This window comes from Candidatus Omnitrophota bacterium (genome assembly GCA_030695905.1).
Taxonomy (GTDB): Bacteria; Omnitrophota; Gorgyraeia; order 2-01-FULL-45-10; family 2-01-FULL-45-10; genus CAZHPY01.
The window spans coordinates 1-57,671 of the sequence record JAUYOL010000007.1; the positions used below are offsets into that span (position 1 = coordinate 1).

Below are 57,671 nucleotides of genomic sequence, written 5' to 3' on the forward strand. Positions count from 1 at the left end.
GCCTTGTTTTTAAAGGTATTTGGCGGGAACCATGCCCGCTCGCAATTCGTACGTCCCGCTCAATACCCCATCCCTCGGGGGACCCCTTCAACGTAAGTGGAAAAAATTCACCGACCCCAGGGCAGATAAAACTTCCCTGTCCCATTATGGATATCAAAGCGGCAGGACCCGCTATTATTACATAGCAAGACAGGGAAGTTTTATATCATAAGAGTACGTGAGTGGAAAAATCTGCGATAATATGAAGGTGCAAATATGGTATAATATTGCCTTATGGACAGGATGGATATTAAGAATTTGTCGGAGGATGAGCTGAAAGCCGAGCTTGTTAAGCTTGGCGAGAAGCCGTATAGGGCCGCGCAGATATTCAGATGGCTCTATAAGGACGGCGCTACGTCATTCGATGGGATGACCGATCTTGGCAAGGCCCTGCGTGAAAAGCTTAAAGGCCATTTTCATATGACTAAATTAGCGTTGGCAGACTCAAAGCACTCGCTGGTCGACGGGACGACCAAGTATTTATTTAAGCTGGAAGACGGCAATACCATTGAATCGGTCTTTTTACCCGAGCCTAAGAGGGTAACGCTTTGTCTGTCGTCGCAGGTGGGATGTAAATTCGCCTGCAGCTTTTGCGCGAGCGCGCCTTTCGGGTTTGTGAGAAATCTAAAATCTTCGGAAATACTCGATGAAGTCATATCTATTAAAAACCTCAATAAGGACGCATCCATCACAAACATTGTGTTTATGGGGATAGGAGAGCCTCTTGATAATTATGACAATGTAATGAGAGCTATACGGATACTTAACGATGAAGACGCGTTCAAAATAGGAGCGCGTAAAATTACGATATCAACCTGCGGCGTAATACCCGGCATAGAAAAACTGAGTAATGAAAAATTACAGATAGAGCTTTCTGTGTCGCTGCACAGCGCGGACGATAAGATGCGATCGAAACTTTTGCCGGTAAATAAGGTATATCCGCTGAAAGAGCTTATAGCGGCTTGTAAAAATTATACCAAAAATACCAATAGGTTAATCACTTTTGAATACGTGATGATAAAAGGTGTTAATTGCTCCAAAGACGACGCTCTAAAGCTCGCTAAATTGCTGAAAGGCATGATGGCCAAGGTCAACACAATAGCATATAACCAGATACGCGCAAAAGACTATGAGCCTCCATCTTCAGAGGATGTAAAAAATTTCATGCGCGTTCTTAAAACGCATAATGTAGACGCGATGCATCGTAAGTCCAAGGGTGAGGATATCGACGCAGGCTGCGGACAATTAAGGATCTCAAAGTTTTGACAGTCCATACAGAAAGTCATGCTATAATAACTGCATGGGCCGGCTACTAGTTCAGGCGAAATACTGGACCACGTGTAGATATGAAAGTTGATAGTGCAGTATGAATAAAAGTGATTCCATAATAAGGTATGTTGCTTTCTATTTTTCGTTAGCGCTGTATTTTATCCTGCTTCCGATAGTCCTATCTTACTCGCTAGGCTACCACATAGATTTTTATAAATTCAAGATCTACAAGACCGGAATACTCTCTTTGACGAGCACTCCCGCGGGCGCCACCATATATATTAACGGCAGGCTATATAAAGATATAACACCGGTGCGCATAGAGGAGCTGAAGCCCGGTGATTATCTGGTAGAAGTAAAAAGAGAAGGGTTCTATCCGTGGCAGAAAAACCTCTCGGTTATACCTAATATGGTTACCAGGGCCGACAATATCATTCTTTTCCCAACGCTTCGGGATATCGCAAAGCTATGTGTCGTGGACACGATTGATTTTGCCATTCCCGATTCAAAAAATCAGATCTATCATATGACGAAATCCGGGCTATACAGGTCGAATATTGACGGAACTAATTTAAAGAAGTTGTCGGATTACTCTGATTGGCCGGACTACACGATAAATAAAAGGTTCTCGCCAGACGGTAAGAAGATGCTATATTTTAATAAAAAAGGCATATGGGTCATATATCTGGATGGCCGTTACACGGGTAAAGAGGCGGAATATGCCGAGGTTGAAGAAGTCTTAAGGGACTCCGGTATAATAAAAGAAGCATTCTGGCATTCCGGATCCAATCACATTGTTTTCGTTGAGGACAAGGATATAAATGTGCTTGAATTGGGTAAGGGCAGGGAGAAGAATATGGTGACTCTGCATAAATGCGGCAAGGTGCCGCAGGGGCTTTATTACGATGAATCCAATGATTCGTTGTATTTTAGCGATATGCGCAATGAGAGAGACTGCGTTTTGAGGCTCGATTTGAGAGAGAAGTTCTTCGATAAACTGCTTCAGCGTGTTAAGAAAGAGCTCGATATAATATATGAACAAAAAAAATAGACAGTTGAGAAGATTTTTTGAGATGGTGCCCGGGCTCGCGACTTGGACTACCATATTGGGCCTTATTATAGTCTCTGTAATCAAACCGTTGTGGGTCGCGATATTTATTATAGTATTCGACCTCTACTGGGTCATTCGCGTAGGGTACTTTACAACGCTTCTGGTATTCGCGTATAGAAGGCTTGAGGTGGAGAAGAAGATAAATTGGATAAAAAGATGCGAAGAGTTGAAGGCGATAGACGGCCTCGAGCTCTCAAATATATACCAGGCCGTCGTATTTCCCGTATATAAAGAAGGGCCGGAGGTATTGGCTTCGTCTATACAGGCTCTGATACATTCCAATTATGATAAAAAGAAGATGATAGTGGAATTGACAATAGAGCAGCGTGGCGGAGAAGCTGTGTGGGAGAATGCGAAGGAATTACAGGAGCGGTTCAGAAAGAATTTTTATGAATTTATTATAACGAGGCATCCCGACGGCATTAAAGGAGAGGCAAAGACAAAAGGTGCCAACGCGACATGGGGCGCCAAAGTTTTAAAGGAGTTTCTTGATGCCAGGAAAATAGATTATCAGCATGTTATAATATCCTGTTTTGACGCCGATACCTGCGCGGAAAAAGAATATTTCGGGTGCCTTGCCTACCACTATATAACAAATCCCAAGAGGACCAAATCGAGCTATCAGCCGATCCCTGTCTATAATAACAATATATGGCATGCGCGTTCTATCGCCCGTGTTATAGAGTTGGGATCAAGCTTTATGCAGATGATAGAGACGATGCGGCTCGATAAGTTCGTTACTTTTTCCAGTCACAGCATGAGTTTTAAGACGCTGGTAGACGTGGATTACTGGCCTGTAGATATGATATCCGATGATTCTGTTATCTATTGGAAGTGTTTTTTATATTTTGACGGCGATTATTCCGTTATGCCGATGTATGTAACGGTATCGCTCGATATAGCGACCGATAAGACTATAATCCCCACCATAGTAAAACAATATAAGCAGAAGCGAAGGTGGGCATGGGGCGTGGAAAATTTTCCATACGTTATGATGGGTTTTTTGAAGAATAAGAATATACCGCTAACAAAGAAGATCAGGCGCGGCTTTCATCTATTTGAAAGCCATTATACATGGGCCGTATGGGCAATTATAGTCACATTTATCGCCCCGCTGCCTCTCATCTTCGGCGGAGTGATCTTCAGGCAGACTATGATGGGGTACAATCTTCCCAGCATAGCGGCGGCGTTGTTCAGGGTAACGATAGTTACCATGTTCATATGCATGCTTATGAGTATAAGGCTTTTACCGCCCAGGCCCAAAGACGTGAAGCCCCAAAAAAGGCTTATCATGTTTACACAGTGGATACTGGCGCCGCTTCTCGCGGCCTGCGTTGGATCGACGCCCGCTATTGACGCGCAGACACGGCTCATGTTAGGCAAGTATATGCATTTTCACGTAACTGAAAAGATCAGGCACGGCACAACATCAGGTTAGATTAAATTTTTCTTGCGCTAAAAAAAGATTTATGGTAGATTTTACATATGGGTAAATATTTAGGTGTTATTATAGGTGTTATCATAGTGCTTTTAGGGGTAAGAGGCTTATTGTTTTGGTGGCCTGATTTTCTTACCGTTTTAAAAGGAGCCATACCCGCGATGTTTATCATAGCCGGCGCGATAGCGGTAATAGCCGGCTTGAGCGAAATAAGAGACGAGCTCTCCTCCAAAGAAAAAGAAGAAAAAAAGTAAAATTACACCGACGGAGTGTAATATCACCCATCCCAACTAATAGTGTTCACGTTTCCAAAAAACACAATATATGGTATTTTTTCTTGACTTTCCCTTTTCGTGTGATATACTTTCCTAGTGCGAAAAAAATGTAGCCCAGAAGTAAATTAACTAATGGGAGGGCAGTAGTAATGGATAAGAAGCTGGATGTAAACAGGGAGCTTTCGCCCAATGCGATGAAAGTTCTCGAGAAAAGGTATATTAAAAAAGATGCCTCCGGTAATTGTCTCGAAACGCCGGAAGATCTATTCCGCCGTGTCGCAAAAAATATAGCGCAGGCGGACCTTAAGTACGGCAGAAGGGGCGAAGTCGCGAAAATAGAAGAAGATTTTTTTGAAATGATGGCAAGGCTGGAGTTTTTGCCAAACTCGCCGACGCTTATGAATGCCGGCAGGGATCTTCAGCAGTTATCGGCATGTTTCGTCCTTCCTATAGATGACTCGATGGAATCTATATTCGAAACTATTAAGGACACAGCACTCATACATAAATCAGGCGGCGGCACAGGATTCAGCTTCTCAAGGTTAAGAGCAAAAAATTCCCCGGTCCGTTCTACAGGAGGCATATCGAGCGGGCCCGTTTCATTTATGAAGGTTTTTAACGCCGCAACGCAGGCGGTAAAGCAGGGCGGAACGCGCCGCGGCGCTAATATGGGGATATTAAGAGTAGACCACCCGGATATCTTGGAGTTCATAGCCTGCAAAGAGAACGACAAAGAGATAACGAACTTCAATATATCTGTCGCGATAACGGAAGACTTCATGAAGAAGGCCATAACGGGAGAGGACTACGACCTGGTGGATCCCAAGACCAAAAGCGTAGTGCAGAAGCTCAACGCGAAAAAAGTTTTTGATACAATAATACAGATGGCCTGGAGAAACGGCGAGCCGGGAATAATATTTATAGACAGGATCAACAGGGATAATCCGACTCCTAAGGTAGGCAAGATAGAATCCACTAATCCATGCGGAGAACAGCCGCTTCTGCCGTATGAGAGCTGTAATCTCGGCTCGATAAATCTCGCGAAGATGGTTACCGAAGACAGAAAGATAGACTGGAATAAGATGGCCGATAGGATCGAAAAGGCCGTTCACTTCCTGGATAACGTCATCGATATGAATGCATATCCGATAAAGAAGATAGATGACATGACGAAGTCGAACAGGAAGATAGGCCTTGGCGTAATGGGGTTTGCCGATATGCTTTTTATGCTGGGAATACGCTACGATTCCGATGATGCCATTGCGTTGGCCGAAAAGATTATGAAGTTTATGCTCGACTCCTCGCGCAAGGCCTCTGAAAAATTGGCACGCGAAAGAGGGGCGTTTCATAACTTCAAAGGAAGCTTGTTCGATACGCCCGGAGCTAAACCGTTAAGAAACGCTACCCTTACAACGATAGCGCCTACAGGAACACTTTCTATAATAGCGAATTCATCCAGCGGTATAGAGCCGGTATTTGCTATTACCTATGTCAGGAATATAATGGACAATACCAAATTGGTCGAGGCGCACCCATATTTTCAACAAGTGGCCGAAGAGAAAGGCTTCTATACTCCGGAACTGATGACTCTTATCTCCCAAAAAGGTACGATAAAGGGTATTTCTGAGATTCCCGAGGATGTTCAGAATCTTTTTGTGACGGCTCACGACATAGAGCCGATATGGCACATAAGGATGCAGTCGGCGTTCCAGAAATATACCAATAACGCTGTTTCGAAGACTGTAAATCTTCCGTCAGAAGCGACAACCGAAGACGTGAAGACCATATATATGATGGCCTACAAGAGCGGTTGCAAAGGTGTTACCATATATAGGGACAAGTCGCGCGAAGAGCAGGTATTAAATAAGCCATCCAATCCTGAAGAGTCCCAGCAGAAGAAGGCGCTCGAGCCGGTAACAAAGGTAAAGATAAGCCCAAGACCGCGTCCGCCTGTGATAGTGGGAACGACCTCCAAGATAGCGACAGGCTGCGGTAACCTGTATATAACAATAAACGAAGACGAACAGGGCCAGCCCTTTGAAGCATTCATGCATATGGGTAAGGCCGGCGGGTGCGCAATGAGCCAGCTTGAGGCAATAGGAAGACTCCTTTCATTAGCCCTGCGCAGCGGCATAGAAATAAGCTCTATAGTCGAACAGTTGCGCGGAATACGCTGTCCTTCACCAAGCTGGGAGAAGGGCGGCAGGATATTCTCATGCAGTGATGCCATAGCGCGTGCGATAGAGCAGAGAGTGCAGGACGCGAAACAAAGAAGGGCGTCTCAAGGCTTAAAGAGTGAACCGGCAGCGCAGATAGATACCGATATCCCTACGCAATCAGACAATTCTAACGGTATTTCCAAGATAGGCACAATTAAGAAAGCAGGGAATATTGTAGGCGTATGTCCTGACTGCGGAGGAGCTTTATGGCACATGGAAGGCTGTATGGTATGCAAATCATGCGGCTATTCTAAGTGCGGATAATTTTTCACTTCTAGACCTTGTCAAAATGGATTTATATGGTAAACTCTATACTGTATAAAAGTATCTTGTTATATCCATTATTTGATTAAAGGTAAAGAAAGGGAGGTGTCACGATGGACAGATTGGCTTTAATAGTTGCCGATCCTGTGAAGGCGATGTTGATCAAGGTATGGAGTTATATCCCTACCATGCTGGGCGCTATCGTAATATTGGTAGTTGGTTGGATAATAGCGAAGTTTGTTGAGGCTATAGTGGTAAGGGCATTGAAGGCAGCCCGTCTCGATGTAATAAGTGATAAGGCAGGCGTCGCTAATATGCTCGCGCAGGGCGAAATAAAGTGGACGCTCTCAGAGCTTCTAGGAGTTATAGTATATTGGATAGTGATGTTAGCCGTTTTAGCGGCATCTCTCAACGCTTTGAACCTTACGGTTGCAAGCGATTTACTGGCAAGACTTGTTGCGTATATACCTAATATAATCGTAGCTATATTCGCTCTTGTGCTCGGGTCGTTTCTGGCGAGCTTTGTCGGAGGAATAGTACGCACCGCTGCCAGCAATGCTGGAGTGGGCAATGCGAAGTTATTGGCTAAGATTACTCAGGCCATACTTATAATATTCGCGGTAATTATTGCTATCGAGCAGCTCGGAATAGCGACTGCATTCATAGCTTTTGCGGTCAATATTATTTTAGCGTCGATCGGTTTGGCCCTGGCCCTTTCGTTTGGCCTAGGCTGTAAAGACATAGCCGCTAAGGCGATGGGTGATTTGCTGAATAAGGTGAAGAAGTAAGCATAATAGAATAGTTCGTTTCCAAGAGGCGCTTCGTAAGAAGCGCCTCTTTGTTTTTATCAGTATTTATGCTACAATAGCCTCTCTTAAAATAGGAGCGGATAATGAAGAAACTTGTGTTGTTGCGGCACGGGGAGAGCACCTGGAACAAGGAGAACCGGTTTACGGGATGGACGGATGTCGATCTGTCGGAAAAAGGTTTGGTTGAAGCAAAGAAGGCCGGACAGACGCTTAAGAAAGAAGGATTCGAATTCGATGTAGCTTATACATCTGTATTAAAGAGAGCGATAAGGACGCTGTGGATTGCGCTCGACCAGATGGACCTGATGTGGATACCTGTGTATAACTCATGGCGGCTTAATGAACGCCATTATGGCGCGCTGCAGGGGTTGAATAAGTCGGAGACAGCGGCGAAGTACGGCGAGAAGCAGGTCCTTATATGGAGACGCAGCTATGATGTCCCGCCATCACCCCTTGAAAAGACTGATCCCAGATATCCCGGTAATGATCCAAGATACAAAGACCTTGCCAAAAAAGATATACCCGCCACAGAATGTCTTAAAGATACGGTCGCGAGATTTCTTCCTTACTGGCACGAGACGATAGCGCCTGCGGTCAAATCCGGCAAGCGCGTGATAATAGCCGCGCATGGAAACAGTCTAAGAGCGCTGGTAAAATATCTCGATAACATATCGGATAAAAACATCGTCGGATTAAACATACCGACGGGCTTACCGCTTGTGTATGAGCTCGATGATAATCTTAAACCGTTGAAAAATTATTATTTAGGCGATCCGGAAGAAGTAAAAAAAGCCATGGATGCCGTGGCAAATCAGGGAAAGGCTAAAAAGTAAAATGGTTAAAATAAAAAGGGCACTGATAAGCGTTTCTGACAAAGCTGGATTAGGGGAACTTGTAAAGATTTTGAAAAAGTACAATGTCGAGATTTTGTCTACCGGCGGCACGGCAAAGATGATACGGGATCTTGGAATACCGGCGAAAGATGTTTCCGAACATACCGGTTTTCCTGAAATGCTGGACGGCAGAGTCAAGACGCTGCATCCAAAAGTGCACGGGGCCCTGCTTGCTCTGCGTGAAAACGAAGAGCATATGCAGACAGTAAAGAAGTACGAGATAGGCCTCATAGATATGGTAGTGGTAAATTTGTACCCTTTTGAGAAGACCGTGGCCAAGCCCGGAGTTAAGCTGGAAGAGGCGATAGAGAATATAGATATCGGCGGGCCGTCGATGTTAAGGAGCGCCGCGAAAAATCACAAGTCAGTTTGCGTAGTATGCGACCCGAACGACTATGGGCGCGTTATCGCGGAGATGGAGAAGAATTCAGGCAGTATTTCAGAGCCGCTTCTCATAGAATTAGGAAAGAAGGTATTTGCCAGGACGTCAACATATGACGCAGCTATTTATAAATATCTTAATGAGCCGGGAACTGGTAACCAGGAACAGGGAGAGGGGTTCCCGCAAGACTTAAATTTAAAATTTAAAAAAATACAGGATCTGCGGTATGGGGAAAATCCTCATCAAAAGGCGGCGTTTTATCAAGGTGAGTCTGTGGATGAACCCAGTATATCGAATGCGGTACAGCTGCATGGCAAAGAACTATCGTTTAATAATATCATAGACCTGAATGCGGCATTGGAGATAGTCAAGGAATTCGAAGATCCGGCCGCGACGATAATAAAACACACAAATCCGTGCGGCACCGCGACGGCAAAGACACTCGCGAAAGCGTATATAGACGCTCTTGACAGCGACCGATTAAGCGCTTTCGGAAGTATTGTAGGATTCAATAGGCCGGTTGACACAGAGCTTGCCCAAACGATACTTAAAGAAGCGGATTTCGTCGAATGTATAATAGCGCCATCCTATGAAGCAAAGGCGCTCGAAGCGCTTAAGGTGAAGAAGAATTTAAGGCTGATCGAAGTGAAGAATTTCGGCGCGAAAGTCACAAAGTTCGATAAAGACATGAAGAAAGTTGTCGGCGGCCTTCTCGTTCAGGATAGGGATGTTGCCCATGTGAAAGAGTCTGATTTAAAAGTTGTCACAAAAGTTAAGCCCACCGTTGAACAGTTGAAGAGCCTTATGTTCGGTTGGGTGGTCGCGAAGCATGTTAAATCTAATGCCATCGTATTGTGCCAGGGAACGAAGACTGTCGGAGTGGGTGCGGGGCAGATGTCGAGAGTGGTATCGGTTACTATAGCCGCTGAAAAAGCGGGTGAGCGCTCAAAAGGCTCTGTGCTCGCAAGCGACGCGTTTTTCCCGAAAGAAGACGGCATAGAGCAGGCCCATAAGGCGGGCGTCAAAGCGATAATACAGCCCGGTGGGTCGATACGCGACAATGAAGTCGTCGCGATGGCGGATAAATTGGGCATAGCAATGGTCTTTACCGGAATGCGCCATTTTAAACACTAAGATGATATATCAAGAAGCATTGTTATATCTCGAGAGTTTCGTTAATTACGAGAAGATAGATAGTTATGATTATAGATCTTCGTTGAAACTCGAAAAGATGAAACGTTTCGCGGCCCTTCTCGGTGATCCGCAAAATCATACCAGGTCTATCCACGTGGCAGGGACAAAGGGTAAAGGGTCCACCGCCGCTTTTATATATTCTATTTTAAGTAACGCCGGTTTTAAAGTGGGCCTATATACTTCGCCGCACCTGGTGGATTTTCGCGAGAGAATCAGGATAAACGGCGAACTCATAAGCGAAGAAGATCTCTCGTCTATCTTAGACAAGATCCGTAATATCGTGGAAAACTATATGAAGGATGATCGCCCTTCATTTTTCGAAGTATATACAGCCCTCGCCTATCTTTATTTCAAGGATAAAAAATGCGATTTTGCTGTTTATGAGGTCGGCTTAGGCGGAAGGCTCGACGCGACGAATTTAATAGAGCCTCTCGTATGTGTTATAACACCCCTAAGCTATGAGCATATGGATAAGCTGGGTAATACACTGGAAGAGATAGCGTCGGAAAAATGCGGAATAATAAAATCCGGTTCGATATGCGTATCAGCGCCTCAGGATGCCCGGGCACTTAAAATAATAGAGAAGACGTGCGATGAAAGAGGGTCTCGTCTAATTTTAGTAGGCAGGGATATTATTTTTAAAGAAATAAGCTATAACGATACCGGAGAGGTTTTTGATATATATGGCGCATCATATGAATATCACAACCTTAAGTCGCGCCTTTTAGGTGCGCACCAGATTATCAATGCCGCCACAGCGATAGGCGTTATAGAGTCATTGAAGGCGCGCGGAGTTAATATTTCCGAAGATGCTGTCAAAGGGGGCGTTGAAGCCGCGAAGTGGGATGGGCGGCTGGAAGTATTAGGCAAGAACCCGTATATTGTGCTGGATGGCGCGCAGAACAAGGCAAGTGCCGGTTGTTTGGCGGATGCCGTAAAAAAAGTATTTAAATACAGGAAGCTTATCCTTGTTTTAGGGGTATCGAAGGATAAGGACTTAATGGGTATCCTGGGCGAATTGATGCCTATAAGCGATTCAGCAATATTTACAAAATCCAGCATAGTCGCAAGGGCGATGGAGCCGGAAAAGATAATAGAGGCCGCCAGAAAAATAGATAGTGATATGGAAAATATTACGACGGCCTCGAGCGTTAAAGAAGCGCTTGATAAGGCACTGTCGAGCGCGGATAAGAGAGACCTTATTCTTGTCACGGGATCGCTATTTGTTGTCGGAGAGGCCAAGTCTTATTTAGCGGAAGAAAGAACTGTTGAATGCACAAAAATACAATAGACGATACTATCGTCGCGCCGGCTACACCCATAGGTGAGGGAGGGATAGGCATAGTCCGCATAAGCGGCGGCAAAGCGCTCGAAATAGCGGACAAGATATTTGTTCCGAAAAATGGTAAAAAACCGTCAGAGGGCGAGTTTTACACGATTCATTATGGACATATTATACACCGCCGCGGTGTAGTTGTAGAAAATCATATGACACCGCCGCGGTGTACGGCAAATGACGAAATCGTCGACGAAGTCTTGCTCACCGTTATGAGAGCCCCAAAGAGCTATACTAAGGAAGACGTAATAGAGATAAATTGCCATGGCGGGATTCAGGCGGTGAAGAATGTGCTCGATCTCGCGGTAAAACTCGGCGCGAGGCTGGCCGAGCCGGGAGAATTCACGAAGAGAGCTTTTTTAAACGGGAGGATAGACCTTATTCAGGCGGAAGCGGTTTTGGACGTGATAAGAGCAAAGACGGAAGGTTCGTTAAAGGCCGCATTGGGTCAATTGGACGGGAAATTGTCGAAAGACCTGTCCATCATTCTCGACGGTCTGGTCGATATAGCGTCACATATAGAAGCGGCGATAGATTTTCCGGATGAACAATTGGATATAATAAAAGAAGAGGGCCTTGCCGGCAAGGTAAAGGAGTTGACGGGTAGGGTTAAAGGCCTGGTAGAAAGTTTTGGCGAAGGAGTTGTTCTGCGCGAAGGTGTTCTTGCCGTCATCTGCGGCAAACCCAATGTGGGCAAATCGAGCCTTATGAATCTTTTGCTAAAAAGAGATAGATGTTTAGTCGCGCCCATACCAGGGACGACCAGAGACGCGGTAGAGGAGATGATAAATATAAAAGGCGTTCCTATCCGTCTCGCTGATACCGCGGGTATCGGGGCGGTAAAAGACGCGCTGTATGAGGCCAGCGCCGGTAAAAGCAGATCTTATATAGAGCGTTCCGATATAGTATTACTTATGCTTGATGCTTCATCGCAGATCAGCGAAGAGGATATATCTATCATAAGGCTTACCGAAAGCAGGAAGAAGATAGTTATAATAAATAAGACCGATATAGGTAAAAAAATAAATAAGAAAAGTATAGCCGGCTTATTTAAAAATGATGTTATAATAGAAATGTCGGTGGAGAAGAATAAAAATATAGAACTTTTAGAAGGCGCTATTCTCGATTCCATATATAGCGGTAAATTTACTCAAGGAGAGAGCTCGCTTGTCACGAATGCCAGACATAAAGAGCTTCTGGATAAGGCGCTCGAAAATATGACATCGGCTGACAGGCTCATTAAAGAAGGCTCCCATCCAGAGCTGATAGCCGTCGATCTTAAAGAAGCTATATTTAATATCGGCTTGATAGCAGGTAAATCGGTTTCGGATGATATATTGGACAGGATATTTGAAAATTTCTGTATAGGGAAGTGATTCGCTAATATGGTTAGCTTATTAAAGCGCGAAGCAGAATGAACAAGAAGGGATAGGCGATGGATAAAAAAAAGATAGAGAAGGCTGTAAGGGATATCTTGGTCGCCGTCGGAGAAAATCCGGCACGGCGCGATATAAAGGATACTCCAAGAAGAGTTGCCGAAATGTATGAGGAGATACTGGAAGGCTATGAGCTCGATCCGGAAAAAGAGCTGGAAGTAATATTCGAGAAAGACCATGATGAGATAATACTGCTGAAAAATATACCATTTTATTCAATATGCGAACATCACCTTGCCCCTTTCATAGGAAAAGCGCATGTAGCCTATATACCGAGCAACAATAGAGTGACCGGCTTAAGCAAGCTGGCAAGAGTAGTCGATATATACGCGAAAAGGCTTCAGGTGCAGGAGAGAATAACAACAGATATCGCCGATATCATAATGAAGAAGCTTAAGCCCAAAGGTGTTATGGTCATAATAGAGGCGGAGCATATGTGTATGTCTATGCGCGGCGTAAAAAAGCCCGGAGTTATGACAATAACCAGCGCCGTAAGAGGAACATTCAGAAGGAACGAGAAGACCAGGGCGGAGGCGATGGCCCTGATCAGAGGGTAGCGGCCTATTAGTGTTGAATATAATGCCTCAATATAATATAATGATACCCCATTATGTATAACGACCTGGTAGAATTCAGTAAAAATTATATATTCGGCACTACTGTGGCTGCGTGGCTGATAGCGCAGTCCATTAAGGTGGTGCTTGGCGTATTCAGGGAGAAGCGCTTCAACTTCAGGTGGTTTGTCGGCACGGGCGGTATGCCAAGCTCGCATGCGGCCGGTGTATCGGCGCTTGCGACCTCTATAGGGGTATCATACGGGTTTGATTCGGCCTTATTCGCGGTGACTCTTGTTTTTACGCTGATAGTGCTGTTTGACGCGCAGGGAGTCCGGTATTCAAACGGCAAGCAGGCGGAGATACTTAATAAGATGCTGGATGATATATATTGGAAGAAGAAACTGGATAACCATGAGTTGAAGGAGTTTTTGGGCCATACGCCTGTTGAGGTTTTTGCCGGTATAGCGCTGGGCATAATCGTTTCACTTATGTTGTATAGGTAAGGGGTAGTAAATGCAAAAGAAAGTATTATTAATAATAACTTGTTCAGTGGTGGCTGTTATAGGTATTTTTATTGCGTGTAAAATACTGACCGCTTCTGTTAAGCCTTCAGCGAACTCGGCCGCGGGCGTGCCCGCGAGAATGGAGAAGGCGTCTAAAGAGGAAGCGGAGCTTTTTGAGCTTGCCTCAAGATATGAGCAGTCGGGAGATCTTTTAAATGTGCGTGATACATACCAGAAGATTATCGAAGAATTTCCCGGCTCGGATAATATCCAGAAAGCGCAGGAAGGATTAGAGGGCACAAACGTCCGCATTCTATTTTCTCCAATAGCTACGCCGGATTCTCTATCCTATGAAATTCAAAAAGGCGATACGCTGGCAAAGATAGCGAAGAAATTTTCAAATACACAGGATATGATACTGAAGGCAAATAACCTGAAAAACCCCAAGGTCGTGCCTTTAGGCAGGAAGATAAAGGTACATAATGAAAAATTCAGCATAGTGGTGGATAAATCACAGAATATACTTACATTAAAATCCGGGGACAGGATAGTGAAGACATACCGGGTTTCGACCGGGCTTAATAATTCCACGCCGGTAGGGAATTTCAAGATAATCAACAAGATAGTGGACCCTCCATGGTATACGGCAGGCTCCGTAATACCTGCGGATAGCCCTAAAAATATACTTGGTTCAAGATGGCTGGGGATTTCCGCGCAAAGTTACGGTATTCACGGGACCACAGAACCCCAATCAATAGGTAAGCAGGTAACTTCAGGCTGCGTAAGGATGATAAATTCCGAGGTAGAGGAGTTGTATCAGATAGTTCCTGAAGGTACAGAAGTTGTTATAGTCGATTAAGGAGGTTTCCTTGGCCACTCATATGCCGGGGCTTGACTTCGAAAAACCCATAATAGAATTAGAGAGAAAGATCGAAGAGCTCAAAGGCTTTACGACCCGCGAAGATCTTGATATGTCCGGAGAACTTAAGAAGCTCGAGTCGAAGCTCGTCCAGATAAAGAAGGACGTCTATGAAAACCTTACTCCGTGGCAGAGGGTCCAGCTTGCGCGTCATCCAAAGAGGCCGTATACGCTCGATTATATAGAGATGCTCATGACCGATTTTATGGAGATACATGGCGATAGGCATTTCGCCGATGACAAAGCCCTTATCGGCGGACTGGCCACATTGAATGGCAATAAAATAATGGTCATGGGGCACCAGAAGGGCAGAGATACAAAGGAAAATCTTGTAAGAAATTTTGGCAGCGCCCATCCTGAAGGTTACAGGAAGGCCATGAGGCTCATGAATATGGCCGAGAAATTTTCATTGCCGGTAGTAGCTTTTATAGATACCCCCGGCGCGTATCCGGGCATAGGCGCTGAGGAAAGGGGCCAGGCGGAGGCTATAGCGTATAATTTGCGTGAGATGGCAAGTCTGCAAACCCCCATATTAGTGTTTGTTATAGGGGAAGGCGGTTCGGGCGGAGCGTTAGGCATAGGAGTGGGTGACAGGATCTATGTATTGGAAAATGCCTATTATTCGGTCATATCGCCCGAGGGATGCGCAGCCATATTGTGGAAAGAGCGTACGCGCTCGCCGGATGCCGCAAAGAGCCTGAAGCTTACAGCTAAAGATTTGCTCGAGATGCATATAATAGACGGCATGATAAAAGAACCACTGGGCGGAGCGCACAGGAATCCCCAGGAAGTCGCGCAAAATATAAGATCCGCCATAAAAAAAGACATCGATGATCTGAAGAAGATACCCAAGGCGAAACTCGTGGAAATGCGTTATGAAAAGTTCAGGTCTATGGGTGTCTTCAGTGAAACAAAATAAGTTTTTTTGTAGTAAGTTATGATGGGGCTGTGGTGAAGAGGGATCATATCACAATGGCATTGTGAGGTCACGAGTTCGATTCTCGTCAGCTCCACCACTCATTTAACCTCGAACCAGAGAGGTAGAGAATATAAGAAAGTAGCCGACGTTTAAACGTCGGCTACTTTCTTTTGATTTGTCGTTGAGATAATTCAAAATGTCCCGTTAATTGTAGGGGATATTTAAATGCCCCCTACAATTGAGTTAGCGTGCGGGACAGGTCAATATCCAGCCAAAAACTCCTCTCGTTACCTCTCTTTATCTCTGGTTTACTTTTTGGGTGGTTTAGTGCTTTTCTCGTCAGATACGAGCATATTTCGAGATATTATCAGAGCCAAAATAATGACTAAACCACTTATTCTTAAGATCAGATCTTTTTCTTTTCTTTATCAATCCTTCTTAGTATAACTTCTCGTGATACCACAAAATCTCGGGCCAATAACTCAACGATTCTATCCATAGCGACGGCCTCATTTTTAATACCCAGGGCTTTAATCTGTTTTGAATGATGTTTTATCCTCTTCTCTAGGTGATGGCTTGATACGAGTATTAAACCTGCGAATTGATTTGCTTGCCACTCAAGCCAAGACCATTCATTTTCCGGAAAGGTCTCCATGAAATCTTTCCAATCTCCGGTCGTATTGAACCCGCGATGCCTATAAACACCTTCATGCATAATGGCATGGCCTACCTCATGGGCGAGGGTAAAGCGGTAGCGGCCTTGCCTGTGTTTATAAACATATTCATCCACGGAAATGTTTGATAGATCCGATGATATAAAGCCGTCGATTTCTATGATTTCATGGAGCCCGGGAATAGGGATGATATCAATACCGAGTTTAAATTCCACTATCTCTTCGATAGGCGTAGGGTAGGCATCTTTTGGATGGTATTTATGCAGGAAATCTGCCGCTACTTTCTCTATATGATCGTGATTTTTATAAGGAACAAAAACGTCATCCACTCTTATGATTCCTTAATTAATTTTATCAGCTTATCAAGCTTCTCTTTTGTTATCTTTTTCCCTCTAATGGTGCGGAATAAGAAAGGCATCCTCGCCACGATCTCTTTTTCTCTAAGCTCCTTCGGTAACCGGCCAGATTCCGCCGCTGCGCGATCAAAAAATTCATACCACTCATCCGACGCCTCTTTTAATTTGAGATAATGAGCGTATTTTTTCAGTATCTCATCTTTGGGCGGCGGTAGTACACCTCTCTCGACCTTACTTAAATTTCCAGGATCAATGCCATGGTCTTCGCAGAATTTGCGTAGTGTTAAACCCAGCTTTATTCTTCTTTCCTTAAAATATGAGCCGAATGTTTTCCGTTCATCCATTTTAGTTACCCCCTATTTGTATATATTAAGTATATCATGTAGTAATAAAAATACAACACATAAATACAAAAATTTATTTTTTATCAAACCTCGTTGTTTTCATTTTTTAGATAATCGATAATAAATCCATCTATCCTTTTCCAGATATATGAGCTAAATCGGACGGGTTTTGGTTTACCGAATTTATCTTTATACCTTAAGTTATAAGTTTTGATCTTAGCGTATAAGATAAATATGGCTTGAGAAAGGATGTCTTCCCCGAAACGGGCACGATAGGCCGGGAAGGTTATCTTGTTGATCCGGAAGATCACAAACCAGATATGGCGCATGACAAGCTCTTCTTTCTTAGCCTTAGAGCGTCCTTGTGCTTGTTTAATAAGATGCCTTTCTTGATAAAGAGAGATTTTCGGATATTTGTGCATAATATGGCGATAGGTTTTAAACATGGCGGTATATTATACAATTTGCGTATCTGAATCCGAAACGAAAATGGTAAGATTCGGAAAGCGAGAAGGGGCTACTGCAAGAGTTTATTCCAGACCTCGATCTGTTTTTGCCAGTCGATTTCCTTGGTGATATTGCGGATTTTGCGCTCGGTTATTCGAAGGATTTTATCTGTATTGATTAACAGTATCTCTTCCTGTATTTTAGGGCAGAGAAGAAGCAGATTTATTATCTGTTTTAGTCGCGTATAAGTCATGCCAAGCCAGCCCGCTACTTGGCTTAAGTCTTTTGCCTTTCCCTCAGCAAGCGTCTCCTGTACTTGATAAGCCAGCACCAGGTATTGACGTAGTTTTGGTTCGGTAGAGATTTTAGAAAATTCTTGCCTATAATGACCAATAACTATATAATAGCGCTAGCAAATTTGACCTTTCGACAAAAGCTCAGGGTCAATCCTGAGCCTGTCGAAGGATTGAGATATAAGGTTATGGGGAGAGGTTATTCTCCCCACCATCCTGCTTCGCCCTTCGACTCGCAAACTGAGGTAGGGCTACGCAGAGATGATTACTATAATGATTACGCCGAAGTGGTGGAATGGCATACACGATGGTCTCAAAAACCATTAAGCGTAAGCTTGTGTGGGTTCGACTCCCACCTTCGGCACCATTAACAGCTATAAGCTTAAAAAAATGCGCCGTATTGGTATACATGTTTCAATAGCCGGAAGTATATGGGAGTCGCTGGATAGGACAAGAGCGCTCGGCTGTAACGCGATGCAGATATTCAGCCGCAACCCCAGAGGCTGGCAGGCGGCGGAATTCAAATCATCCGATATAGAAAATTTCAGGCGGCTTAAGGCCAAGTATGATATTTCACCGGTTGCGGTCCATATACCATATATAATCAATCTGGCTTCGCCGGAAGATAACCTGTATAAAAAATCTATAATAGCCTATATCGAGGATATAGCGCGCGCGGATGTCCTGGGAGCCGAATATTTTGTGACGCATCTCGGCAGCCATGTCGGCACAGGAGAAAAAGAAGGCATCGCGCGGTTTTCGAAAGCTCTCAACGATATAATAAATAAGGCCAAGCCCAAAGCTGTGATACTATTGGAAAATACCGCGGGTTCGGGTTCCTGCATAGGATATAGATTCGAGCATTTAAAGCGCATAATAGGTAGCGTCAAACGAAAAGACAGAGTAGGTGTTTGCCTTGACACTGCTCATACTTTTGAGGCAGGATACGATATAAAGACTGCCGGCGGTCTCGAGAAGACGCTTGAAGACTTTGACAGGCTCGTAGGCATAGATAATATAAAAGTAGTCCATTTTAATGACAGTCTTTCGCCCATAGGTTCTCATGTGGACAGGCATCAGCATATAGGTAAGGGCAAAATAGGTTTAGAGGCAATGAAGAGAATAATCAATTACCCAAGATTAAAGAACGCGGCGTTTATTATGGAAACACCGAAAGAGTCCGATAGAGACGACAGAAGAAATATTGCGGTTGCAAAAAGATTAATTAAGGGATAATCAATGACAAATTCAGAATTACAGGCCTCCAATCCCGAAACGGCGTATCCCTTCGATAAGATAGAGCCTAAGTGGCAGAAGTTTTGGCGTGACAAGGGATTGTTTAAGGTAGATACCGCTGATTATAAGAATAAATATTACTGCCTCATGATGTTTCCTTATCCGTCAGCGGCGCTTCATGTTGGCCACGGCAGAAACTATATTATAGGCGATGTTGTGGTCAGGTACAAGATGATGCAGGGATTGAATGTGCTGACCCCTATGGGATTCGACGCGTTTGGCCTGCCGGCTGAAAACGCGGCCATAAAAGGCGGGCTCCACCCGGAGACCTCCACATTAAATAATATAAGCACAATGAGAAGGCAGCTCAACCAATGGGGAGTAGAATACGACTGGGACAGGGTCGTCATATCATGCCTTCCCGATTATTATAAATGGACGCAGTGGCTATTTACAAAACTCTACGAAAAAGGGCTTGCGTATAAGAAGAAAGCTTTTGTTAACTGGTGCCCTTCGTGTAAGACGGTTTTGGCTAATGAGCAGGTAGTGAACGGCGGATGCGAAAGGTGCGACACCCAGGTACTGCAGAAGGATCTTGAGCAGTGGTTTTTCAAAATTACCGCGTATGCCGAAAGGCTGCTTAAGGATCTCGATAAATTAGAGCACTGGCCCGAGCGCGTAAAGATGATGCAAAAGAACTGGATAGGAAGAAGCGAGGGCGTAAAGATAGATTTTAAGATAGACGGCTTGAATGAAATCTTAAAGTGTTTTACTACAAGGGTAGATACGATATACGGAGCCACATTTATAGCGCTTGCGCCTGAACATCCTCTTGTCGAAAAATTGATCAAAGGCGCCGGGGGCGAGCAAGACGCTTATAAGCTTATACAAAAGATGCGGGATGAGAGCAAAATAGACCGCGCCGATGCCGAGGTGGAGAAAGAGGGCGTTTTTACCGGACGGTATGTGATAAATCCGGTAAATAACGAGAAGATCCCGATATGGGTGGCCAATTATATACTCATGGAATACGGTTCAGGCGCGATAATGGCCGTGCCCGCGCACGACCAGAGAGATTTTGAATTCGCGAAGATGTATAAATTGCCCATAAAAGTGGTTATAGATGATCCTAAAAATCCGCTCGATGCCGGAACGATGAAAGAGGCGCGTATAGGCGAAGGCGTAATGATAAATTCCGGTCAGTTTAACGGTATTAAATCGGAGATAGCGATAGAGAATATAGCGGACTATTTTGAAGAGAATAAATTCGGCAAGCGTTCCATCCAGTACAAGCTTAGAGACTGGCTTATTTCGCGTCAGCGTTTCTGGGGCGCTCCCATACCAATCATATATTGCGATAAATGCGGCACAATGTCAGTGGCAGAAAAGGACCTGCCGGTCCTTTTGCCTAAAAATATTGAGTTTAAACCTACAGGCGAATCGCCATTAAAGTCCGGCAAAGATTTTGTGAATACCAAATGTCCAAAATGCGGCGGTCCCGCGACCAGAGAGACCGACACTATGGATACATTTGTCGATTCAAGCTGGTATTTCCTGCGCTACATAACACCGCACCTAAAAGATAAGCCCTTTGACACAGGATTGGTAAATAAATGGCTGCCTGTGGACCAGTATATAGGCGGTGTAGAGCATGCGATACTTCACTTGTTATATTCCAGGTTCATAACGAAATTTTTACATGATATAAAATGGATAGGATTCGATGAGCCGTTTAAGAATCTCTTTACCCAGGGTATGATAATAAAGGACGGGGCGAAGATGTCGAAGTCCAAGGGTAACGTCGTAAGCCCAGATAAACTGATCGCCTCTTACGGAGCTGATACCGTCAGGCTTTATACACTGTTTATAGGCCCGCCTGAAAAGGACGCGGAATGGTCCGATCGCGGCGTAGAGGGCGCGTACAGATTTTTAGGCAGGGTGTGGAGACTCGTTGAGCGGGTCAAAGCCCAGGGGTCAAGGGGCAAGGAAAAAAAGAGCGAAAATTTCATAAAAGAGGAAGAGGCGCTTAGGAGAAAGACGCACCTGACGATAAAGAAGGTGACCCAAGACTTTGACGGCGGGTTCCATTTTAATACAGCGATAAGCTCCATAATGGAGTTGGTCAACGAGACATACGATTATATAGGTAAAACCGGATCAGAAGGGCAGGGAAAAATATTAAATGAGGCGATTGAGGCCATCATTATTCTACTTTCGCCTTTTGTGCCGCACATAGCCGAAGAGTTGTGGCATCTTATCGGTAAGGAGAATAGCATATTTAAGACAAAGTGGCCGGCATATGACAAGGCCGCGATAGTCGAGAATGTCGTGACCATGGTTGTCCAGGTGAACGGCAAGGTCAGGTCAAAGATAGACGTGCCGTTTAATATTAAAGAAGAAGATCTCAAAATAAAGGTATTGACCGACCCTAAGATAAAAGAATTATCGGCCAATAAAACGCTAAAAAATTTTATCGTAGTTCCGAAAAAACTGGTAAATGTAGTCCTGCAATAAATGTTTAATCTCTCAATCAGAGAAAGATTTATAATCCTGTTTTTGACAGCAACCCTCCTACTGGGCTTGTCAGTCATATTTTATCGCAAAGCCAATTCCGTTGTAGATGTGAAGATAAAGGCTTTTGATTATGCCGGAGAGCTCACGGATATCAAAAAGATCAATATCAATGACGCGGGCCAATCTGCATTGATGAGCCTGCCCGGAGTAGGCAAATCGCTGGCGGATAATATAGTAGAATACAGATCCCTGGCCGGGAATTTCATATCCATAGAAGAGATAAAGAAGGTAAAAGGAATAAAAGACAGCCTGTTTGACAAGATAAAAGATTACATAACCGTCGAATGAAGCGGCCCATCCTATATTGCGCAATATCTTTTTGTATCGGCATAGCCTACGCGTATTTTTTCAGTATCCCTATAATCTATTTTGCGGCGGCGAGCATCTTTCTTATAATACTTGCCGCGGTTTTCTTTAAAAACAATATCCTCTCCCACATATTTTTGTATATCGCCTTAATACTTTTTGCGGCGGTATATTATCAAAATTATAATATCCTGCCGAATGACCATATCTATAATTTCACTTCGGGTGAAAGCAAAAAAGCGCTGGTCAAAGGTATCGTAGCCGATGACCCGGTGAGCAAAAAAGCATTTTATGGTAAAGAGAAGACAAGCCTTACCTTAAAAACAGAACTTTTAGTAGAAGACGATAAGGCCTTTGTGGTTACCGGGCTTATCAAGGTTGATATATACGCAGATGAAAAGCTAAATAATGTAAATTTTGGCGACCGGATAACCGTGTATGGAAAGCTGCGCAGGCCCGAAGGCTTAAAGAATCCGGGATTATTCGATTATTCAAACTATCTTAAGATAAGAAATGTGTATGCGCTGCTGACGGCCAACGGGCCTGGATCCATAAGCCTTATTAAAAACGCACAGCTCTCGCGCGTAAGGCTTGAAGCGTATTCTTTGAGGCACGGGATAAATGATTATATAGATAAATATGTAGATGGCCGCTACAGCGCCTTCATTAAGGCGATATTGACGGGCGTGCGCAGCGAACTCGATACCATGGTAATGGATGATTTTATAAAGACCGGGACCGTGCACGTAATAGCGATAAGCGGACTGAATATAGCGCTTATAGCGGGAATGTTCATATTTATTTTTAAGGCGCTCGGTATAAGAAAAAAATTCAATCTTATCCTTACCTCGGCGCTTATGATCTTCTATTGTTTTGTGGCGGGGGTAAGTCCGCCTGTCGTCAGGGCGACTATAATGTTCTTTATAGTCTCTTTAGGATACCTTATCGACAGGGAGTCGGACATCCTTAATTCGTTATCGATAGCCGCATTTATAATTCTGCTTGCAAACCCGAATGAACTCTTTGACCCGAGTTTTCAGCTGTCATTCGTGTCTATATTAGGAATAGTGCTTTTTTCGCCAAAGATGGAAGGCCTTTTTGGCCCCAGGCCAAATTACTTTACCAAGGGCGCGGCAATATCCATAGCCGCGATTATCGCCGTTTCGCCGATAGTAAGCAGATACTTTAATATCGTTTCGCCGGTAGCGATAGTGGCGAACCTTGTTATAGTTCCGGCTCTATTTGTCATAACTATAGTGTCGTTTGTATTTCTCGCTTTGAATTTTCTCGGGTTGAACCTTTTATCCGTATACGCGGGCCACGCGCTCTCTTTACTGACGCAGATAACTTTTTATATAAACCATATATTCGCGCAGATACCCTTGTCTCACATAAGAATACCATTCGCGTCATTTCCTTTTTTATTGCTGTATTATGCTTTTATATTTTCATTCTTTTTTCTGAAGAGGAAGATAGAGGTGTTGATATTGGCATTATTGGTTCTGAATTTTGCGGTTTGGGGAAATGTTTTCGCGGCACAAGGCGAGGAGCTCAAAATAACATATATCGATGTTGGCATGGGCGATAGTATATTGCTGGAGTTCCCCAACAAAACCACTATGCTTATAGACGCGGGCTCCGGCGGCATAGAAGGCTTGTCGGATATGGGGAGGTCTATCGTGGCGCCTATATTGTGGAACAAAGGGATCGACAGGCTTGACGCTGTAATATGCACACATTTTCATTCTGACCACACCGGCGGCGCATTGTACATACTGAAAAATTTTGATATAGGTTGCGTGATGGATAATGGCATACCGCCCGACTCGAGGCAGCGCCTTTATGATAGTTATAGAAAAATTATTTTGCAGAGGAATTTGCGCCGTCTCGTTGTGGCTGGGCCGGAAGAGATTACGGGTTTTGGGGATGTGAAGCTTTTTGTGATAAATCCTCCCGAAGGAAGCACGATGCCCGACGCCAATAATAATTCCGTAGTTATCAAGCTTGAGTATAAAAATTTTTCAGCGCTATTTTGCGGCGACGCTTCCAGCGAGGCTATGCGGAATATGTTTAAATACGGAGGCCTTTTAAAATCGAATATATTGAAAATTCCTCATCACGGCGGATCGACAGGGAAGGCAGTTACAACAAAAGCATTCCTCGATCTGGTATCTCCGGAAATTTCTATAGTAAGTTCAGGCGCGGATTTTCATATGAAAAACCCTCTTATGTATTCCAAATCACAAATATACGATACGAAAGATAATGGCGCGATAGAAATAATTACCGATGGCCTGAACTTCAAAGTTAAGCCATTTCGCCCGGAAAACTAACTTTTTTATATTTTACCTTGACAAACAGAGGATCATGTGGTATATTTGTCGCAACGATAAATAGTAAATGTACGGAACAACGCAATTATTCTTAAGTAAAACCAAGAAGGTGAAGGTAAGTTATGGAGATGCAGCCAGGTAGTATTGTAGAAAGGCGTCGCACTCAGAGAATAGATTCGAATTTGCCGGTAAGGTATAAAAACCTAAGAACGACCACGTCTCCAATGGGTTCGCTGACTAAAGATATCAGCGAAGGAGGTATTCGTTTTAAAACCACAGAGTTTATTTCACTCGCCTGCCGTCTTGTGGTAGAGATTACCATTCCGACGGTGCAGAGGCCGATAAAAGCCATATCAAAAGTGGCATGGATCAGGAAGGCTTCTTCGGGCAATCAGTATGAGCTCGGAAATCAATTCCTGGAAATATCAAAAGAGGACAAGGCTGCGATAACGGATTATGTTAGCCGCCTCTCCAGCGCTACCACCTAAAGTAATAAAACGACTTTCAAATCTTCTAAAACTATACTCCAAATTATTCTTTGACCTTCATTATACTACGTGGTATAATTCGAATCCTACCATATGAAAAAGAATAGTCTCTATATAATATCGTTGTCCCTGATATGTATTTTTGCGTTTGCCTCGGATGCCTATGCCCCATGGATATGGACTCCTGAGACAAAGAAATTTACAAATCCTAAGAACGCGGTAAAAGACACTCCTAAAGAACAGTTCGACTGGGCCATGAGTTTCTATGACGCCAAGGACTATCAGCGCGCGTCATTCGAATTTGATAAATTAGCCAAGCAGTATGAATTTTCCGATTATGCCTCAAAATCCCAGTACTATGTGGGCCTTTGCAATGAGAATATGCAGAAGTATTACACAGCATTCGAAAGTTACCAGAAGGCCATAGACAATTTTCCACATCTATCCAATATCGATGAAGTGCTTGCCCGGCAATACGCGATAGGCCTTATATATCTGGAGAAACCCAGCCCGAAAGTCATGGGCAATGATATCATGGCCCCCCTTGACAGGGCGGTGGAGATATTTAAAAAGGTGGTAGAGAACGCGCCATACGGGAAATACGCTCACGACGCGCAATTTAAGCTGGGAGAAGCGCTAAAAAAGAGCGAGAGGTATGACGAGGCCGTGCAGGCATATCATAAATTGGTCGAGGATTATCCAAATTCAGAGCATGCCACAAAGGCGATGTATGAGGAGTCGCATTGCGCTTACAAAGCGTCGCTAAGGCCAGCTTATGATGCCAGCGCTACCGACAGCGCAATAAAGACTTTTGAGAAATTTGTGAATAAGAATAAAGACTCCGAGCTTGCCCAAAAAGCCGATAAAACCATGAAACGGCTTAAAGATAATGTAGCCGAAAAATCGTTTGAGACGGCTCAATTTTATGAGTCCCAAGGCAAACCCGCCGCCGCGATAATATATTACCAGGATGTTATAGACACATATCCAGACAGTTCTTTTGTCGATAAGGCAAAAGCCAAGGTAGAAGCGCTGAAAAATCCTAAACCCAAGAAGGTTGCGGCTCCTCTTGAATTCAAAAAAAAACCGAGGCCGGTAAGCCAGGAGGCGCAGAAGAAGGCCCCCTGGAGGCCATTGAGTTTTCTGGGCGCAAAGAAGCAAGATCCTGCGCCATCGCCAGTGGAAACTCCTAAGCCAGTCGAAGTTCCTAAAGCCGAGCCTGTAAAAATTATTGCAGAGACACCGGCTCCAGTGCCGCAGTCGCAACCATCTGTGGTTGAACCCGCGCCGGAGGCTGTGTCGCAACCGCCGGTAGAAGCTCCAAAAGCTGAGGAAGCGCCGCAAGCATTAGTAGAAACTCCCAAGGCAGAGCCTGTTGCGCAAGTGGTCGAGACTCCAAAAACCGAAGAGGTGGTTGTTCCTGTTCGGGAGGCTCCAAAGAAAAAAGCCTGGAAGCCGTTCAGTTTTGACTCCAAGAAAAAAGATGTGGCTGTCCAGACCAAAGAGACCCCAAAGAAAGATTGGAAGCCGTTTAATTTTGATAAAAAGAAAGAAGCCGCAGCCAAAACTGAAGAGGCGGTTGCCCAATCCAAGGAAACACCAAAGAAAAAAGCCTGGAAGCCATTCAACTTTGACACCGAGAAAGAATCCGTTAAAGAAGTCCAGAAGAAGGAATGGATACCTCTGTATTTTGGCACTAATGACGAGCCGATGGGGGTCAAGAGACCGGAAGCTCAAAAACTTTAATAAAGTATAAAAGGGGTCGAAAATGGGAAAGATGCGTTTGCAAAAATTTGCTGTGATATTATTGGTCACGCTTTTTTTTATTTCCGGATGCGGTTATACGACAAAATCGCTCCTTCCTCCCAATCTTAAGACTATCTATGTGGATAACCTTGTGAACAAGATAAATTTAACGGCGGAATCCAATGATGACAGGATGTACCTTAGTTACAGGCCGGGCATGGAGATAGAAACATCCAGAGTGATACGCGATAAATATCTGTCTGATGGTAACCTGAAAGTGATAGACTCCGAAGATGCCGATTTGACACTTAAGGGCGAGCTTGTGGATTTCAGGAACGAGGCATTGCGATATGACAGGAATGATAATGTGCAGGAATACAGGATTAGGGTGGTTGTGAATATAGAAATGATTAATAAAGACGGCAAGGTTAGATGGAAAGAGAGCGGCTTCGCGGGTGAATCGCTTTATACTACTACCGGACCACTTGCGAAAAGCGAAAGAACCGCTGTATTAGAAGCCGAGGCTGATTTGGCCAGGCGTGTTGTGGAGAGAACGATTGAAGAATGGTAAGCCCCGCCGCTTTTTCTAATCCCGAATCTCCCTCAAGAAAAGGCGGGGTAAACACAAGTCCCGCGGTAATTCTGCTTGTCGGAGCTGAAAAATATCTTAAAGAAAAATCAATAAACGACCTGCGCTCATCGCTTCTTGACTCTTCCGCCGCGGAGTTGGATTATAAGGTACTGCACGGCACAGACACATCCGCGGATGAAATACTTTCCTCGGTTTCAACCATACCGTTTTTCTCATCAAAAAGGCTCGTTGTAGTAAAGGACTTCGAAAAGCTACCCAAAGAAGATATTCTCCGCCTGGTTAATTATATCAAAAAGCCAAATCAATATACCTGTCTTGTAATTGATCTAAAAGATGGTGCTATGCTAAAGGATGACCCGTCGCTTGGGCGCTATGTAAAGGTGCTGAAATTTTCCGATCTTACAGAGATGGAAACTCCTTCCTGGATCTCGAAATTTGTTTCATCCAAGGGTAAGAGCATAGATGAACGCGCTATAGAGATATTAAGGGAACTGCAGGGCGGCAATATGCTTAATTTATCGCAGGAACTGGAAAAACTTATAACTTATATCGGCCACCGCAAGTCTATAACGGTATCCGATGTGGAGGGTCTTGTAGGAAAGAGCGTTATTGCATCGGCATTTGATATTGCGCATGCCGCCGCCGAGATGGATACCTCAAAAGCTATAAGCATAGTATATGAATTGGCGTCATATGGGAAGAAGCCACATGAGGTTATAGGGCTTATGGCGTGGCATTTTAAGACTTTGTTGAAGATAAAAGCACAAGCCTCTTCAGGGCGCACAGAAAATGAGATAATCCAGAGTTTGAGAATGCCGAAAAAGAGCGCCCACGCCCTGTTAACGCAAAGCGCGCTATATTCTCATAAGGATTTAGGATCGAAGCTGCGAATTTTGCTGGATGCGGACCTCGGCATAAAAAGGGCAAGGTACAGCCCTTCATTAATACTGGAATTTGCTATTATAAGATTATGCCTTGGGAACTGAAGCGATCTTTTTTGTGAGGCGGGAGATCCTGCGTGAAGCAGCATTCCTATGAATGATTCCTTTTGAAGCCGCCTTATCTATCTTTGAAGCAAGAGTTTTCAAAAATGTCTTTGCCTCGTCGGTTTTTTTTGCCGCTACCAGGCTGTCGAATTTCTTTGTTAGCGAATTTAGTTCCGAACTTAAAGATACGTTTCTGACATGTCTTTTCTTCGATTTTCTTAAATCTTTAAATGAAGCTCTTTTTATTGGCATCTTTTATCATCCTTCCCTTTTAGGGGGAGAATTATAGCACGACCAAACATATGTAGTCAAGGGTTTTATAATGAGTAAAAAACACCTTATTAAATCCACCGGCGTAATAGGTATAGCTACCGCGATAAGCAGGGTCTTGGGTTTTGTCCGCGATATAGTAATTGCCAACCTTTTTGGCACCAGCATGGTTGCCCAGGCCTTCTTCATAGCGTTCAGGATCCCCAATAGCCTGCGCGATATAGTAGGTGAAGGGGCCATGAATTCCGCGATAGTGCCGGTATTGACCGAATACAAAACGAAGAGCGATGCTAAAGAGTTTCTGCGCGTATCAAAGATACTATTCAATATATCATTTGCGGCGCTTTCGCTTATTACCCTGCTGGGAATGATATTTTCACCTCTTATAGTGCGTCTTATAGCTCCCGGGTTTGCGCGCGAGCCGGACATATTGAACCTTACTACGCATCTTAATAGAGTGATATTCCCCTATCTTATATTAATAGGCCTGACGGCCTATACTATGGGTGTGTTAAATACTCTTAAGAATTTCGCGAGTTCCGCTTTTGGGCCGTGTCTATTAAATATTGCCCTTATAGCAGCCGCGTTATGGCTGTGCCCCCGGTTTGGGGTTGCGGGGCTTGTTGCAGGTGTACTCATCGGCGGTGCTTTGCAGTTGGGATTAAACGTAGTTACGATGTATAAAAAAGGCATAACGATAAACTTTAAGGAAGGATTTAAACATCCCGCGGTAAAGAAGATAGGGTTACTTTTAATGCCCCGCGCTTTTGGTTCGGCCATTTATCAGGTAAATATATTCGTTGATACTATGGCGGCGTCACTTGCCTGGATAGTAGGATCGGGAGGCGTTGCAGCGCTATACTATGCCAATAGGTTAATACAATTCCCTCTTGCCATATTCGGCCTGGCGCTGGCTCAGGCAGCCCTGCCGAAATTAAGCCAGGAATTCGCGACGAATGACATACCTCGCATGAAGGACACGCTCTCATTTTCTTTGAGGACGACATTTTTTATTATGATACCGGCAAGTGTCGGCCTGGCGCTTTTGGGAATGCCGATAATAAAGCTGCTTTTTCAAAGGGGTGAATTTAACGAATACTCCACTTATATAACGCAAAGCGCTTTATTCTTTTATTCATTCGGAATTTTTTCTTATAGCGGCGTAAAACTTCTGGTTACATGTTTTTATTCTATGCATGACACGTCAACCCCGGTGAAGACGGCTTTTATGGCCGTAGTAATAAATATCATACTTATAATAGCCCTTATGTGGCCGCTAAAATTGGGCGGGATAGCCTTGGCAACCTCAATTTCCGCGACATTTAATTTTGTTGCCTTATATGTATTGCTGGAAAAGAAGCTCGGACATCTGCATACCAAAGAAGTGGTGAATTCCTTTATGCGTATTTTATTATCGAGCATCGTCATGGGTATTGTGTTGAAAATTCTGTCAGCCCGCCTCGCAGGCATCGCAGGGCTGGTTTTGGCAATAATCGCGGGCATAATTACTTTTATGGCAGCCGCTTACATATTCAGGGTAAAAGAAATGAACAGGGCTTTTGCATGGGTATTAAAGAGATAGTAGCAAGCTTACCTCAATCTCCCGGCGTGTATATAATGAAGGGCGTATCGGGAGACGTTTTATATGTAGGCAAGGCCAATGACTTAAGAAAAAGAGTCTCCAGCTATTTCCAGAGATCACGCGCCCATCCCCAGCGCATCGAATCGCTTGTTTCCAAAATCGCGAATATAGAATTCATCCCGGTATCAACGAGTGCCGAAGCCCTGATTTATGAAAACGGCCTTATAAAGCAACTATCCCCAAAATATAATGTCGCGCTCCGCGACGACAAAAGCTATCCTCTTCTCAAGCTTACTGTAAGTGAAAAATTTCCGCGGCTCATCATGACTAGAGAAAAGAAGGGGGACGGCTCCATATACTATGGCCCATATACGAGCGCTAAACTTTTGAAAGAAGCGCTTAAGATACTGCAAAAGCTCTTCCCCCTAAGGACATGTAGTAAGATGCCTGCCAGCCGGCCAGGCAGGCCAAAAAAAGAATGTTTACAATTTCATATACAACAGTGTGTTGCCCCATGTTCTGGCAGGATAGACACACAGCGCTATAACGACCTTGTCGCGCAGTTAAAATTGTTTCTTGAGGGCAGGCGCGCCGAGCTTCTTAAATTTTTGTCCAATAAAATGAAAGAATTGTCCAAAAGCGAAAATTTTGAAGAGGCGCTTGAATACAGGAATAGGCTGGAAGCGCTTAGCGTTATAAAGGAAGGCAGCGTTAGTTATACCCCTATGGACGAATTGGAAGAATTGCGGAGAATATTGGGCATAAAGGATAAGCTGGAAAGGATAGAGGCGTTCGATATTTCTAATATAATGGGTGACCAGGCATGCGCCTCGATGGTCCACTTTTATAAGGGTAAGCCCAATAAAAACGAATATAGGAAATTCAAAATTAAAACGGTATCCGGCATGGATGATTACAGCATGATGAGGGAGGTGGTGCGCCGCAGATACGCGCGAAGCCTGAAAGAAGAGAAAGCATTGCCCGATCTTATAGTTATAGACGGCGGAAGAGGCCATTTGGGCGTAGCTATGGATGAGCTAAAGAAATTGTCTTTGGATAATATTCCTACAATAGGTATAGCTAAAGAGTTTGAGCGTATTTATGTTAAGGATAGGAAGGATCCTATAGTATTGCCTAAAGAGTCAAAATCGTTGCACCTACTGGAGCGCATTCGCGATGAAGCGCACCGTTTCGCGATATCCTACCACAAGAAGCTTATGTCTAAGCGTATATTCAAATGAGACACAGCGGCAAAGGGAAGAAGTTGACAGAATTTGAGAAGAAGGTCTATGGAGTCGTGTCAAAGATACCCAAGGGCCGGGTGCGCTCATACAAATGGGTTGCCGCGAAAATAGGCTACCCTAAAGCCTGTAGGGCGGTAGGCAACGCGCTTAATAAGAATCCTTATATAGGCATCGTTCCATGCCATCGCGTTGTAAGGTCAGATGGCTCAATAGGAGGATTTGCCAAGGGCCAGGTTAAGAAAGAGAAACTTTTAAAGGGCGAATTGATTGACCTTATATCATAATATTGATATAATCATCGGACTAACGGAGGATGCTGGCAAATGTTAGACCAGATAAAAGAAGAACTGAAAAAGACGGAGGGGAAGCTAAAGACCCTCAGAGGTTATCTTTGACATAGATTCAAAGATAGAAAAGATAACGTCGCTGGAAAAAGAGACATTGGCAGAGAATTTTTGGGCCAATAAAGAACGTTCACGGGAAGTTGTAAAGCAGCTAAAATCTTTAAAGTCCGCGGTAGATCCCTTCTTAAAGACAGAAACAGGCATAAAAGATATACGTGATATAGTAGAAATTGCCGGAGCGGAAGACGCGGAATCCTTAACGCATTTCAAAGAAGAACTTTCTAAAATAATCCGCCGCATAGACGAATTGGAGTTCAAAGCGCTTCTGGGCGGGGAGGCGGACTCTAATAACGCTATTCTTAGTGTCAACGCCGGGGCAGGCGGCACGGAAGCCTGTGATTGGGCCGGTATGCTGTTAAGAATGTATACGATGTGGGCCGAGTCTAAAGGATATCAGGTTACATGGATAGACCAGATGGCGGGTGAGGAAGCGGGAATAAAGAACGCCACTTTGCTTATCAAGGGTGATTACGCGTATGGTTATCTAAAGTGCGAATCCGGCGTTCACAGGCTGGTAAGGATATCTCCGTTCGATTCCAACAAAAGACGACATACATCATTTGCGTCCGTAGATGTGATACCCGAAGTTTCCGACGAAATAAAGATAGAGATAAATACCGCTGATCTTAAGATAGATACATATCGCGCAGGCGGAAAGGGCGGCCAGCATGTTAACAAGACCGACTCGGCGGTAAGAATAACGCATCTTCCCACCGGCATAATAACTCAATGTCAGAATGAGCGCTCGCAGTTCAAGAATAAAGATATGGCTATGAAGCTAATTAAAGCCAAATTGTACGAAAGAGAGTTGGAGAAGAAGGCCAAAGATACGGAAAATGCTTATGATGCCAAGAAGGATATCGAGTGGGGAAGTCAGATCCGCTCTTATGTGCTTCATCCGTACAAGATGGTCAAGGACCACAGGACGGATTTTGAAATGGGCAACGCGGATGCGGTGCTTAATGGGAAATTAGACGGATTTATCGAAGCGTATTTAAAAGGGGCGAAGGGCCAGGGGGCAGAGAAAGATGCTTAATTTTATACTGAAGAGAATAGTGGGCACGCAGAATGAGAGGATAGTTAAGTTATTGCAGCCCACGGTAGACGCCATAAATGCTCTTGAACCCGCGATATCGAAATTGTCGGATGCCGAGCTTCGCGCAAAGACGGATGAGTTTAAGTTGCGGATACGAGCGCGCCGGAAAGATTATCAGGATAGAATGGATGAGGTGGCGGAACTTTTTAAGAGCTCGACCTCGCCCGAAGAAAAAGAGAAGATAAAACGACGGCTACGCGATATTAAGAATGAGATATTCGCCGAAGTCCTGCCCGAAGCGTTCGCGGTTGTAAGGGAAGCTGCAAAGCGTACCCTTAAGATGCGCCACTTCGATGTTCAGTTGATGGGCGGTATAGTGCTCCACCAGGGTAGGATAGCCGAAATGGCTACGGGAGAGGGCAAGACGCTCGTTGCGACATTACCCGTATATTTAAACGCTTTGACAGGCGAAGGCGTACATGTGATAACGGTAAACGACTATCTTGCCAAAAGAGATAGAAACTGGATGGGGCCAGTATATGAATTTTTAGGTCTTTCGGTGGGCTGTATATATCACGATATGGATCAGGCCGAACGCAAGAAAGCTTATGACAGCGATATTACATACGGCACCAATAACGAATATGGGTTTGATTATCTGCGCGACAATATGGTGGTCCATAAAGAGGATATGGCGCAGAGGGGCCATAATTACGCTATCGTTGACGAAGTCGACTCTATCCTGATAGATGAATCGAGGACGCCTCTTATAATATCCGGCCCAGCGGAAGAGTCTACCGATAAATATTATACGATAAATAAGATAGTGCCGCGGCTTAAAGGCAAGATAATCACCGACAAAGAAGAGATAGAAGCTAAATATAAAGGCGTAGACATAGAAAAAGGCATCGACTATGTCGTTAATGAAAAAAATCATACCGTTAATCTGACGGAGGAGGGTATTTTAAAGTGCCAGGAGTTTCTCGGCGTAAAAAATCTTTACGATGATATACAGTCAGAATGGGAACACCATATAAGGCAGGCTATAAGAGCGCACGCGCTCTATAAAAAAGACGTCGATTATGTTGTCAAAGACGGCGAAGTTATGATAGTGGACGAGTTTACGGGACGGCTGATGCCCGGCAGGCGCTGGTCTGACGGACTGCATCAGGCGGTCGAAGCTAAAGAGAATGTTAAGATAGAGAGAGAAAATCAGACGCTTGCGACAATAACATTCCAGAATTATTTCAGGATGTACAAAAAACTCGCCGGTATGACCGGAACTGCTGAGACGGAAGCGGTGGAATTTAGCAAAATATACAGCCTTGATGTAGTTGTTATTCCCACCAATAGAGCATTGTCGAGAACGAACCATGCCGATGTTATATATAAGACCGAGAGGGAAAAATTTAACGCGGTATGCAAAGAGATAGCGGATCTTCATAAAGAGGGCCGTCCGGTTTTGGTAGGAACGATTTCTATAGAGAAGAGTGAGCACTTAAGCAATCTTTTGAAGAGGATCGGCATACCACATCACGTACTTAACGCGAAATATCATGAGATGGAAGCGGAGATAATATCCAAGGCCGGCCAAAGATACGCGGTGACTATAGCGACAAATATGGCGGGCCGCGGAACAGATATAGTTTTGGGCCAGGAAGTTGCCTCTCTGGGCGGCTTGCATGTGCTGGGCACCGAACGCCATGAGGCGCGGCGCATAGACAATCAGCTGCGCGGCAGATCGGGAAGGCAGGGGGATCCGGGTTCCAGCAGATTTTATTTATCACTGGAAGATGATCTGATGAGAATATTCGGCTCCGACAGGATAAAGATGGTAATGGAACGGCTTGGCATGGAGGAAGGGCAGGAGATACAGCACGGTTTTATTACAAAGGCGATCGAGACGGCGCAGAAAAGAGTCGAACAGCACAATTTTGAGATAAGAAAGCATCTATTGGAATACGACAACGTGATGAACAGGCAAAGGGAAGTCATATATGATGAAAGGCGCAAGGTCCTGCACGGAGAAAATATAAGAGATTATATTTATGAACTGATGGAAGAGGTGGTGGATTACGCGATAGATACATATCTTAACGAAAAGATGAGGGTTGATGAATGGGATTTTGACGGATTCAGGCAATATCTTGATTTAAGATTTTCCGTGAAGACAGCCGACCTCGCGCTCGAGGAGATGAGGGTGCCGGAAATTAAAGATGCTGTAATTGAACGCATGAAAAATGTTTACGGAGAAAAAGAGAAGGCGCTAGGTGAGCAGATGGCGCGGTATCTGGAACGCATGATACTGTTGCAGGTAATAGATACGCGCTGGAAAGATCATCTTTATGCCATGGATAGCCTAAGAGAAGGAATAGGGTTGCGCGCTTATGGACAGCGCGATCCTCTGATAGAGTATCAGCATGAAGGTTATGATATGTTCATGGATATGATAGACAGGATCAAGGAAGAGACCCTTGAATATCTGTTTAAAGTTAAGGCCGTTAAAGAAGAAAAAGAGTCTCAAGTATTCGATTTTTCACGGCAAAAACTTGTTCATCAGGAAAAGAGCCAGTTCGAAGGCGTTGCGGCGCCCCAGGCGCAGGAAGCCGCTTCTTACGAGGGGCAGCTTCCCGAGGAGAAAGTGGCCACTTATCATAGAGAAGAACCGAAGGTCGGCAGGAACGATCCCTGTTCGTGCGGAAGCGGGAAAAAATATAAAAAATGCTGCGGAAAATAAATCTGATTATTTTATCGGCGGGTTTATTAATATTATCATTTCCTCCTTTTAATATTTGGATATTTGCCTGGGTATCGTTCATTCCTTTATTATTTGCCTTAGAAGATCAAAAACCTTTAAAATCATTTTTTATTTCATATCTCGCCGGATTTTTATTTTTCCTCGGGACTATATACTGGTTGATTCACGTAACATTGCCGGGAATGCTTGTTGTGGTCGCGTATCTTGCCTTGTATTTTGGACTTTTTGGTTTGATTTTAAGTTGCGTTTGGCAGGGTGATGATAATAAGCGGTTAATTCTGATACCTGCATCATGGGTCGCTCTTGAATGGATGCGCACCAATGCGCTGACCGGTTTTGGATGGAACCTTTTAGGTTATTCCCAGAGCTACAATCTTCCGATAATACAGATCGCGGATATAACAGGCGCGTACGGAGTAGGTTTTTTAATACTGATGTTTAATGCAGCGTTATATATTTTTGTTAAAAATATCAGGAGCGCGCAGAAGAGACACATTCCTCTTGTCATTACCGCTTCTTTGCTGTTGATAATCTCCGGATATGGAATATTCAGGCTCAATAATATATTTACCGGAGAGAGGTTGAAAGTCGCTGTTGTGCAGGGGAATATCCCGCAGGATGAAAAGTGGGATCGTCGTTTTACCGATATGATCATGTCCAGATACCGGGACCTCACTAAAGAAGCCGCTTCGTCAGAAAAGATAGATCTTGTGATATGGCCCGAAACATCCGTGCCGGGGTTCATCCAAAATGAAAAAGAACTTTTTGATATTGTCTACAATCTATCGATGGATATAGCCGCGCCGATCCTTGTCGGCGCTCCCAGGTATGACGACAAGTCACAAGATGATTCTTACTATAATAGCGCCTTTCTATTTTTGAAAGACGGATCTGTGGACGGCCACTACGACAAGACTCATCTGGTGCCATTCGGCGAGTATGTGCCGTTAAAAAATCTTTTATCGTTCGTCCACAGGTTTGCGCCCCGGCCAATAGGAGACTGCGCCGCCGGCAAGGACTTTACGGTATTTAAATTTTTGCTTGAGCGCAGTATAAAGGATGAGGGCTACAGCTGGAAGCTGTCGAAAAAGGTCAGTTTTTCATGCCTTATATGTTTCGAAGATATATTCCCCGATATCGCGAGGCGGTTTGCCGGAAAGAATATAGATTTTCTTGTAAATATAACTAATGACGCATGGTTCGGAAGGTCAAGCGCCGCCTATCAGCATGCGCAGGCGTCCGTATTCAGGGCGGTGGAAAACAGGATCAATGTCTTGAGGTCAGCGAATACGGGATTATCGTGTTTCATCGACCAAAAGGGGCGCGTTACCGCGAGAGTTATGGGTGATGGCAAGGATCTGTTTGTCAGCGGATTTAAGGCGCATGAAATAATTCTTTCCAGGACAAGGACTCTGTATACCGTATATGGAGACCTATTCGCGTACATATGCATATTCTTAACCGTATTCAGTATAACAAGATGTTTAAGAGAGAATAGCCGGAGAAGTTCTTAAAATGAAGAAGTTATTTAATGTATTTATGGGCCTGATTCTATCATTTGTGCTTTTCGGCTGCGACTCAAACCAATATCAGATAGTAACCGGTTCCGACGGTTCATTGTACCGTTTCAATAAAAAAACGGGAGAATTATCGATGATTATGGAAGATAGAAAAGTGGTGCGGCTGGCGGAGTCAAAAAAATCTGAAATAATTCAGCAGGATGAAGCCGTGCCGCTTGAAAAACCGATTAACTGGAAGGAGTCGCGTTTCCCGGCGAAGGACCTTAAGGCGCGGCTGGAGACGGTATGGAGGGAGAACAGGTTGAGCTATAAATTTTCCGCATATCCTTATAAATCCATGGAAAGAATATTCGCGAAGAAGAAGCAGGACTATATATACAGTATAGTTAAGCCGGGATTCAATATCGAATTATTGGATAAGAATGGGTTCATGGTCAAGGAGATAAAGATAAATCTCTGGAATATGACAAAGGTTATGGGTGAAAACGGCAAGGAAAAAGAACTTGTAATAAATTCACAGATAGACTGCACGAAACAATCTTACAGATCTATAGGCGGCTACTCTATAAAGTGGCTGTTGGACCCGGATATGATAGATGACGAAAAAGACGATTTTATTAAAAGTTCTCCGATAAAGAGTGAGGGCAAATGAAAAAGATCGATATAAGCCGGATATTATCGGTATCATTTTTTACCGCGATCACGCTGCTTGCGAACATTTCTTACGCCGCGGATGTTTCTAAAGAAGCGGCTATTTATTTTAACAGCGGCAATACCTATGAGAGCGAGGGAGCTTATGACCAGGCGTTGGCAGATTACAACAGGGCCATTGAAATAAAACCGCGTTATGCCGACGCGTTAATTAATAGGGGAAATATCTATTATAAGAAAGGCGAATATGAAAAAGCCGTATCGGATTATACAAAAGCGCTGGATATAAACGCCGTATTCAACGAAGCCCTGGCCAACAGGGCGCTTACTTATTCGAAGCTGGGCCAGCATGACCAGGCGCTCTTCGATTACAACAAGGCTATTGACGCCAACGATGATGACTCGTTTTTATATGTGGACCGCGGCAAGGTTTATAATGAAAAAGGCATGTTCAAAGAGGCGTTGGCAGATTTTAATAAAGCCGTCAAGCTTAACCCGCGGTGCGCGGATGCCTACCTTAACAGGGGGCTTGCCGGCGCAAAGATAGGAAAATTTACCGACGCTATAACAGATTATGAAAAGGCGCTGGAGCTTGAACCGAAGAACACAGAAGCTTATTTAAGGCGGGGGATAGCTTATGCCAATATAGATGAATTTGAAAAATCGATGTCCGACATAAACAAGGCGCTGGAGCTGGATGGCCAATACGCGGAAGCCTATCTCAACAGGGGCAACCTTTATTTTAATCAGGGACAAAATGACGCCGCGATCCTCGATTATAATAAGGCGATAGAACTGGATGGCCAATACGCCGAAAGTTATTTTAACCGCGGCGTTGTATACGCAAGGATGAGAGACTACAAACAGGCAATATATGATTACAGCAAGGCTATAGATTTACGGCCGGATTGCGGCGAGATATTCTTTAACCGCGCGAATGTGTATTTTAATCAGGAAGATTTTGATAATGCGATATCGGACTACACGAAGAGCATAGCCACCGCAAAGAATGATATGGATTCTTATATAAATCGCGGTATTGCTTATGCCAAAAAAGGCATGACTGAAGAAGCGATGATAGATTTTAAAAAAGCCCTGGAAATAAATCCGAAGTCCGCGGCGGCGTACTTTAATATGGCGCTTATTTCGGACGGGAAGATACAGTACGAGGAATCTCTGAAGTACTATGGTAAGGCCATAGAGATAAATCCTAAATATGTGGAGGCCTACTTGAATAGAGGTATAGTCTACTCTAATAGAACACAGCATGAGAAGGCTATCGAGGATTTTAACAAATCTATATCTATAGACCCCAAGAACGCCGAAGGTTACTTTAACCGCGGATTGGTTTATGACAATAGGGGCGACCATGACAGGGCGCTATCCGATTATAATAAATTTATAGAGCTTAATCCGGAACATATGTCAGGATACATAAACCGCGGCATAATATATGTCAAAAAGGGAATGTATGATCAGGCGATACAGGATTTTGACAGGGTGATAATATACAATCCGGAGTCCGCGAACGCGCACTTTAATAAGGCTCTTGTGTGTGAAAAGATAGGGCGCACAAAAGATGCGGTTGACTCGTATAAAAATTTCATAAAATATGCGACGCCAAAATTAAGTGGCTATATAGACGGCGCGAAGGACAGGGTAGAGGAGTTGGAGAAGTTGAAACAGTACTAACTGTGTGGTTATAGGATTGCCTTATTTGTGTTGATAAAAAGTCAAATAATTATTGACTAATATGAAAATATGTGATATAGTCCATTATCAGAAAGAGGGAGGGGTTGTCTATGGGGAGAATTACCTTTTTTCTCATCGCATTTGTTTTAGCAGCATTTTCTGCTTTCTACGCAGGAGAGGCTTTCGCCGCGAACTTGAGACCTTCTATCGGAACAATTACTCCTTCATCCGGCACCTCACCTCATGGAATAGCGGTAAATTTTACCGCCACTTATTCAGATCCCGACGGCTGGCAAAATATGCGGGAAGTCCGGCTGCTCATTAATGCTTCAGTAAACGGCGCAGATTGTTTTTATGCTTATTACGATGTCGCTACTAATAAATTATATCTGAAGAACAACGCAAATACCGCATGGCTGGGTGGATACGATCCCCAATCTTCAAATACAATAGAGAATTCGTACGCGAAACTTAACTGTGCATCCACAACGGTATCCGGAAGCGGTAATGCTTTAACAGTAAATTGGTCCGTAACATTTAAGCCTGCTTTCAAAGGCGTGAAGAATAGCTATCTTTATGTAAAGGATATTGCTGGTGCTTATAACGGCTGGGTCAAGAAAGGGACCTGGACGATTGCCAACAAAGCTCCTTCTGTAGGAGCTGTTACCCCTTCTTCTGGAACATCATATTCCGACCAGGCCATTAACTTTACCGCTACTTATTCCGATCCCGACGGATGGCAAAATATACAGCTTGTTCGTTTCCTCATCAATACTTCCACAAGCGGAACAAGATGCCTTTATGTGTATTACGATCTCGCGAGCAATAAGCTCTACATCAGAAACGATGGAAATACCGCATGGCTGGGTGGATATGCTCCTCAATCTTCAAACATAATAGAAAGCTCCTATGTGAAACTTAACTGTGCTTCCACAACGGTATCCGGAAGCGATAATATCTTAACAATAAATTGGTCCGTAACATTTAAGCCTACTTTCAAAGGCGTGAAGAATGTCTATCTTTATGTAAAGGATATTGCTGGTGCTTATAACGGCTGGGTCAAGAAAGGCACGACGATAATCGCTGCGCTGCCATTGCCGCGAATAGCGACAACCGGCTTAGGTGATGCTATAGCTGGGGAGGATTATTTAGCTAGTTTGAATGCTACGGATGGAACGCCGCCATATGCATGGTCCATAGAAAGCGGCAACCTACCGAATGGTTTAAGTCTTAGCAGCGCAGGGACTATATCGGGAACTCCCGTACAGGCAGCATCCTTTAACTTTGTTATCAAAGTCACGGATTTAAACCAGGCGACAGACACTCAAGCCCTATCTATAAATGTCCTGCCTACATTTCCGCTTATAACGGATGAAGAGCTTCTGGACCAGACAGAGGCAAAAGCCGCAATGTATTTTTATAACGAGATTTTATCTAACGGATTTGTAAAAGATACCGATTATAAGGACTTTTCGAGTATCGCGGCCACCGGTTTTGGGCTTGCATCTCTATGCGTTATGGCAGAGCGGTACCAGACTTCACCCAACTGGGTCATAACTCCGGAGCAGGCGAGAGCGCGTGTAAACCAAATATTGGACAATTGTGTACGTTATCAGTCATATCAAGCTTTATCAGGGAATGGTTATGGTGTAGCAGGATTTCTATACCATTTCATAAAAGCGGATGGTACCCGCCAGGGCACATGTGAAGTCTCCACTATTGACATGGCGCTTTTTTTATCAGGCGCTATCGCTGCGGGTGAATATTTTGGCGGCGAAGTAAAGACAAAAGCCGATCAGATCTATAATAGTATGAATTGGGCGTATTTTTTAAACACAGCTAAGCGCCAATTTTCGCATGGATGGTTTCCGGATAGCGGTATAATGCCTGCTACCTGGGACAGGCCCACAGATGAGGCCATACTTGTTTCGCTCTTAGCTATAAGTGCCAATCTTAACAATTCAGATATGCTCATGACTATGTATAGTTGGCCAAGGGCGGTTGGGGAGTATGGTGGATATAGCGTTGTGAATTCTTATTTCGGCTCTTTGTTTACATATGTATTTGCCCATTGCTTCTTCGATTTTGAAAAGTTAGGCACGGATAACCCCTCTTATGCCGGCTCAACAAATGTACCTGTTAACTGGTGGATGAATTCCGTTAATGCTGCCTATGCCAATAGGCAGTTCTGCATAGACAATGCTATCAACTACGATTCCTATGACGAAAATAGCTGGGGCATCACAATCTGTGAATATCCATCCGGTCAATACAGTGATTTTTTGGGTGCCGCCCCATGTGAAAGCAACTCCGCTACTCCTTATCATAACGGCACTATAGCACCATACGGCGCTATAAGCTCCATGCCGCTTATGAGAATATCTCCTGATGAAACTCCTGATATGAATTCGGCGTTCAAGACGTTAAGGTATTATTACCAGACTTACTATCACCATCTTTGGGGTGAATACGGCCCGAAAGACTCTTTCAACCACAATAGGGAATTTAGTAACGCGTATTTAGGTATAGACGTAGGGCCGGAAGTCCTGATGATCGAAAATTACCGTTCAGGTCTTATATGGAATAATTTTATGAAGAATGGGAAGATCCAAGCGGCAACGGCCAAGGTTTTTACCGGGAACTTGCTCGATCCTACAACTATGTATGTTGATGCATCTAACCTTAGTGATCCAGAGCAGGACGGATCAGTTATTCATCCATTCAATACAATTCAGAAGGCGATTGACAATAACAATCGAGGTTGCGTTATTGAAATAGCACCTGGAAGATATGTCGAGGGTGTTAAAATTATTTCAAAATCTAATATAACCTTAAAAGGTGTTATCGGAGATCGCGACGATCAATTTAATACCACTGTAAATAGCGTTGTCGAATACGAATCAAATCATGTGATAGATATAGAAGGCTCTATTAATATAGCGATTGATAGCCTTGTGATTAAACCAACTCATAATTCCTACGACCATACATTTGGAGGGGGAGGGGTATACAATTTTGACTCAGATTACACGACAATTATGAATAGCATTATAACTGGCACGAGAGCTGAAAGCGGATATGGGATATCTTGTTACAGGAGCGTAAAAATGTTGATAACTAACAACCTGATCACCAATAACAGCAATAATTATGGCGGAGGTATATATATTTACAATGATTTTACAAACAATGACATCAATGCAAATGAGCGTGCCGCAGAGATAACCAACAATGATATAATCAATAATGTTGCATGGGGCACAGGGGCCGGTATTTCTGTGACTGGCTATGAAGTAAGCGGTTATGCAAGAACCAAGATTTTAATCCGTAATAATCGCGTTTACAACAATAGTTCTGATCGCTATGCAGGCGTATATCTGAAATATTCGGAAGGAGAGGTGCAGAATAACACAATAGTAGGCAATTGTGCTGATTGGCTATCAGGAGGCGGCGTGTCCTGTCTCTCGTCCATCATCTTGGTCTCTAACAATATAATACACAGGAATACCGAATCCCTGCAAGGCGGGGCCGGTATATACATTTATGGCGGTGCAGTTACTGCCGCTAACAATGTGGTAACAGAAAACAATGGAATTGGAATAGGTTGCGCAGGTAACTTTACCGCGGTGTTAATGTACAACAACCTGTATGGTAATAGCAATGACTATTCTGGCTCTGTTCCTGGAACAGGGTCTATTTCAGCATCATCTCTATTTGTTGCTTCAGATACAGACGGAGATCCATCTAATGATGATTACCATTTACAACCAGGCTCGCCGTGTATCAACGCAGGCGACCCTGCTATTGCATACAACGACAAAGACGGCACTCGAAATGACATGGGTGTTTACGGTGGGCCTAATAGTATGTGATAGTCTAACCCTGTAGTTTCTAACCTGGTTAGAAGTGTCAAGTTAGTAATCTCCGACGGGACAAGAGACAGCATCAGCGCTGATTAAATTCGGACAATTTTAGGGCCATTGTGCTTGTTTTCTCGTGCTGTTAAATAACAAAAAAGTTTGTTTTAATTCGTTGAATATAGTATGTCATATGGTATTATTTAAGTAGGTAAAGAAAGTTTAAAATTTTCAAAAAACGGTTTAAGTAAATTTATCTTCAGGAAGGGAGGTGAAAAAAATGAAGACAGAAACACTAAAAAGTAAATTCAAAAAGGAGGATATTACAATGAGGAAATTGACTTTAATTTCAGTGGCTCTTGTTGTAGTGGTGTGCTTTGCCATCACTGCTCAAGCTGCTACAACAGACAAGACTGTGTCTGTAACCGCGAGTGCCAGTATCACTGGTGCTACGTCACTGACTAAGGATGCGTCAGCGTTTACGTATGGGACGACTAATGCGGACGCGTTTCCTACAGTTCCGGCCAGTAAGAGAGTTGTGCTCACCTATTCAAGTAACTATAACCCGTGGAAGATAGACATCTACACCAACAACACGCAGATACCTACCAAGGCTTCTAACCCAACAAATGGTTCTTATGCAAAGGGCGGTTTGGTAGCCGGTTCTGTTGCGCCGTATAATACGGTTCCGCTAAAGTGGGTTGCGAAGGATCCCGTTTCTGCGGCTCCAGTAGCGTCGGCGATCAATTTTCAAACCTCATACAACTTTGTTAAGGATATAAGGGATGAAGATGATCCTGCAACGAACGTGGATAATCCGCTCACTCCTGCTATCGATGAAATTTCTAACGAGTCATGGGACACACCGATAGTGGTAGGGGGTAACACCTACAATGGAGCTTTCACAAATGGATACCCTAACGTGGCGTTTGGTCCTGTAGTAGGTGGCGGTGGTGTGTGTGTAGATCCGACAAATACAGCTTCAGGCCCGAATCAGTATAGGGGCGATCCTATAAATGGCACTATCGCGGTATATGTCGCCGGTCTGTTTACAACAGGCGGGGTGACTCCTGCGGCACCGGCGTCGGCCGGATCTTACAGCGGCACGATCTACTTCGACCTGTATCACCCATAGTAGCCGTATTTTTTGTTTGCAGTACGATTGTTAACGAGCGAGCCCTGTTAGAACCTTTGGTTCTGACGGGGCAGAACAAAAGTAGATAAGAGAGGATAATAGTGCCTGGGATGCGTATTACAAGAATATTGGCCATTATGCTGCTTACAATGTCATGTCTGTTCTTAAGCCACAGTTCGTGCTATGCGGCTCTTGTAGTTGATCCGGAAAGCATCGAGCTTGTGGCTAGTCCCGACACCGCTACGAACGGCGTTTATAATGTTATAAACGAAGGTGGCGAGTCAGTGCACGTGTTGGTACAGCCTGAAGAATGGCCCAGATCAGCAACGCCAAAGAACGATATATCTGTTGATAAATGGCTGACTGTAACTCCGATGGAATTTGATATAGTCCCGCAGGAACGGAAAAAGGTGCAGTTCGCGATAAATCCCCCCACTAACCACGGGGGAGAATTATCGGCGATGATATTTTTCGCCACGACCTCTCCCAAAGGCATGATGAACATAACCACCAGGAATGGCGTCTCTCTTTACGCGGCCTTCGCCGATACAATGCGCCTGGAATGTTCGATATCAGATGTTCGCATAGATAGGTTTGAGCAGAAGACAAATAGCGGCATAGTTGACAGGGGTATCGTTTTCACCATAAATGTTGAGAACAATAGCAATGTTCATATCAGGCCTACCGGCTCTATCGTGATAACGGGAGAAGACGGCAGTAAGCATGATCTGAATATCGAAAGAGGATTTCCGGCTTATGCCGGTGGAAAAGAAAGCTATCAGGTTTTGTGGGATAAAAAGGACATAACGCAGGGAAAATACGAAGCTATGATAACGCTTGATTATGGAAAGTTATATAAGCTGGACAAAAAAATAGAAAAGAAGATGAGTTTCATCGTTAAAAAAGATGGAACGGTCTCTTTTTAAATGTGTGCTACACAGTAGGCTTAAGGGGATGATTAATTGCGTAACCTGAGGATCGCACTTCTGGTAATAGGAACCATAGCCAGCCTTATCTCATTCAAAGATAAGGGGGTGGTGAACCTTGCGCATGACGCTAAGCCGATAGTTGCCGAAGCATATCACTCGCTTCAAAGTATGTTGCCGCCGCCGGTGGCCGCAGGTCTTTCAGCCTTATCGCGGCAAGTTATGAAAAGTCAAATCCCATCTTCAAGCAGCATTCCATCTCCGGTAGAGCTTATTGCAAATGATACCCTTGCGGATGATAATATCCAAGATATTGTAGCAGGTGCACCTGCTGACATTAAGTTGCAAAATACTGCCACCCCCGTGACCGATAACCAACAGCCCGCACCTGCCCCTGTTGAAACTATAGTTTATGGTATGACAGGTACTGTTCTGCCTGAAGATTCTACCGGCAATACTAATACCAACGCAATAACAGACAACAATAATAGTATAGAGACCTTGACGGCGCAATCCAGCCCGAGCCCGAGTAATATATTTATAGCAAGCATAACTCCTAATAGTGGCATTGCCGGAACAAGCGTTATAATTCAAGGAGCGGGTTTCGACAGTAATTTATCAAACAATGTGGTTAAGTTTGGAAACGTTAGTTCCTCCTCCGCAACTTATGTATCTAAAAATCAGCTTCGAGCAACAATTCCACAGGGTCTTTCCGCAGGCTTTACAAATTTATCGGTAAGCGTAAACGGCACACCAAGCAATTTATTTCTTTTCGACATACTTAAAAATACGAGTGGTAATATATTTGCAGATGACACCCAAAACATATTACCGGCAGGCCTTGCTATAACGGATTTACCCGTTGTAAGGACAGCCGATGTAGACAATGATAACGATCTGGATTTATTTATGATTGATACCTTCTTGAGTTCGGTTTATGTTTTAATAAATGACGGTAACGGCAACTTTACTAATGAAACATCTTCCACGTTGCCCGCGATAGCCGACCCGTCATCTATTACCGATGCGGTCTTCGGGGACACGAATCAAGACGGCCATCAGGATATAGTATTGGCTTATTCAAGCGGCCAGTCTGTCAGAATCCTTTTAAATAGCGGCTTAGGGAGTTTTAGCGATGTTACTGCATTAAATCTACCAGCAGTTTCCGGGAATGCGGTTAGTCTGGATTTAGGCGATGCAAATGGTGATGGCGCGCCCGATATAATAATTGCCAACAAAAATACCAGAGATATCCTGCTTATAAACAATTCAGGCGGCGTGTTCTCAAAAGATGCCGGTTTTAATCTGCCGGGCGTAATAGATGGTAGTTCCGATATCCGATTTTGTGATTTAAATAGCGATGGCGCAGTTGATATTATTACGGCTAACAATGAGGTGGTAGACACAAGTAGCCTGAGAAATCGTGTGTATGTAAATAATGGACTGGGTCAATTTACTGATAATACAGAGATAATGCTGCCTGGAGATAACGAATATAGCGAAGTTCTTGATTACGGAGATGTCGATGGTGATGGTGATATCGATGTAGTAGTGGCAAACCATGACCAGAACTCAATACTTATAAATGACGGCGCGGGCATATTTACGGATGAAACATCTGCGCGCATACCAACTAACTATTTTGTATCCAAAGATACGAAGTTAGGAGATGTTAACGGAGATGGATATCTTGACATAGTGATGCTGGGCGAAGATAAGATGTCGCTATTGATTAATGACGGACAAGGCTCATTTACGGAAGGCTCCATAAAGCTTCCGGATTATAAAAGCATACCCGCTCTCTTGGGGGGTAAGGATGTGCAGGTCGCCGATATAAACGGCGACGGCGCCCTGGATATAATAGTCGCCGGCAACTCATTGCGTTTTCTCATAAATAGCGCTTCTAACAAAGCGCCTGTCCTGGACAGCATAGGAGACAGAAAGATCGAGTTTGGCAAAAAACTGGAGTTTAATGTAACAGGTTCAGACCCCAACGACGACGCGCTGATATTTTTAGCCGAAAATCTGCCGGACGGAGCCGCTTTCCTATCGAAAATGTTCAGGTGGGTTCCAGCCGCAAATGATATAGGCCAGCATAAAAATGTGCGTTTTATAGCAAGAGAAGATACGCCGGCGGCTTTGGAGGCCTTTGAGGATATAACCATTACCGTAGTGGGCTTGCCTCCCATAATAGATAGCTATATACCGAAAGAGCTTGACCTGAATTTGGGTATCGGCGAAATAGTACAGTTCGGTATAATTGCGTACGATCCGACCGGCGGCGCGCTTACATTCAAGTGGTTCTTGAACAGCGTTCAAGTAAAGTCGGTAAGCGGCTTTAAGTCTTCGCTTATATTCATAGTCCCGAGGATAGGGGAAAATATAATTGAGGCGAGGGTGGAAAACGGCACCGGCAACGATTCTGTTTATTGGGATGTAAGCGTCGGTGTTACGCAAAATAGGCCTCCTCAAATAATAGGTTATGAACCGCAGGAATCCGCCATAAACATAGATCCTAACGCCGGAGGAGCTTTTAATTTCGCGGTCACAGCGAGCGATCCCGATGTGGGCGATTCCATTTCATATACATGGAAATTCGATGACAATGTTCTGTCCAGCGGAGCTGCTTTAAGTTCAAGCGCATTTGCCGGGTCAGCCAGTGTGGGAAATCATGCGCTGCAGGTTTCAGTAAGCGATGGGCATAATGCCGCGGTTACGCGTAGCTGGACGATCAATATTACCGTTATCCCGGCATACACCTTGACCATCAATGCGGTCAATGGCTCGGTAAGCATGAATCCCAACAAGACGACTTATTCCGCCGGTGAAGAGGTTGCGATTACCGCTACGCCGGATACCGGATATACCTTTAACAGCTGGTCAGGCGATGTATCAGGCACGACGAACCCCGCTATTATCACCATGAACGCCAATAAGACGGTCACCGCGAACTTTACCGTGATACCGCCAGTCGCAATCACAGCCTCGGCGCAAGCGGGCGGCTCTATCAGCCCGTCGGGTACAGTAAGTGTCGCCTATGGCACAAACCAGACATTTACAGTTACAGCCGATACAGGATACAGCATCGATCAGGTGCTTGTAGATGGCTTGGCCGTAACCCTCTCAAACGGAACATATACCTTTAATAATGTAACGGCCGCTCACACGATCTCGGCAAGCTTTGTTTCAAGCCTCAGTATCAGTGACCAGATCATACAGAAATCTTTCAACTATTTCTGGAATGAGACCGATAATCCTGAGACAGGATTTACTCGTGACAGACTCGCAGTAAAGAGTGAAGACCGCACCGCCGCTTTTGACGTTCACTACAACAGGGCGAGCCTGGCGGCAACCGGCTTCCAATTGGCAGCCCTATGTGCGGCGGATAATGATCCCAATATTGCCGGCACAGTCACGCATGACCAGTTAGAGGCACGGGCAACTCTGATAATGGACAAATTACTGGATATTCAAGGCAAACAAAATCCTGATGACCAGGCCACATGGGCAAAGTGGGGCAAGGACGGGTTCTTCTATCATTTTGTTGACATAGATACCGGCGAACGTTATTCCGGATCAGAAGTTTCTACCATTGATACGGCGATAGTCGTTGCGGGGGCTATAACAGCGGGGAATCATTTTGGAGGCGACCTTAAAAATAAGGCTATGGATATATATCGCAACGTGAACTGGAAAGCGTTTCTTGACACGAACCCTATAGTCCTGAATCACCACGACGCAGTCAACCCATCATATAATAATATCTATCATGCATGGGATCCGGAGACTGTTGCAAACGGCGGATTTTATGGCCACTGGGATTATACGAACGAAAGTCTCATTCTGTACCTGTTGGCGACCGTTTCGCCCGCAGATAATTACGCTGTTCCGGCAGACGTGTTTTACACAATTCGACGAGAGCTTGGTAATTACGGCCAAAATAGCAATCCTATAGTAAAGTCGTGGGACGGTGCATTGTTCGAATATCAGTACACTCAGGCGTTCTTCAATTTTAAAGATGCCTCAGGCAATCCTCTATATGACGGGCAGGGAGTAAATTGGTGGGATAATTCAGTCGAGGCAACAAGGGCGAATAAGCAGTTTTGCAATTATTTTATTAATAAGTTTGCCGCCCAAGAAGATCTTTGGGGATTAACGGCCGGTTACACAGATGGCCTTAACTATGGCGTTTATGGAGCGCCGCCGGCAGGACTTGCGGTAACCGATCCCGACGGGACCGTATTCCCCGCTGCTGTCGCCGGCTCCTTGCCGTTCTTGCCGGATGAGGTTATGCGCGCGTTAAACAAGATGAAAGAATTGTACGACGATTACAATTACCCAATATGGGGTGATTATGGTTTTGTCAACTCGTTCAAACTTGGCGGCAGTTTAAACGATACCCCGTCGCCAGTATCTATCTTCTATTGCGGCATTGATGTAGGCATTGCGCTTGTGATGGCCGAAAATCAGAAGAGCGGCCTGATATGGGATAATTTCTCTAATTTTGAAATAGCGCCGGGGGTAACGCTGAAATCCAGAATACAGCAGATAGACGGGCTTACTACGGATAAAACACACCATCTATTTGTGGACGATATTTCTGATGTTTCCAGTTTCCATATGGGGAAGATCGATGCTGAGCACACGCAATATCAAGTCAAATTTGATTTGAATACCGTCCAGGACGATCCTTATCTATTGTCCGTGCATTCATTTATGAATAAAGAATTGCCGAGCCACGTTGTGAGTGTAGCGATCAAGGTTAATAACGCCGATCCGTTTAGCGTGGAATTCGCGTACAATAGCGACGGGAAAGATCCTGATCTTATGAAGTATATCCCGATAGATAGCAGCGGTCTGATTGAGGGTGAAAATACTATTACGCTTGAATGGCAGGGTGCGACAGCGAACGCCACATGGCTTGCGTGGAAGAACATTGAAGTATCGACGCCATACGAGAATAATGTGTGGTCATTTGCCAGGAACGAAACAGTTAATCCGAAAGTGTTGTTTGGGAGCGAATACAGGGCTGATGACACGTACTTTGTTGGCGCCGCTATTTCCAGTTTCGAGCAAGCGGTAGATAAGGATGTTGAAAATTTCACGGATATACTATTTTACACGAATACGGCTACCGCTGAATATGCCTCTCTTACATTAAAAGCCCTGGATACGCAGAAAGATGCGAATACAAATATACAGATATTTGTTAATAGCGCGCCCAGGTATGTGTTTAATGGTTCCGTAACACCGGCCAGCCAGATAACTACACCCGGCTTTCAATTGGTTAACGGATGGAACAGGATAACCATTTATCATCCCGGGGTAAGCGGGGCGGCACCCGGTGAGTGGATACGCTGGGACGGCATGAGCTTGACAGCGGCCAATCCCTCAAAATTTAATCCGCCGCAAGGGTTGTCGGCAGCGTCCCTTGGTTCGGATAAGATAAATCTCAGGTGGCAGGTTGTTAATGGCATAGATGTCAGGTATAATATTTATCGTAGTCAAGCCAAAGGAGGAGTTTATACGAAGATAAACAGCGCGCCTTTGATTTCGGCACAACATCAGGATGCGGGCCTTGCGAATAACACCGTCTACTATTATACTGTTACGGCATATGCGGATGCCGATCCGTCTACCGAAAGCGATCGTTCAGTGGATGCTTCAAAAACAACGGGTGCTTACGATGTTGATTACAGGGATGGCAGGGATCCGAACTCTTTTGGAGGTGACTCCAGCCCCCAGTTTACATATTTCATAATGTACAGGCACGATTGGACGGATGGTGCGGTAAGAAAAGTTACGCTCAGTCCTCAGGAGTCCGGATGGATAGGGCTTGCCGGTATTAATGTAAGCCAGGCAAACGCCCTGTCAATATGGATATATGGAACCGGTACAGAGAAGATAGAGGTGGGCCTGCAGAATGCCGGTTCCGGACCGTCAACTTTCACGGTGACAGCCAGCGCCGGATGGCAGAATTTGCAGATAAAATTATCCGACTTCAGTGGTATATCGCCGGTAAATCTGGATAAATTATCCATCAAGAATATTTCGTCCGGAGCGGTAACAATATTTTTAGATGACATATCTTTCATAAACGATGCGGCCGGGACAGCCACGCTTGACGTTGCGGCGAAGAACGTCAACGATAATTTACTCTCCACGGGCATGAGTTTTGATAACGATATGATAAATTCGTATGCTCCCGCTAACCAGTATTTGGCCGTTAGCTATAATTCTCCCAGCGCTGTGAACTGGAAGATATGGATATACACGAAAAACGATAACGGCGACCCGCAATATTTGGACGGGCAGTATAACGGCCTGATGAGCTCAGACGGCCGATCCAGAATAGCTCTTATGTGGCGCATATACCCGACGATACAACAAGGCGGCATTACATGCAGGGTGACTTCCGATGTGTACAGTGATGCCAAGATGACATGGAATTATATAAAGGACCGCAATGATTCAGACTGGGCGGCTGCGAACCCTGCCGGTGCCGAATATTCAGTGGCGGCTTTCGGAAGGAAGAATGAATGGGCATATATCGCGCCTGTTCCGCCGGGGTTAGGTGACCGGAATCCGGTTAATAACACTTTTTACGTTTATTTAGGCGGTGAGTTTGGCTCGGCGAATCCGGGCGATTATTCCGCCAGGATATATTTTGACATTACCCATGAATAATATGAGAATGCTATATAAGAAGACCTGTATTATCGGGATTATCTTAGCGACGTCTGCCATATTTCAGCAAAATATTATGCTTGCTGCTACGGATAGGACGGTTTCTGTCGTGGGCACTGCCACGAAATCTGCGACACCCGGTCCGTTGCTCGATGACTTTAGATACGCGGCGCCCCTAAACCTATGGAGTGTTGGCACCGGCACGTTCAGCAGCTCATTATTAGTTCCGCCACCAGCAAACGCGATTTGCACGGCGTCTTATATTAATGATTCAAATGCATATTCTGGCTATTCCATGAAGCTGGATTATAATGCTACCGCCGCGAATAGTTTCGTCGGCTATTACAGCCGGTTGGCAGCGCAGCCATTAACCGCGTATACTGCCATATCATTCTGGGTAAAAGGCGCGGTTGGCGGCGAATTTTTCAAGATACAGTTTAAAAATACCAGCACGACACCATATTCTTTTGCTGAGGGGACAGATACCTATTACTATAGTAGAAACGAAGCCGCGGTATATATTACGGATTATCTGGACGGCGGCGTAACTACAACCTGGCGAAAGGTAACGATACCTTTTCATAATTTTGCCAATTTGGATGGGTGGAAGTCAATGAAAGAGTTTGTTGTAGTATTTGAAAATTCCCAATCTACAACTAATATAAGCGCAACAAGCGGGACAATCTATATAGACAATATTACTTTTGAAACTACGCCTGTCAGCGCGGTGCGGGTTGATCATTTTGGGGATAAGTTGGGAGTTTGTGCGTTAGGTGGTAATATGGGAACAGGAGCAGGCGACGGCGCATCGGCGAGCCTTAATAAATATAGCCTTTCGAATGCAATTAATGAATATGATCCCGGCGGATATCCTAACGGTTTAAAATTGGAGTACGATGTTACTACCGGGTTTGCATATACATTTCTTATTTTTGGCGGGGCTAGTAACGCAAAGACGACAGTAGAACCAATAAAAGATAAAAGCGGCTGGATAGCGCTACCTCACGATTTCAGCGCTTATACAAAACTAACTCTTAGAGTAAAAGCAAAATCCGGTGCTGAAAATCCGAAACAAATAAAGATAGAATTAGTGGACAATGGAGCAGCCAGGGCTGTCATCATAGACCAGATCAGCGGCACCGACTGGCAGATCTATGAAGTACCCCTTTCCGCCTTTGCCTCTCTCGATAAAACCAGCATAAAACAACTGACCTTTGTTTTTGAAGGCTGGCGCATAAATAGTGCCGGAGGAAGTAAAAGAGGAGTCGTTTTTATAGACTCGGTACAATTTGAGTAATAGTTGGTATGTTTAATTCAAATCCTCGCTCTTAAATCAATCCAAAAATAAATCAACCCGCATTTGAAAATATCCGCATTATAAGGTATTATATTACCAATGGAACACAAAGGCTTTTTAAAGAGCATTATACTCATAGCGCATATTATTGCTATGTTAGCCTGCGCCGGTGTGTCAGCCGCACAGACCCAGCCCATCTTCGATACCACGGATTGGAATATAGAAGAGAGCGATTTTTTCATAATTTATTATCGCCCAACAGCAGATTTAAAGATGTTGTTGAGAAGGCTTAATATAAAAGCACTGCCTTCGGCCCAGACATCGGTATATAGTGAGATTAACCCCCCTAAAGAGATATGCAAGAGACTCGACAGCCTGTTTAATGAGGTAAGGAGCGTGCTTGGCATGTATCCCGTGGTAGAGAAGGTGAAAATAAAAATATTTAAGGATATGGGTGAATTGAGCGAAGTATACCTCATACTGATAGACAGGAAAGAGAATTTCAAGGCTTTCTATGTAAACAAATATAACACAATATATACCTCTGAAGACAGTATGACAGATTCGGTCATGGTCCATGAAATGGCCCATGTTGTCATCGATCATTATTTTTCAGCAATTCCGCCGGATATAGTCAGCGAGATGATAGCGTCTTATGTAGATGCGCATTTCACAAAGTAGAGGATTACTGTTGACTATAATCAGGGCGGAGTATAATCTATATTATGTAAGTTATGGAGGGTTTTAATGGCGTTGCAGTCTGATCTGATAGGGCAACTTCTGGTAATGAGGGGTCTCATAAATATGGAGAGCCTGGAGAGGGCCCTTCTTGAACAGGAGAAGCACAAGGAGCTGTTAGGCGAGACATTGATAAAATTGGGGCTCATAACGAGCGAACAATTTTATACCGCATTGGCAGGACAACTGGGTGTAGAATATATAAAGTTGAAAGACGTGACAATAGACCCTGCCGTAATTAATGAAATACCCGCAAAGTTCGCGTGTTATTACGAGCTTATGCCAATAAAAGTAGAAGGCGATATGATAACTGTCGCAATGTCCAATCCGCTCGATATACATACTATAGACGACATAAAACTCCTGCTTAAAAAAGATATAAAGACGGTGCTTTCCGGTAGGGTTGATATCCTGGATGCTATAAAAAGGTATTATGGTGTGGGCGCTGAAACAATAGAGAAGATGGCGCCTGACGCGGATCAGGAAAAACTTGTAAGCATTCAATACCAGGAAACCCAGGATCTAATAGAATCCGTCGAAGACGCCTCAATAATAAAATTTGTGAATCAGGTGCTTTTAGAAGCTTACAGAGACAGGGCAACTGATGTTCATATAGAGCCTTATGAGGACGAGCTTATGGTAAGATACAGGATAGATGGCGTTCTTCATGAGACAAAGGTTCCCCCCGCAATAAAGAGTTTTCAGTCGTCCATCATTTCTCGTATAAAAATAATGGCAAATCTTAATATTGCGGAAAGAAGGTTACCCCAGGATGGCCGTATAAGCATAAAGATAGGCAGTGACAAGATAGACTTGAGAGTGTCTATACTTCCTACGCCATATGGTGAAAGTGTCATGATAAGGATACTCTCTTCCAACGTACTCTTCGGCCTTGAAAATCTCGGATTTTTAAAACCCGATCTGGAGATAATGGAAAAGATGATAAAGAAGCCTCACGGCATCATATTTGTCACCGGCCCGACAGGCAGCGGCAAGACAACGACCCTTTACGCCTCCTTAAGTAAAATAAACGACAGAGACAAGAAGATAATAACTATAGAGGATCCTATAGAATATCGCCTTAAAGGTATAATGCAGATGCAGATTCAACCCAAGATTGGCTTTACTTTTGCGAATGCTTTGAGGTCGATGCTCAGGCATGATCCCGATGTAATGATGGTGGGCGAGGTAAGAGACTATGAAACCGCGGAAATAACTATAAGGGTCGCGCTGACGGGGCATCTCGTGTTTTCTACCATACATACGAATGACGCGGCAGGCGGCGTTACAAGGCTTATTGATATGGGCATAGAGCCGTTTTTGGTGGCATCGGCAGTCGAATGTTTTGTCGCGCAACGTTTGGTTAGGGTTATATGCAATAGTTGCAAAAAAGAATTAAAACCTGATAAGGAAATACTGAAAGAACTCGGTATTAATAATCCAAGCTTATCGAAGGTAAAACTATACGAGGGGAAAGGCTGTGAATCATGCAGATTTACCGGATACAAGGGCAGGACAGCCATTTATGAAATAATGGTTATGAGCGAGCCTATGCGGGAGCTCGTTTTAAAAAGAGCTTCTTCGGATCAGATCAAGAAGAAGGCAGTCGCTTTAGGCATGAGGACGCTGCGTCAAGACGGATGGGAGAAGATAGCTGTGGGCATCACGACTCCGAGTGAGGTTATCAGAGTAACACAGGAAGGATCTTCGGAAGAATAGCTCATGCCCAAATTTATATACGAAGCTAAAACAGGCCCTAATGATGTAATAAAAGGGGGCTTGGTTGCCGAATCAAAAAATGCCGCAGTTCAAAAGATAAGCCAGCTCGGATATTTTCTGCTGTCACTGGAAGAGGAGTCGGGCATATCGAACACATCGGTGAATAACAGGGCTTCTTTCCACGGAAGAATAAATCTTAAAGATATAACTGATTTCACAAGACAATTGTCGGATCTATTGGAGGCGGGCATAAATATAGCAAAGGCCCTGGATATATTACAGTCACAGACCGTTAACAAGAGATTGAAGAAAGTCATATCAGATGTAAAGGATTTTTGCGTTAGTGGTAATCCTTTGTCCGATGCTTTATCCAGGCATCCGAAAGTATTTCCGAATCTATATGTAAGCATGGTCAGATCCGGGGAGACCGGCGGCATGCTCGAGGGTATATTAAGAAGGCTGTCGGATTTTAATGAAAAACAGCTTGAGATCCAAACAAAGGTGAAGACAGCCCTTGCTTATCCAATATTAATGGCCGTGGTAGGCTTTGCCACGGTAGCGGTGCTGATAACTTTTGTCATACCCAAGATGGTTGTTATGTTCGCCGATTTTGGGCAGGCACTGCCGATTCCGACCCAAATATTATTATTCATCAGCACCGTTGTTAGAAAATACTGGTTAGTGCTTATAGGGCTATGCGCCGCGATCGTAATTATAATTCGTAAAATGTACCGTACATCCGAAGGAAGGCGCGCGATAGACCGGTTTAAATTGGACTTTCCTTTGACCGGTCAGTTAATAAGAAAAGTGGAAATAGCAAGATTTGCAAGGACGCTCTCTACGCTCCTGGAAAACGGTGTGCCGATACTCGAGGCCATGAATATTACCCTGGAGACATTGAGTAACACTATTATAAAAGAAGATATAGAAAAGGCGTATCTTTCAGTTAGGGAGGGGGCAAGCCTTGCCAGTAGCCTTAACTTGGGTAAGATAATGCCTGCCTCCGTTATTAACATGATAGCTGTAGGTGAAGAAGGCGGCCATATGGAAAAGTCGCTTTTGAAGATAGCGCAGGGCTATGAGAGGGAATCCGATGAGGCGATAAAGATAATGATGTCTTTGTTGGAGCCAGTTATGATACTGACACTCGGCGGCATAGTCGGCTTTATCGTCGTAGCTATGCTTTTGCCGATATTTGAAATGAATTTTCTTGTAAGATAACGTACTTAATTTTGGAGGATTGCCATGATATCTAACAAAAAAGGTTTTACGCTGGTTGAATTAATGCTCGTGGTTATAATAATAGGTGTTTTGGTCGCCATGGTGGCTCCAAGGCTCGCCGGAAGATCCGAACAGGCTAAGATAGCGGCGGCCCGCGCCGACATTAACGCAAATCTGGCATCAGCGCTTGATCTTTATGAAATCGATAACGGCGTTTATCCGGAAAAACTGGAAGATCTTACAGTTAAGCCGGCCAGCGCGCCCAATTGGAAAGGGCCATACCTGAAAAAGAAGCCCATAGATCCATGGGGCAATCCTTATGTCTATAAATATCCCGGCACGCACGGTGATTATGACTTAAGTTCTCTTGGAAGATCCGGCACGGAGGGCCAAGAAGGAGCGGTGAATAGCTGGGACGAAGAGAAGGAGAAATGATATTCCGCCTGCATCGGAGTTCCGGATTAACATTGATAGAATTAACATTAGTGACGCTCTTGTTATTAGTTATAGTGGGCCTCTCCGTCCCGATATTTAAAAAAACCTTTCAGAACTTATCCGCGAAAGACACTTCTTACAATATCTCCAAACTGATAAATTATGCCCAGGAAATGGCTGTTTTGGAGAGAAAAAATTTTAAAATAATTTTTGACTTCTCCAAAGGCAAATATCAGCTTTTCGAATTAATCACACAGGCGAAAGAGCCTTTGTATACAAAGGCTCAATCCAGGTTTGGCAAAATGCTTGGTATTCCACAGGGGTTGACGCTTCGCGGCGACAGGAAGGAAATGATTTTTTATCCTGACGGCCATTGTGATGACATGAAAATATATGTAATGTCGAAGAGAAGTGGTTTTTCTATAATAGTTAAAAGATTCGGCAATAAAGTCGAGATAAAAGAGGTCAATATTGAATAGCAAAAAAGGATTCCTTCTTTTAGAAGTAATCGTAAGCATAGCTATAATTACCGGCGCTCTGGTGTTTGTGACGCGCATCTAT

Annotated in this window: 46 protein-coding genes and 2 tRNA genes (1 of these 48 running past the window's edge); 44 read left to right on the plus strand and 4 right to left on the minus strand. The window is 44.2% G+C overall.

Annotated features, from left to right (window positions below):
* Positions 1-273: 273 nt before the first annotated feature.
* The 15 genes from rlmN (at position 274) to Q8R38_01500 (ending at position 15,660) form a co-directional block, all read left to right on the plus strand.
* Positions 274-1,305: a 23S rRNA (adenine(2503)-C(2))-methyltransferase RlmN gene (rlmN, locus tag Q8R38_01430; protein MDP3790688.1), complete on the plus strand. Its 1,032-nt coding sequence runs from the start codon at positions 274-276 to the stop codon at positions 1,303-1,305.
* 100 nt (positions 1,306-1,405) lie between these two features.
* Positions 1,406-2,359: a PEGA domain-containing protein gene (locus tag Q8R38_01435; protein MDP3790689.1), complete on the plus strand. Its 954-nt coding sequence runs from the start codon at positions 1,406-1,408 to the stop codon at positions 2,357-2,359.
* Positions 2,343-3,857, plus strand: coding sequence for a glycosyltransferase family 2 protein (locus Q8R38_01440; protein ID MDP3790690.1), 1,515 nt, complete (start codon positions 2,343-2,345; stop codon positions 3,855-3,857). Before Q8R38_01435 ends, Q8R38_01440 begins: the two co-directional genes overlap by 17 nt.
* A gap of 47 nt (positions 3,858-3,904) precedes the next feature.
* Positions 3,905-4,111 carry a hypothetical protein gene (locus Q8R38_01445; GenBank protein MDP3790691.1) on the plus strand — a complete coding sequence of 69 codons (207 nt, stop codon included), beginning with the start codon at positions 3,905-3,907 and terminating at the stop codon, positions 4,109-4,111.
* A 170-nt stretch (positions 4,112-4,281) separates the two neighbouring features.
* A complete protein-coding gene (locus tag Q8R38_01450; protein MDP3790692.1) occupies positions 4,282-6,615 on the plus strand; it encodes a vitamin B12-dependent ribonucleotide reductase in 2,334 nt (777 codons plus the stop codon).
* 113 nt (positions 6,616-6,728) lie between these two features.
* On the plus strand, positions 6,729-7,403 hold the full coding sequence (locus tag Q8R38_01455) for a hypothetical protein (protein ID MDP3790693.1): 675 nt from the start codon (positions 6,729-6,731) through the stop codon (positions 7,401-7,403).
* Between the two features lie 104 nt (positions 7,404-7,507).
* Positions 7,508-8,257, plus strand: coding sequence for a 2,3-diphosphoglycerate-dependent phosphoglycerate mutase (gene gpmA / locus Q8R38_01460; protein MDP3790694.1), 750 nt, complete (start codon positions 7,508-7,510; stop codon positions 8,255-8,257).
* A gap of 1 nt (position 8,258) precedes the next feature.
* Positions 8,259-9,833, plus strand: a complete 1,575-nt coding sequence (gene purH, locus Q8R38_01465) for a bifunctional phosphoribosylaminoimidazolecarboxamide formyltransferase/IMP cyclohydrolase (protein MDP3790695.1) — start codon at positions 8,259-8,261, stop codon at positions 9,831-9,833.
* 1 nt (position 9,834) lies between these two features.
* On the plus strand, positions 9,835-11,184 hold the full coding sequence (locus tag Q8R38_01470; GenBank protein ID MDP3790696.1) for a folylpolyglutamate synthase/dihydrofolate synthase family protein: 1,350 nt from the start codon (positions 9,835-9,837) through the stop codon (positions 11,182-11,184).
* Positions 11,166-12,605, plus strand: a complete 1,440-nt coding sequence (gene mnmE / locus Q8R38_01475) for a tRNA uridine-5-carboxymethylaminomethyl(34) synthesis GTPase MnmE (GenBank protein MDP3790697.1) — start codon at positions 11,166-11,168, stop codon at positions 12,603-12,605. The genes Q8R38_01470 and mnmE overlap by 19 nt, the downstream gene beginning before the upstream one ends.
* A 59-nt stretch (positions 12,606-12,664) precedes the next feature.
* Positions 12,665-13,222, plus strand: coding sequence for a GTP cyclohydrolase I FolE (folE, locus tag Q8R38_01480; GenBank protein ID MDP3790698.1), 558 nt, complete (start codon positions 12,665-12,667; stop codon positions 13,220-13,222).
* Between the two features lie 53 nt (positions 13,223-13,275).
* Positions 13,276-13,725 (plus strand): divergent PAP2 family protein, encoded by a 450-nt coding sequence (locus Q8R38_01485; protein ID MDP3790699.1) that lies wholly within the window; start codon positions 13,276-13,278, stop codon positions 13,723-13,725.
* 10 nt (positions 13,726-13,735) lie between these two features.
* Positions 13,736-14,584 (plus strand): L,D-transpeptidase family protein, encoded by an 849-nt coding sequence (locus Q8R38_01490; protein MDP3790700.1) that lies wholly within the window; start codon positions 13,736-13,738, stop codon positions 14,582-14,584.
* Positions 14,585-14,606: 22 nt separating this feature from the next.
* Positions 14,607-15,563, plus strand: a complete 957-nt coding sequence (locus Q8R38_01495) for an acetyl-CoA carboxylase carboxyltransferase subunit alpha (protein MDP3790701.1) — start codon at positions 14,607-14,609, stop codon at positions 15,561-15,563.
* 23 nt (positions 15,564-15,586) lie between these two features.
* Positions 15,587-15,660 (plus strand) — tRNA-Ala (locus Q8R38_01500).
* 309 nt (positions 15,661-15,969) lie between these two features.
* On the opposite strand, the gene Q8R38_01505 is transcribed toward Q8R38_01500, so the two are convergent.
* The gene (locus Q8R38_01505) at positions 15,970-16,566 is read right to left on the minus strand and encodes an ImmA/IrrE family metallo-endopeptidase (protein ID MDP3790702.1); all 597 of its coding nucleotides are present in this window, start codon (positions 16,564-16,566) and stop codon (positions 15,970-15,972) included.
* A gap of 2 nt (positions 16,567-16,568) precedes the next feature.
* Positions 16,569-16,937: a helix-turn-helix domain-containing protein gene (locus Q8R38_01510; GenBank protein MDP3790703.1), complete on the minus strand. Its 369-nt coding sequence runs from the start codon at positions 16,935-16,937 to the stop codon at positions 16,569-16,571.
* A 239-nt stretch (positions 16,938-17,176) separates the two neighbouring features.
* Here Q8R38_01510 and Q8R38_01515 point away from each other — a divergent pair, with 239 nt between their 5' ends.
* Positions 17,177-17,413 carry a hypothetical protein gene (locus Q8R38_01515; protein MDP3790704.1) on the plus strand — a complete coding sequence of 79 codons (237 nt, stop codon included), beginning with the start codon at positions 17,177-17,179 and terminating at the stop codon, positions 17,411-17,413.
* Positions 17,414-17,454: 41 nt separating this feature from the next.
* Here Q8R38_01515 and Q8R38_01520 read toward each other — a convergent pair whose 3' ends face one another.
* Positions 17,455-17,637: a hypothetical protein gene (locus tag Q8R38_01520; protein ID MDP3790705.1), complete on the minus strand. Its 183-nt coding sequence runs from the start codon at positions 17,635-17,637 to the stop codon at positions 17,455-17,457.
* 321 nt (positions 17,638-17,958) lie between these two features.
* Here Q8R38_01520 and Q8R38_01525 point away from each other — a divergent pair.
* From Q8R38_01525 to holA, 9 genes are all read left to right on the plus strand, one after another.
* Positions 17,959-18,044, plus strand: a tRNA-Leu gene (locus Q8R38_01525).
* Between the two features lie 23 nt (positions 18,045-18,067).
* Positions 18,068-18,913 (plus strand): deoxyribonuclease IV, encoded by an 846-nt coding sequence (locus Q8R38_01530; GenBank protein ID MDP3790706.1) that lies wholly within the window; start codon positions 18,068-18,070, stop codon positions 18,911-18,913.
* Positions 18,914-18,916: 3 nt separating this feature from the next.
* Positions 18,917-21,427, plus strand: coding sequence for a leucine--tRNA ligase (leuS, locus tag Q8R38_01535; protein MDP3790707.1), 2,511 nt, complete (start codon positions 18,917-18,919; stop codon positions 21,425-21,427).
* Complete coding sequence (locus Q8R38_01540) at positions 21,428-21,775, plus strand: helix-hairpin-helix domain-containing protein (protein ID MDP3790708.1); 348 nt, start codon at positions 21,428-21,430, stop codon at positions 21,773-21,775.
* Positions 21,772-24,126: a DNA internalization-related competence protein ComEC/Rec2 gene (locus tag Q8R38_01545; GenBank protein MDP3790709.1), complete on the plus strand. Its 2,355-nt coding sequence runs from the start codon at positions 21,772-21,774 to the stop codon at positions 24,124-24,126. The genes Q8R38_01540 and Q8R38_01545 overlap by 4 nt, the downstream gene beginning before the upstream one ends.
* A gap of 122 nt (positions 24,127-24,248) precedes the next feature.
* Positions 24,249-24,614 (plus strand): PilZ domain-containing protein, encoded by a 366-nt coding sequence (locus Q8R38_01550; protein ID MDP3790710.1) that lies wholly within the window; start codon positions 24,249-24,251, stop codon positions 24,612-24,614.
* Between the two features lie 93 nt (positions 24,615-24,707).
* Positions 24,708-26,360: an outer membrane protein assembly factor BamD gene (bamD, locus tag Q8R38_01555; protein ID MDP3790711.1), complete on the plus strand. Its 1,653-nt coding sequence runs from the start codon at positions 24,708-24,710 to the stop codon at positions 26,358-26,360.
* A gap of 22 nt (positions 26,361-26,382) precedes the next feature.
* Complete coding sequence (gene lptE, locus Q8R38_01560; GenBank protein MDP3790712.1) at positions 26,383-26,931, plus strand: LPS assembly lipoprotein LptE; 549 nt, start codon at positions 26,383-26,385, stop codon at positions 26,929-26,931.
* Complete coding sequence (holA, locus tag Q8R38_01565) at positions 26,925-27,938, plus strand: DNA polymerase III subunit delta (protein MDP3790713.1); 1,014 nt, start codon at positions 26,925-26,927, stop codon at positions 27,936-27,938. Before lptE ends, holA begins: the two co-directional genes overlap by 7 nt.
* Here holA and rpsT read toward each other — a convergent pair.
* Positions 27,921-28,190 (minus strand): 30S ribosomal protein S20, encoded by a 270-nt coding sequence (gene rpsT / locus Q8R38_01570; protein MDP3790714.1) that lies wholly within the window; start codon positions 28,188-28,190, stop codon positions 27,921-27,923. The genes holA and rpsT overlap by 18 nt on opposite strands.
* Before the next feature lie 70 nt (positions 28,191-28,260).
* Here rpsT and murJ point away from each other — a divergent pair, with 70 nt between their 5' ends.
* The 19 genes from murJ to Q8R38_01665 form a co-directional block, all read left to right on the plus strand.
* On the plus strand, positions 28,261-29,790 hold the full coding sequence (gene murJ / locus Q8R38_01575) for a murein biosynthesis integral membrane protein MurJ (GenBank protein MDP3790715.1): 1,530 nt from the start codon (positions 28,261-28,263) through the stop codon (positions 29,788-29,790).
* On the plus strand, positions 29,772-31,031 hold the full coding sequence (locus Q8R38_01580; protein MDP3790716.1) for an excinuclease ABC subunit UvrC: 1,260 nt from the start codon (positions 29,772-29,774) through the stop codon (positions 31,029-31,031). Before murJ ends, Q8R38_01580 begins: the two co-directional genes overlap by 19 nt.
* Positions 31,028-31,318: an MGMT family protein gene (locus tag Q8R38_01585; GenBank protein MDP3790717.1), complete on the plus strand. Its 291-nt coding sequence runs from the start codon at positions 31,028-31,030 to the stop codon at positions 31,316-31,318. The genes Q8R38_01580 and Q8R38_01585 overlap by 4 nt, the downstream gene beginning before the upstream one ends.
* A 39-nt stretch (positions 31,319-31,357) precedes the next feature.
* Positions 31,358-32,474, plus strand: a protein-coding gene (prfB, locus tag Q8R38_01590) for a peptide chain release factor 2 (protein MDP3790718.1) whose coding sequence is annotated in 2 segments (ribosomal slippage) — positions 31,358-31,426 and positions 31,428-32,474 — 1,116 coding nt in all. Because the reading frame shifts where the segments join, the coding sequence is not laid out codon by codon here.
* On the plus strand, positions 32,467-35,211 hold the full coding sequence (gene secA, locus Q8R38_01595) for a preprotein translocase subunit SecA (protein MDP3790719.1): 2,745 nt from the start codon (positions 32,467-32,469) through the stop codon (positions 35,209-35,211). The genes prfB and secA overlap by 8 nt, the downstream gene beginning before the upstream one ends.
* A complete protein-coding gene (gene lnt / locus Q8R38_01600; GenBank protein ID MDP3790720.1) occupies positions 35,196-36,746 on the plus strand; it encodes an apolipoprotein N-acyltransferase in 1,551 nt (516 codons plus the stop codon). The genes secA and lnt overlap by 16 nt, the downstream gene beginning before the upstream one ends.
* Before the next feature lies 1 nt (position 36,747).
* The gene (locus Q8R38_01605; GenBank protein MDP3790721.1) at positions 36,748-37,404 is read left to right on the plus strand and encodes a hypothetical protein; all 657 of its coding nucleotides are present in this window, start codon (positions 36,748-36,750) and stop codon (positions 37,402-37,404) included.
* Positions 37,401-39,095, plus strand: coding sequence for a tetratricopeptide repeat protein (locus tag Q8R38_01610; GenBank protein ID MDP3790722.1), 1,695 nt, complete (start codon positions 37,401-37,403; stop codon positions 39,093-39,095). The genes Q8R38_01605 and Q8R38_01610 overlap by 4 nt, the downstream gene beginning before the upstream one ends.
* Positions 39,096-39,205: 110 nt before the next feature.
* The gene (locus tag Q8R38_01615) at positions 39,206-42,967 is read left to right on the plus strand and encodes a glucoamylase family protein (GenBank protein ID MDP3790723.1); all 3,762 of its coding nucleotides are present in this window, start codon (positions 39,206-39,208) and stop codon (positions 42,965-42,967) included.
* A 313-nt stretch (positions 42,968-43,280) separates the two neighbouring features.
* Positions 43,281-44,087, plus strand: coding sequence for a hypothetical protein (locus tag Q8R38_01620; protein MDP3790724.1), 807 nt, complete (start codon positions 43,281-43,283; stop codon positions 44,085-44,087).
* A gap of 110 nt (positions 44,088-44,197) precedes the next feature.
* Positions 44,198-45,013: a hypothetical protein gene (locus Q8R38_01625; GenBank protein ID MDP3790725.1), complete on the plus strand. Its 816-nt coding sequence runs from the start codon at positions 44,198-44,200 to the stop codon at positions 45,011-45,013.
* Between the two features lie 36 nt (positions 45,014-45,049).
* Positions 45,050-51,700: an FG-GAP-like repeat-containing protein gene (locus Q8R38_01630; GenBank protein MDP3790726.1), complete on the plus strand. Its 6,651-nt coding sequence runs from the start codon at positions 45,050-45,052 to the stop codon at positions 51,698-51,700.
* Positions 51,693-52,997, plus strand: a complete 1,305-nt coding sequence (locus Q8R38_01635; protein ID MDP3790727.1) for a hypothetical protein — start codon at positions 51,693-51,695, stop codon at positions 52,995-52,997. Before Q8R38_01630 ends, Q8R38_01635 begins: the two co-directional genes overlap by 8 nt.
* A gap of 99 nt (positions 52,998-53,096) precedes the next feature.
* Positions 53,097-53,678 carry a hypothetical protein gene (locus Q8R38_01640; GenBank protein ID MDP3790728.1) on the plus strand — a complete coding sequence of 194 codons (582 nt, stop codon included), beginning with the start codon at positions 53,097-53,099 and terminating at the stop codon, positions 53,676-53,678.
* A 66-nt stretch (positions 53,679-53,744) separates the two neighbouring features.
* The gene (locus Q8R38_01645) at positions 53,745-55,454 is read left to right on the plus strand and encodes an ATPase, T2SS/T4P/T4SS family (protein ID MDP3790729.1); all 1,710 of its coding nucleotides are present in this window, start codon (positions 53,745-53,747) and stop codon (positions 55,452-55,454) included.
* A 3-nt stretch (positions 55,455-55,457) separates the two neighbouring features.
* Positions 55,458-56,675: a type II secretion system F family protein gene (locus Q8R38_01650; protein ID MDP3790730.1), complete on the plus strand. Its 1,218-nt coding sequence runs from the start codon at positions 55,458-55,460 to the stop codon at positions 56,673-56,675.
* A 24-nt stretch (positions 56,676-56,699) separates the two neighbouring features.
* Positions 56,700-57,110 carry a type II secretion system major pseudopilin GspG gene (gene gspG / locus Q8R38_01655; GenBank protein MDP3790731.1) on the plus strand — a complete coding sequence of 137 codons (411 nt, stop codon included), beginning with the start codon at positions 56,700-56,702 and terminating at the stop codon, positions 57,108-57,110.
* The gene (locus Q8R38_01660) at positions 57,107-57,589 is read left to right on the plus strand and encodes a hypothetical protein (GenBank protein ID MDP3790732.1); all 483 of its coding nucleotides are present in this window, start codon (positions 57,107-57,109) and stop codon (positions 57,587-57,589) included. The genes gspG and Q8R38_01660 overlap by 4 nt, the downstream gene beginning before the upstream one ends.
* Positions 57,582-57,671 carry the beginning of a type II secretion system protein gene (locus tag Q8R38_01665; protein MDP3790733.1) on the plus strand. It continues 312 nt past the right edge of the window, so 90 of the gene's 402 nt are visible here — the first part of the coding sequence; the start codon lies at positions 57,582-57,584; its stop codon lies beyond the right edge, outside the window. Before Q8R38_01660 ends, Q8R38_01665 begins: the two co-directional genes overlap by 8 nt.

What these genes read in the sequence shown, in the direction of transcription:
- rlmN (MDP3790688.1), top strand. Translation starts at nt 274, where the DNA reads ATGGACAGGATGGATATTAAGAATTTGTCGGAGGATGAGCTGAAAGCC.
- Q8R38_01435 (MDP3790689.1), top strand. Translation starts at nt 1,406, where the DNA reads ATGAATAAAAGTGATTCCATAATAAGGTATGTTGCTTTCTATTTTTCG.
- Q8R38_01440 (MDP3790690.1), top strand. Translation starts at nt 2,343, where the DNA reads ATGAACAAAAAAAATAGACAGTTGAGAAGATTTTTTGAGATGGTGCCC.
- Q8R38_01445 (MDP3790691.1), top strand. Translation starts at nt 3,905, where the DNA reads ATGGGTAAATATTTAGGTGTTATTATAGGTGTTATCATAGTGCTTTTA.
- Q8R38_01450 (MDP3790692.1), top strand. Translation starts at nt 4,282, where the DNA reads ATGGATAAGAAGCTGGATGTAAACAGGGAGCTTTCGCCCAATGCGATG.
- Q8R38_01455 (MDP3790693.1), top strand. Translation starts at nt 6,729, where the DNA reads ATGGACAGATTGGCTTTAATAGTTGCCGATCCTGTGAAGGCGATGTTG.
- gpmA (MDP3790694.1), top strand. Translation starts at nt 7,508, where the DNA reads ATGAAGAAACTTGTGTTGTTGCGGCACGGGGAGAGCACCTGGAACAAG.
- purH (MDP3790695.1), top strand. Translation starts at nt 8,259, where the DNA reads ATGGTTAAAATAAAAAGGGCACTGATAAGCGTTTCTGACAAAGCTGGA.
- Q8R38_01470 (MDP3790696.1), top strand. Translation starts at nt 9,835, where the DNA reads ATGATATATCAAGAAGCATTGTTATATCTCGAGAGTTTCGTTAATTAC.
- mnmE (MDP3790697.1), top strand. Translation starts at nt 11,166, where the DNA reads ATGCACAAAAATACAATAGACGATACTATCGTCGCGCCGGCTACACCC.
- folE (MDP3790698.1), top strand. Translation starts at nt 12,665, where the DNA reads ATGGATAAAAAAAAGATAGAGAAGGCTGTAAGGGATATCTTGGTCGCC.
- Q8R38_01485 (MDP3790699.1), top strand. Translation starts at nt 13,276, where the DNA reads ATGTATAACGACCTGGTAGAATTCAGTAAAAATTATATATTCGGCACT.
- Q8R38_01490 (MDP3790700.1), top strand. Translation starts at nt 13,736, where the DNA reads ATGCAAAAGAAAGTATTATTAATAATAACTTGTTCAGTGGTGGCTGTT.
- Q8R38_01495 (MDP3790701.1), top strand. Translation starts at nt 14,607, where the DNA reads ATGCCGGGGCTTGACTTCGAAAAACCCATAATAGAATTAGAGAGAAAG.
- Q8R38_01510 (MDP3790703.1), bottom strand. Translation starts at nt 16,937, where the DNA reads ATGGATGAACGGAAAACATTCGGCTCATATTTTAAGGAAAGAAGAATA.
- Q8R38_01520 (MDP3790705.1), bottom strand. Translation starts at nt 17,637, where the DNA reads ATGACTTATACGCGACTAAAACAGATAATAAATCTGCTTCTTCTCTGC.
- Q8R38_01530 (MDP3790706.1), top strand. Translation starts at nt 18,068, where the DNA reads ATGCGCCGTATTGGTATACATGTTTCAATAGCCGGAAGTATATGGGAG.
- leuS (MDP3790707.1), top strand. Translation starts at nt 18,917, where the DNA reads ATGACAAATTCAGAATTACAGGCCTCCAATCCCGAAACGGCGTATCCC.
- Q8R38_01540 (MDP3790708.1), top strand. Translation starts at nt 21,428, where the DNA reads ATGTTTAATCTCTCAATCAGAGAAAGATTTATAATCCTGTTTTTGACA.
- Q8R38_01545 (MDP3790709.1), top strand. Translation starts at nt 21,772, where the DNA reads ATGAAGCGGCCCATCCTATATTGCGCAATATCTTTTTGTATCGGCATA.
- Q8R38_01550 (MDP3790710.1), top strand. Translation starts at nt 24,249, where the DNA reads ATGGAGATGCAGCCAGGTAGTATTGTAGAAAGGCGTCGCACTCAGAGA.
- bamD (MDP3790711.1), top strand. Translation starts at nt 24,708, where the DNA reads ATGAAAAAGAATAGTCTCTATATAATATCGTTGTCCCTGATATGTATT.
- lptE (MDP3790712.1), top strand. Translation starts at nt 26,383, where the DNA reads ATGGGAAAGATGCGTTTGCAAAAATTTGCTGTGATATTATTGGTCACG.
- holA (MDP3790713.1), top strand. Translation starts at nt 26,925, where the DNA reads ATGGTAAGCCCCGCCGCTTTTTCTAATCCCGAATCTCCCTCAAGAAAA.
- rpsT (MDP3790714.1), bottom strand. Translation starts at nt 28,190, where the DNA reads ATGCCAATAAAAAGAGCTTCATTTAAAGATTTAAGAAAATCGAAGAAA.
- murJ (MDP3790715.1), top strand. Translation starts at nt 28,261, where the DNA reads ATGAGTAAAAAACACCTTATTAAATCCACCGGCGTAATAGGTATAGCT.
- Q8R38_01580 (MDP3790716.1), top strand. Translation starts at nt 29,772, where the DNA reads ATGGGTATTAAAGAGATAGTAGCAAGCTTACCTCAATCTCCCGGCGTG.
- Q8R38_01585 (MDP3790717.1), top strand. Translation starts at nt 31,028, where the DNA reads ATGAGACACAGCGGCAAAGGGAAGAAGTTGACAGAATTTGAGAAGAAG.
- secA (MDP3790719.1), top strand. Translation starts at nt 32,467, where the DNA reads ATGCTTAATTTTATACTGAAGAGAATAGTGGGCACGCAGAATGAGAGG.
- lnt (MDP3790720.1), top strand. Translation starts at nt 35,196, where the DNA reads ATGCTGCGGAAAATAAATCTGATTATTTTATCGGCGGGTTTATTAATA.
- Q8R38_01605 (MDP3790721.1), top strand. Translation starts at nt 36,748, where the DNA reads ATGAAGAAGTTATTTAATGTATTTATGGGCCTGATTCTATCATTTGTG.
- Q8R38_01610 (MDP3790722.1), top strand. Translation starts at nt 37,401, where the DNA reads ATGAAAAAGATCGATATAAGCCGGATATTATCGGTATCATTTTTTACC.
- Q8R38_01615 (MDP3790723.1), top strand. Translation starts at nt 39,206, where the DNA reads ATGGGGAGAATTACCTTTTTTCTCATCGCATTTGTTTTAGCAGCATTT.
- Q8R38_01620 (MDP3790724.1), top strand. Translation starts at nt 43,281, where the DNA reads ATGAGGAAATTGACTTTAATTTCAGTGGCTCTTGTTGTAGTGGTGTGC.
- Q8R38_01625 (MDP3790725.1), top strand. Translation starts at nt 44,198, where the DNA reads ATGCGTATTACAAGAATATTGGCCATTATGCTGCTTACAATGTCATGT.
- Q8R38_01635 (MDP3790727.1), top strand. Translation starts at nt 51,693, where the DNA reads ATGAATAATATGAGAATGCTATATAAGAAGACCTGTATTATCGGGATT.
- Q8R38_01640 (MDP3790728.1), top strand. Translation starts at nt 53,097, where the DNA reads ATGGAACACAAAGGCTTTTTAAAGAGCATTATACTCATAGCGCATATT.
- Q8R38_01645 (MDP3790729.1), top strand. Translation starts at nt 53,745, where the DNA reads ATGGCGTTGCAGTCTGATCTGATAGGGCAACTTCTGGTAATGAGGGGT.
- Q8R38_01650 (MDP3790730.1), top strand. Translation starts at nt 55,458, where the DNA reads ATGCCCAAATTTATATACGAAGCTAAAACAGGCCCTAATGATGTAATA.
- gspG (MDP3790731.1), top strand. Translation starts at nt 56,700, where the DNA reads ATGATATCTAACAAAAAAGGTTTTACGCTGGTTGAATTAATGCTCGTG.
- Q8R38_01660 (MDP3790732.1), top strand. Translation starts at nt 57,107, where the DNA reads ATGATATTCCGCCTGCATCGGAGTTCCGGATTAACATTGATAGAATTA.